This window comes from Acetobacter nitrogenifigens DSM 23921 = NBRC 105050 (genome assembly GCF_000429165.1).
Classification (GTDB): Bacteria; Pseudomonadota; Alphaproteobacteria; order Acetobacterales; family Acetobacteraceae; genus Acetobacter; species Acetobacter nitrogenifigens.
In genome coordinates, this window is record NZ_AUBI01000012.1 from 57,301 (window position 1) to 114,397 (window position 57,097).

General features: G+C 59.5%; 57 protein-coding genes, 1 tRNA gene and 1 pseudogene (1 of these 59 cut by a window edge). 46 read left to right on the forward strand and 13 right to left on the reverse strand.

The window, feature by feature from the left end; translation table 11 throughout:
* On the reverse strand, positions 1-220 hold the start of the coding sequence (locus G442_RS0113480) for a MurR/RpiR family transcriptional regulator (protein WP_026398412.1). The gene continues 608 nt to the left of window position 1, outside the view; only the first 220 of its 828 coding nucleotides appear in the window; its start codon is at positions 218-220; its stop codon lies beyond the left edge, outside the window.
* Between the two features lie 177 nt (positions 221-397).
* Here G442_RS0113480 and G442_RS0113490 point away from each other — a divergent pair, with 177 nt between their 5' ends.
* The 10 genes from G442_RS0113490 (at position 398) to G442_RS0113540 (ending at position 12,262) form a co-directional block, all read left to right on the forward strand.
* Positions 398-988, forward strand: coding sequence for a PALP domain-containing protein (locus tag G442_RS0113490; RefSeq protein ID WP_026398413.1), 591 nt, complete (start codon positions 398-400; stop codon positions 986-988).
* Positions 989-1,177: 189 nt separating this feature from the next.
* Complete coding sequence (locus G442_RS0113495; RefSeq protein ID WP_026398414.1) at positions 1,178-2,092, forward strand: N-carbamoyl-D-amino-acid hydrolase; 915 nt, start codon at positions 1,178-1,180, stop codon at positions 2,090-2,092.
* 205 nt (positions 2,093-2,297) lie between these two features.
* Positions 2,298-3,641: an MFS transporter gene (locus G442_RS22345; protein WP_084440597.1), complete on the forward strand. Its 1,344-nt coding sequence runs from the start codon at positions 2,298-2,300 to the stop codon at positions 3,639-3,641.
* Between the two features lie 7 nt (positions 3,642-3,648).
* A complete protein-coding gene (locus tag G442_RS22350; RefSeq protein WP_051292323.1) occupies positions 3,649-4,932 on the forward strand; it encodes an MFS transporter in 1,284 nt (427 codons plus the stop codon).
* Positions 4,919-6,424, forward strand: a complete 1,506-nt coding sequence (locus tag G442_RS0113515) for an amidase (RefSeq protein ID WP_035376636.1) — start codon at positions 4,919-4,921, stop codon at positions 6,422-6,424. Before G442_RS22350 ends, G442_RS0113515 begins: the two co-directional genes overlap by 14 nt.
* A 41-nt stretch (positions 6,425-6,465) precedes the next feature.
* Entirely contained in the window at positions 6,466-7,893 is a 1,428-nt protein-coding gene (locus G442_RS0113520; RefSeq protein WP_026398417.1) for a M20 family metallopeptidase, read from the forward strand.
* A gap of 37 nt (positions 7,894-7,930) precedes the next feature.
* Positions 7,931-9,277 carry a GntT/GntP/DsdX family permease gene (locus G442_RS0113525; RefSeq protein ID WP_026398418.1) on the forward strand — a complete coding sequence of 449 codons (1,347 nt, stop codon included), beginning with the start codon at positions 7,931-7,933 and terminating at the stop codon, positions 9,275-9,277.
* Between the two features lie 25 nt (positions 9,278-9,302).
* The gene (locus G442_RS0113530) at positions 9,303-10,349 is read left to right on the forward strand and encodes a D-TA family PLP-dependent enzyme (protein WP_026398419.1); all 1,047 of its coding nucleotides are present in this window, start codon (positions 9,303-9,305) and stop codon (positions 10,347-10,349) included.
* A gap of 23 nt (positions 10,350-10,372) precedes the next feature.
* Entirely contained in the window at positions 10,373-10,735 is a 363-nt protein-coding gene (locus G442_RS0113535; RefSeq protein ID WP_026398420.1) for a RidA family protein, read from the forward strand.
* Positions 10,736-10,780: 45 nt separating this feature from the next.
* A complete protein-coding gene (locus tag G442_RS0113540) occupies positions 10,781-12,262 on the forward strand; it encodes a M81 family metallopeptidase (protein ID WP_026398421.1) in 1,482 nt (493 codons plus the stop codon).
* 28 nt (positions 12,263-12,290) lie between these two features.
* Here G442_RS0113540 and G442_RS0113545 read toward each other — a convergent pair whose 3' ends face one another.
* Complete coding sequence (locus tag G442_RS0113545; RefSeq protein ID WP_035376637.1) at positions 12,291-13,157, reverse strand: helix-turn-helix transcriptional regulator; 867 nt, start codon at positions 13,155-13,157, stop codon at positions 12,291-12,293.
* Between the two features lie 80 nt (positions 13,158-13,237).
* Between G442_RS0113545 and G442_RS0113550 the strand changes: the two genes are divergently transcribed.
* Both G442_RS0113550 and G442_RS0113555 read left to right on the forward strand, forming a co-directional pair.
* On the forward strand, positions 13,238-14,131 hold the full coding sequence (locus G442_RS0113550; RefSeq protein WP_026398423.1) for an SDR family oxidoreductase: 894 nt from the start codon (positions 13,238-13,240) through the stop codon (positions 14,129-14,131).
* 77 nt (positions 14,132-14,208) lie between these two features.
* The gene (locus tag G442_RS0113555; RefSeq protein ID WP_146882486.1) at positions 14,209-14,799 is read left to right on the forward strand and encodes a hypothetical protein; all 591 of its coding nucleotides are present in this window, start codon (positions 14,209-14,211) and stop codon (positions 14,797-14,799) included.
* A 13-nt stretch (positions 14,800-14,812) separates the two neighbouring features.
* Here G442_RS0113555 and G442_RS0113560 read toward each other — a convergent pair whose 3' ends face one another.
* Positions 14,813-15,829: a 1-aminocyclopropane-1-carboxylate deaminase gene (locus tag G442_RS0113560; RefSeq protein ID WP_026398425.1), complete on the reverse strand. Its 1,017-nt coding sequence runs from the start codon at positions 15,827-15,829 to the stop codon at positions 14,813-14,815.
* Between the two features lie 157 nt (positions 15,830-15,986).
* Here G442_RS0113560 and G442_RS0113565 point away from each other — a divergent pair, with 157 nt between their 5' ends.
* On the forward strand, positions 15,987-16,451 hold the full coding sequence (locus G442_RS0113565) for an Lrp/AsnC family transcriptional regulator (protein ID WP_026398426.1): 465 nt from the start codon (positions 15,987-15,989) through the stop codon (positions 16,449-16,451).
* Positions 16,452-16,523: 72 nt separating this feature from the next.
* On the opposite strand, the gene G442_RS0113570 is transcribed toward G442_RS0113565, so the two are convergent.
* The gene (locus G442_RS0113570; protein WP_026398427.1) at positions 16,524-17,741 is read right to left on the reverse strand and encodes an MFS transporter; all 1,218 of its coding nucleotides are present in this window, start codon (positions 17,739-17,741) and stop codon (positions 16,524-16,526) included.
* 166 nt (positions 17,742-17,907) lie between these two features.
* Here G442_RS0113570 and G442_RS0113575 point away from each other — a divergent pair, with 166 nt between their 5' ends.
* The 10 genes from G442_RS0113575 (at position 17,908) to G442_RS0113620 (ending at position 29,058) form a co-directional block, all read left to right on the forward strand.
* Positions 17,908-18,996 (forward strand): AI-2E family transporter, encoded by a 1,089-nt coding sequence (locus tag G442_RS0113575; RefSeq protein ID WP_035376638.1) that lies wholly within the window; start codon positions 17,908-17,910, stop codon positions 18,994-18,996.
* Positions 18,997-19,482, forward strand: a complete 486-nt coding sequence (locus tag G442_RS0113580) for a hypothetical protein (RefSeq protein WP_026398429.1) — start codon at positions 18,997-18,999, stop codon at positions 19,480-19,482.
* A 317-nt stretch (positions 19,483-19,799) separates the two neighbouring features.
* A complete protein-coding gene (locus G442_RS0113585; protein ID WP_051292324.1) occupies positions 19,800-21,005 on the forward strand; it encodes a glycosyltransferase family 4 protein in 1,206 nt (401 codons plus the stop codon).
* 109 nt (positions 21,006-21,114) lie between these two features.
* On the forward strand, positions 21,115-21,666 hold the full coding sequence (def, locus tag G442_RS0113590; RefSeq protein WP_026398431.1) for a peptide deformylase: 552 nt from the start codon (positions 21,115-21,117) through the stop codon (positions 21,664-21,666).
* Positions 21,667-21,753: 87 nt separating this feature from the next.
* Positions 21,754-22,683 carry a methionyl-tRNA formyltransferase gene (fmt, locus tag G442_RS0113595; protein WP_026398432.1) on the forward strand — a complete coding sequence of 310 codons (930 nt, stop codon included), beginning with the start codon at positions 21,754-21,756 and terminating at the stop codon, positions 22,681-22,683.
* Positions 22,684-22,721: 38 nt separating this feature from the next.
* Entirely contained in the window at positions 22,722-23,528 is an 807-nt protein-coding gene (truA, locus tag G442_RS22355) for a tRNA pseudouridine(38-40) synthase TruA (protein ID WP_174766899.1), read from the forward strand.
* Between the two features lie 399 nt (positions 23,529-23,927).
* On the forward strand, positions 23,928-26,522 hold the full coding sequence (locus G442_RS0113605) for an MMPL family transporter (RefSeq protein ID WP_026398433.1): 2,595 nt from the start codon (positions 23,928-23,930) through the stop codon (positions 26,520-26,522).
* Positions 26,523-26,631: 109 nt separating this feature from the next.
* Entirely contained in the window at positions 26,632-27,303 is a 672-nt protein-coding gene (locus G442_RS22360; RefSeq protein WP_035376639.1) for a flavin reductase family protein, read from the forward strand.
* A gap of 143 nt (positions 27,304-27,446) precedes the next feature.
* Positions 27,447-28,565: a hypothetical protein gene (locus tag G442_RS0113615; protein WP_026398434.1), complete on the forward strand. Its 1,119-nt coding sequence runs from the start codon at positions 27,447-27,449 to the stop codon at positions 28,563-28,565.
* A 211-nt stretch (positions 28,566-28,776) separates the two neighbouring features.
* Positions 28,777-29,058: a SelT/SelW/SelH family protein gene (locus tag G442_RS0113620; protein ID WP_026398435.1), complete on the forward strand. Its 282-nt coding sequence runs from the start codon at positions 28,777-28,779 to the stop codon at positions 29,056-29,058.
* On the opposite strand, the gene G442_RS0113625 is transcribed toward G442_RS0113620, so the two are convergent.
* Together G442_RS0113625 and G442_RS0113635 are read right to left on the reverse strand one after the other, a co-directional pair.
* Positions 29,038-30,207, reverse strand: a complete 1,170-nt coding sequence (locus tag G442_RS0113625; RefSeq protein WP_026398436.1) for an MFS transporter — start codon at positions 30,205-30,207, stop codon at positions 29,038-29,040. The two genes, G442_RS0113620 and G442_RS0113625, sit on opposite strands and share 21 nt — an antisense overlap.
* Before the next feature lie 619 nt (positions 30,208-30,826).
* Positions 30,827-32,449: an ABC-F family ATP-binding cassette domain-containing protein gene (locus G442_RS0113635; RefSeq protein ID WP_026398437.1), complete on the reverse strand. Its 1,623-nt coding sequence runs from the start codon at positions 32,447-32,449 to the stop codon at positions 30,827-30,829.
* A 431-nt stretch (positions 32,450-32,880) separates the two neighbouring features.
* Between G442_RS0113635 and G442_RS22365 the strand changes: the two are divergent.
* The 4 genes and pseudogenes from G442_RS22365 to G442_RS25150 all read left to right on the forward strand — a co-directional run.
* Positions 32,881-33,235: pseudogene (locus G442_RS22365) on the forward strand (transposase); the annotation flags it as partial.
* Positions 33,236-33,794: 559 nt separating this feature from the next.
* Entirely contained in the window at positions 33,795-35,000 is a 1,206-nt protein-coding gene (locus G442_RS0113645) for a tyrosine-type recombinase/integrase (protein WP_026398439.1), read from the forward strand.
* 326 nt (positions 35,001-35,326) lie between these two features.
* Positions 35,327-36,052 (forward strand): DNA-processing protein DprA, encoded by a 726-nt coding sequence (locus G442_RS0113650; protein WP_146882488.1) that lies wholly within the window; start codon positions 35,327-35,329, stop codon positions 36,050-36,052.
* A complete protein-coding gene (locus G442_RS25150) occupies positions 36,045-36,719 on the forward strand; it encodes a hypothetical protein (RefSeq protein ID WP_146882491.1) in 675 nt (224 codons plus the stop codon). The genes G442_RS0113650 and G442_RS25150 overlap by 8 nt, the downstream gene beginning before the upstream one ends.
* Here G442_RS25150 and G442_RS0113655 read toward each other — a convergent pair.
* A complete protein-coding gene (locus tag G442_RS0113655) occupies positions 36,716-36,937 on the reverse strand; it encodes a hypothetical protein (RefSeq protein ID WP_026398441.1) in 222 nt (73 codons plus the stop codon). The genes G442_RS25150 and G442_RS0113655 overlap by 4 nt on opposite strands.
* Positions 36,938-37,011: 74 nt before the next feature.
* On the reverse strand, positions 37,012-37,251 hold the full coding sequence (locus tag G442_RS0113660; RefSeq protein ID WP_026398442.1) for a helix-turn-helix domain-containing protein: 240 nt from the start codon (positions 37,249-37,251) through the stop codon (positions 37,012-37,014).
* Positions 37,252-37,558: 307 nt separating this feature from the next.
* On the opposite strand from G442_RS0113660, the gene G442_RS0113665 reads away from it, so the two are divergent.
* The 17 genes from G442_RS0113665 to G442_RS22375 all read left to right on the forward strand — a co-directional run bounded on the left by G442_RS0113665 (position 37,559) and on the right by G442_RS22375 (position 49,635).
* Positions 37,559-37,930 (forward strand): hypothetical protein, encoded by a 372-nt coding sequence (locus G442_RS0113665; protein WP_026398443.1) that lies wholly within the window; start codon positions 37,559-37,561, stop codon positions 37,928-37,930.
* On the forward strand, positions 37,927-38,115 hold the full coding sequence (locus G442_RS0113670) for a hypothetical protein (protein WP_026398444.1): 189 nt from the start codon (positions 37,927-37,929) through the stop codon (positions 38,113-38,115). The genes G442_RS0113665 and G442_RS0113670 overlap by 4 nt, the downstream gene beginning before the upstream one ends.
* Positions 38,112-38,399: a hypothetical protein gene (locus G442_RS0113675; RefSeq protein WP_026398445.1), complete on the forward strand. Its 288-nt coding sequence runs from the start codon at positions 38,112-38,114 to the stop codon at positions 38,397-38,399. Before G442_RS0113670 ends, G442_RS0113675 begins: the two co-directional genes overlap by 4 nt.
* A complete protein-coding gene (locus tag G442_RS0113680; protein WP_026398446.1) occupies positions 38,396-38,707 on the forward strand; it encodes a hypothetical protein in 312 nt (103 codons plus the stop codon). Before G442_RS0113675 ends, G442_RS0113680 begins: the two co-directional genes overlap by 4 nt.
* Before the next feature lie 323 nt (positions 38,708-39,030).
* The gene (locus tag G442_RS0113685) at positions 39,031-39,570 is read left to right on the forward strand and encodes a hypothetical protein (protein ID WP_026398447.1); all 540 of its coding nucleotides are present in this window, start codon (positions 39,031-39,033) and stop codon (positions 39,568-39,570) included.
* Positions 39,571-39,687: 117 nt separating this feature from the next.
* The gene (locus G442_RS0113690; RefSeq protein WP_026398448.1) at positions 39,688-39,882 is read left to right on the forward strand and encodes a helix-turn-helix transcriptional regulator; all 195 of its coding nucleotides are present in this window, start codon (positions 39,688-39,690) and stop codon (positions 39,880-39,882) included.
* A gap of 330 nt (positions 39,883-40,212) precedes the next feature.
* Positions 40,213-40,554, forward strand: a complete 342-nt coding sequence (locus G442_RS0113695; RefSeq protein WP_026398449.1) for a hypothetical protein — start codon at positions 40,213-40,215, stop codon at positions 40,552-40,554.
* Positions 40,551-41,366: a bifunctional DNA primase/polymerase gene (locus tag G442_RS0113700; protein WP_026398450.1), complete on the forward strand. Its 816-nt coding sequence runs from the start codon at positions 40,551-40,553 to the stop codon at positions 41,364-41,366. Before G442_RS0113695 ends, G442_RS0113700 begins: the two co-directional genes overlap by 4 nt.
* Positions 41,363-42,580, forward strand: coding sequence for an AAA family ATPase (locus G442_RS0113705; RefSeq protein WP_026398451.1), 1,218 nt, complete (start codon positions 41,363-41,365; stop codon positions 42,578-42,580). The genes G442_RS0113700 and G442_RS0113705 overlap by 4 nt, the downstream gene beginning before the upstream one ends.
* Before the next feature lie 728 nt (positions 42,581-43,308).
* Positions 43,309-43,668 carry a hypothetical protein gene (locus G442_RS0113710; RefSeq protein ID WP_026398452.1) on the forward strand — a complete coding sequence of 120 codons (360 nt, stop codon included), beginning with the start codon at positions 43,309-43,311 and terminating at the stop codon, positions 43,666-43,668.
* Entirely contained in the window at positions 43,665-45,080 is a 1,416-nt protein-coding gene (locus G442_RS0113715; protein WP_035376640.1) for a hypothetical protein, read from the forward strand. The genes G442_RS0113710 and G442_RS0113715 overlap by 4 nt, the downstream gene beginning before the upstream one ends.
* A gap of 26 nt (positions 45,081-45,106) precedes the next feature.
* Positions 45,107-45,949, forward strand: coding sequence for a DUF2213 domain-containing protein (locus G442_RS22370; RefSeq protein WP_051292326.1), 843 nt, complete (start codon positions 45,107-45,109; stop codon positions 45,947-45,949).
* 2 nt (positions 45,950-45,951) lie between these two features.
* On the forward strand, positions 45,952-46,668 hold the full coding sequence (locus G442_RS0113725) for a hypothetical protein (protein ID WP_026398454.1): 717 nt from the start codon (positions 45,952-45,954) through the stop codon (positions 46,666-46,668).
* A 149-nt stretch (positions 46,669-46,817) separates the two neighbouring features.
* Positions 46,818-47,354, forward strand: coding sequence for an HK97-gp10 family putative phage morphogenesis protein (locus G442_RS0113735; protein ID WP_246789453.1), 537 nt, complete (start codon positions 46,818-46,820; stop codon positions 47,352-47,354).
* A 27-nt stretch (positions 47,355-47,381) separates the two neighbouring features.
* Entirely contained in the window at positions 47,382-48,113 is a 732-nt protein-coding gene (locus G442_RS0113740) for a phage baseplate protein (protein ID WP_026398456.1), read from the forward strand.
* 42 nt (positions 48,114-48,155) lie between these two features.
* The gene (locus G442_RS0113745) at positions 48,156-49,106 is read left to right on the forward strand and encodes a baseplate hub protein (protein WP_026398457.1); all 951 of its coding nucleotides are present in this window, start codon (positions 48,156-48,158) and stop codon (positions 49,104-49,106) included.
* Complete coding sequence (locus G442_RS22375) at positions 49,096-49,635, forward strand: RuvC family protein (protein ID WP_051292327.1); 540 nt, start codon at positions 49,096-49,098, stop codon at positions 49,633-49,635. Before G442_RS0113745 ends, G442_RS22375 begins: the two co-directional genes overlap by 11 nt.
* Before the next feature lie 88 nt (positions 49,636-49,723).
* Here G442_RS22375 and G442_RS0113755 read toward each other — a convergent pair.
* A tRNA-Ser gene (locus tag G442_RS0113755) sits at positions 49,724-49,815 on the reverse strand.
* A 232-nt stretch (positions 49,816-50,047) separates the two neighbouring features.
* On the opposite strand from G442_RS0113755, the gene G442_RS0113760 reads away from it, so the two are divergent.
* Positions 50,048-50,461 (forward strand): hypothetical protein, encoded by a 414-nt coding sequence (locus G442_RS0113760; RefSeq protein ID WP_026398458.1) that lies wholly within the window; start codon positions 50,048-50,050, stop codon positions 50,459-50,461.
* Between the two features lie 532 nt (positions 50,462-50,993).
* On the opposite strand, the gene G442_RS0113765 is transcribed toward G442_RS0113760, so the two are convergent.
* The 4 genes from G442_RS0113765 to hslV form a co-directional block, all read right to left on the reverse strand.
* Complete coding sequence (locus G442_RS0113765; RefSeq protein ID WP_161628369.1) at positions 50,994-51,968, reverse strand: PAS domain-containing protein; 975 nt, start codon at positions 51,966-51,968, stop codon at positions 50,994-50,996.
* Between the two features lie 616 nt (positions 51,969-52,584).
* On the reverse strand, positions 52,585-53,037 hold the full coding sequence (locus tag G442_RS0113770) for a SufE family protein (protein ID WP_026398460.1): 453 nt from the start codon (positions 53,035-53,037) through the stop codon (positions 52,585-52,587).
* A complete protein-coding gene (gene hslU, locus G442_RS0113775) occupies positions 53,034-54,350 on the reverse strand; it encodes an ATP-dependent protease ATPase subunit HslU (protein ID WP_026398461.1) in 1,317 nt (438 codons plus the stop codon). The genes G442_RS0113770 and hslU overlap by 4 nt, the downstream gene beginning before the upstream one ends.
* The gene (gene hslV, locus G442_RS0113780; RefSeq protein ID WP_026398462.1) at positions 54,347-54,937 is read right to left on the reverse strand and encodes an ATP-dependent protease subunit HslV; all 591 of its coding nucleotides are present in this window, start codon (positions 54,935-54,937) and stop codon (positions 54,347-54,349) included. The genes hslU and hslV overlap by 4 nt, the downstream gene beginning before the upstream one ends.
* A 236-nt stretch (positions 54,938-55,173) precedes the next feature.
* Here hslV and G442_RS0113785 point away from each other — a divergent pair, with 236 nt between their 5' ends.
* Positions 55,174-56,751: a hypothetical protein gene (locus G442_RS0113785; protein ID WP_146882495.1), complete on the forward strand. Its 1,578-nt coding sequence runs from the start codon at positions 55,174-55,176 to the stop codon at positions 56,749-56,751.
* The last annotated feature ends 346 nt before the right edge of the window (positions 56,752-57,097 follow it).

Below are 57,097 nucleotides of genomic sequence, written 5' to 3' on the forward strand. Positions count from 1 at the left end.
CAAGCGGCGACCCCATCTGCGCGCGTTCACGCGCCTGGGTGTGCGCCTGCTGATAGCTTTCATAGCCCAGACGACGAAAAAAGCGCGCCGCCGTCGGGTTCGACACCTGCGCACGCGTCGCAATTTCTCCGGCAGTAAAGCCCGAGAAATTACATTCCATCTCAAGTATGACCGCGGCGAGCCTGCGTTCGCCGACGGACAACTCGTCTTGAACGTTCATGATTCGAACCTCGATCGGGGTGTCGTTTTCCATCCGCACTCACTTCACTTTCGGAATGAAACACATTTATCATTCCGAACACAACATGAAAAAATTATTTCGTTACGATCTTGACGAACCGACCTCCGGCGCGGCCTGATGCGACTCCCCCTCCCAAATCAGCGTCAGTAACGCCCGATGCTTTCTCCAGCCTACATAGCCCCCACCCCGGTTACCGAGGAGCAGTTTGCGCGCCCGGCCGGACCGACCGCAGCCGCTCCGGTGCGCGCAACCGTACGTGCCGGGCCGCAATACACCCTCACGTCACTCATGTCGCTTCAGGCGCTGGCGACCTCGCGCGGGTGCAATCCTCTGTTCTACAAGCAGGAAAGCGAGCGCTTCGGTCTCGGCAACATCAAGGCGTTCGGCTGCGCCCATGCGCTGCAGAAACGCGCGACAGACGACACTCAAGGGGTCTCGGTGGTCAAGGGCGAGCGCGACTGCCGCCGTGGCATCTATGTCCATGAGCATGTCACCGCCGCTCGCGCGGACGCCGTCTCCGACGCCGCCATGTGGCGCGCGCAGCAGGCGCCCGAGCGTAACGGGTGGCGCGTGACATCTGGCACGTCCCGTTCCAGTTACGGAGAGAGTCCGGGCTGGGTCATGCAGGGCTACAGCTTTATCGACGAAGAAATCCGTAACCAGACGCCCGACGCGCCGCCGACGCACGTGTTACTTCAGGCGCATATAGACGGTGAAGCAAGCCAAGTCGCCGTCTGTGTCGGTTGATGAACTACGCATCAACGCAACGCGTTTGAACGCTTCACTACAAACCGCCAGAACACATCGCCGCCCTTTTTGGCGACTGCGTGCCGCACAACATCAAGGAATGCACAGCGCCGAAAGATTTGGTTCGAGGCACAGAAGTTTTCGCGCGCTTCGTTCTGCGTTATAGCGAAATTTCATCGGAGCAGGGTCATGACAAGAGAAATTATCATCGCCGGCGCGCAGATGGGGCCGATCGCGCGGGTCGACACAAGAGAAAGCGTGGTGGCTCGCATGACCACTCTGCTTGAGAAGGCCGCGCGAATGGGCGCGCAACTGGTCGTTTTCCCGGAGCTCGCGCTTACGACGTTTTTTCCTCGCTGGTTCATGGCGGAACAACAGGAGATCGACGTCTTCTTTGAAACGCAAATGCCAAACGAGTCGACAGAGCCACTTTTCACGCGTGCGCGGTCTCTGGGCGTGGCGTTCACGTTCGGTTTCGCTGAAAAAGTGACCGAAAATGGGATCGTCAGACGTTTCAATACGTCAGTTCTCGTCAACATACAGGGGGAGATTGTCGCGCGTTATCGCAAAATCCACCTACCGGGTCATTCCGAACATGAGCCATGGCGCGCGTTTCAGCATCTCGAAAAACGTTATTTCGAACCAGGAGAGGGATTTTTCGAAACGACCGACCTTCTTGGCGGCCACTTCTCCATGGCCATCTGCAACGATCGGCGCTGGCCGGAAACATATCGCGAAATGGCGTTGCGTGGGGCCGAGGTCGCGACCATCGGTTACAACACGCCTCTACATTACGCGCAGGCCCCGGAGCACGACCACCTTCAGTCCTTTCATAACCACCTTTGCCTGCAAGCCGGGGCCTACCAGAACGGCCTGTGGGTCGTGGGCGTCGGCAAGACGGGCGTCGAGGAGGGTTGCGGCCTGCTCGGCCAAAGCTGCATCGTCGCCCCCACGGGTGAAATCGTCTCGATGGCCAGCACCACTGGCGACGAAGTGATCGTCGCGGCGTGCGATCTCGACCGTTGCGCGGAAATTCGCGAAAATATTTTCAATTTCGCGAAAAATCGACGCCCGGAAATGTACCCGTTGCTCAGCGCAGTATGAGCGCGAGCCTGCTCCGCAGCGATAAAATCGTTTTTAAATCGCATCGTCTGTTGGACGAATGGAAACTGGAGGCTAGCCTGTCGGCAGACACCGTTTATGGGAACGTCACCACGCGAGGAGCACGACGCCTTTGGCCCCTGACGACGCCAACCCCACAGACGGCCAATCCCAGACGCCAGCGCGCGCATCGCCCAGGAGCCCTGCCATGACTGCGGTCCGGACATCGACACTCTCAGACTCCCTCGGCGCCGGGACGCTGCCCACAGCGACCCTCGATGCGCTTTATCGCCGGATCGATCTGCGGGTCGTGACGATACTCGCGGTTTCATATCTTCTCGACTGTATCGACCGGCTCAATATCGGTTTCGCACAACACCAGATTTCAGAGCGGATCGGCCTTACGCCACAGGATTACGGCTTCGCGGCGGGTATCTTCTTCATCGGCTACGTGCTGTTTGAAATCCCGTCGAATTTACTTCTGCCGAAGGTCGGCGCCCGACGAACCTTCTTCCGCATCATGGTCCTGTGGGGACTGACCTCCGCCAGCATGGGTCTGATCACCAACCGCAACGCCTTCTATGTCATGCGTTTTCTACTCGGCGTCTTCGAGGCCGGGTTCGCTCCCGCCGCAATGTATTATCTGGCGAGCTGGTATCCACGCGAACGCATGGCTACTGCGATTTCGATCCAGCAGATTGCGGCGCCCATGTCCGGCGTCATCGCCGGTCCCGTGTCAGGCATGCTTGTCCAGAACATGGATCACGTCGCCGGAGTCGACGGCTGGCGGTGGATGTTCTTTCTCGAAGGTCTGCCGTCGATCATCATGGGCTTCGTCGTTTTCGCGACGCTGCCGGACAAACCTTCCGAAGCACGGTGGCTGACGCCCGCCGAGGCCCGGATCGTCGAAGAAAACGCATCCTCGACCGGAAGCAGCCACCACGGATTTTCCGCCGTGCTGCGCGACAAAATGATCTACATCCTGTCGCTCGGCTACTTCTGCGTGATCTGCGGTCTCTACACGATCAGCTTCTGGCTGCCTACGGTCCTGCGTCAGTCAGGCGCGACCAGCGATCTTCAGATCGGATTTCTTGCCGCCATCCCGTTTTTCTGCGGAACTGTCGCCATCCTGACATGGGGACGGAGATCCGACCGCCTGCAGGAACGACGCTGGCATGGCGCCATCCCGGCTCTTCTCGCCGCGGTCGGGCTGGCGTCAATCGTCGCTACGACAGGCAGTCTGGTCGGCGCCGTAATCGCCTTGAGCGTAACGGCCATGTGCCTTTACTCCACATATCTGGTCTTCCTGTCCGTGCCTTCCGATCTTCTCAAGGGGCCGGGAGCAGCAGGCGGATACGCCCTGATCAATTCGATCGGCCTTCTTGGTGGTTTTTGTAGTCCGATCATCATCGGCCACGTCACGCAGATCACCGGCAACGTCAACGCGGGCCTGCTGACCATGAGCGGGATCGTCGCTCTTGGCGGGCTTATTTTCATCTTCGCCATTCCCGGAGGGCGCGCCACGCCAGCCGGGACGATGCCGCCGGAGTAACGTAGTGATGGCCGCCATGAGAGAGAGCCACGAAACGACGCCGGGCCAGAGCGGTGCCTCACGGTTTGGCAAGGACGCCATCCTGACTTTCGGCCTGCTGTATCTCGCGTGGTGCGTGTCCTACATGGACCGCGCGGCCATCACGTTCTCCGCGCCAGCGATGCTGCGCGACATCCATATGTCGCCGACGGAACAAGGCTTCATCGTCGGTATTTTCTACCTCAGCTACTCGTTGATGCAGACGCCCGGCGGCTGGCTCGCCGACCGCTTTGGCGCGAAGGCAGTGGTTCTGGCCGGCCTTGTCGCGTGGTCAGCCTTCACGCTCGGGACCGGGCTGGTCCAGTCTGTCGCGGCGCTGTTGGCCGTCCGGCTGCTGTTCGGCATTGGCGAAGGCGTGTTTCCCGCCGCCAGCCTCAAGGCCCTATATGACGCGGTGCCAGCCCGCGCCCGTGACAAGGCGCCGTCCGCGCTGATGTCCTCGAATTATTTCGGATACCTGATCGCGCCGTCGATTCTGCTGCCCGTGCTCGCCTGGATGGGCTGGCGTTGGACATTTTACGTGATGAGCGGCATCGGTTTCGCCACCGCGCTTCTGGTGCTCCTGCTGGCGCCGAAAGGTTCTGCTCCATCCCGCGATGCGCCTTCCGCTCCGAAAGGGGCTGGCGTCCTCAGGGCGTTGCGTCTTCCAGGCGTCACCCGGCTGATGGCGACCTGGTTCCTGATCAGCTTCATCAACAAGGGGCTGGAAAGTTGGATGCCCACATACCTTCTTCATGAGCGCGGCGTATCGCTCAAGGAAGCAGGCGTTCTTCTCACCCTGCCATATGCCGCGGCAACCATCGCCGCCCTGATTGGCGGCTGGGCGATGTCCCGCTGGTTTGCGCAACGCGAAGAACGATTTATCTCGCTGTGCGTCGTCATCTCATGCGCGGCGCTGCTCGCCATGGCGTATTGCTCGTCCGTGCTGGCCGTCGTCGGCTTCGAGACGCTGCTCTACTTCTTCAAGACGCTCGTGTTCGCGGCGGTCCTCTGCCTGCCGGGCCGCTTCCTGCCGCAGGACATCGCAGGCGTCGGTTACGGTCTGATCAATTTCGGCGGCCAGATCGCGGGTTTCGTGGCGCCGCCTGTGATCGGCACAGTTCTCAGCATGACCGGCAGTTACCCCGCCGCCTTTCTTACCCTTCTCGTCGCGGGCGTTCTTGCCCTCGCGCTGAACAGCGCGCTTGGCAGGTTCAAGAATCCCGCTGGAAAACTGATGACTTTCGGAGCCGACAATCATGGAACTGTGTGACGCAACTGCTGTCGAGCTGCTCGATCTTTACCGCTCCGGCGAAGCCTCCCCGGTCGAGGTGTTGCGATCCTGCCAGAACCGGACGGACAAGGTTAACCCCGCCGTCAACGCCATCGTTTGCGAAGATCGCGACGCAGCTTTGGCTTCGGCCCGCCTGGCGGAGGACGCATGGCGACGCGGCGAACCCACCGGCCCCCTTTGCGGCATTCCCCTTGCAGTAAAAGATACGCACGTCACGGGCGGTCTTCGCACCACATTCGGCAGCCCGCAGTTTCGCGACTGGATACCGGAAAAGGATCAGAATTTCGTCGCTACATTAAGGGTGGCTGGAGCAGTGATCACCGGAAAGACCAACGTCCCCGAATGGGCGGCTGGCGCCAACAGCCGAAATCCCGTTTACGGCGCAACAGGAAATCCATTCGATCCTGCGCTCAACGCCGCCGGATCGTCCGGCGGATCGGCGACGGCGCTCGCCTGCGGCATGGCCGCCCTCGCCACCGGCTCTGACACGGGCGGTTCCTTGCGGAACCCCGCGGCATTTAACGGCGTCGTCGGATACAGACCATCTTCGGGGCTCCTTCCCAGCGAACGTCGCGTGCACGGCTGGTCCTGCCTGTCCTGCGACGGCCCAATGGGCCGCACCGTGGCGGACACTGCCCTTATGCTCTCCGTCTCAGCGGGCGATTTCAGCTACGACCCCCTCGCCTACACGCTGCCCGGAGAGGCTGTTCGCGCCCGGCCAGAGCGGTATTTTCCGTCAGAGCCGATTGATCTTTCGAAACTGCGTCTCGCCGCCACGGAAGATTTCGGCCATGCGCCGACCGAGAGCATCGTCAGACGCGCCTTTCGCGACAAACTGCCTGCCATAACCGCACTGTTCGCCTCCAGCGAAAACGCCGCCCCCGACTGCTCGGGTGGTCATGAGGCTTTCGCGATCCTGCGTGCGGCGATGTTCCAGTCCACCCACGGCGAACGCTACAAAACACATTACGATCTTTTGGGGCCGAACATACGCGCAAATGTCGAAGAAGCCGCCACCTACTCACTTGTCGATTACGCCTGGGCGGCGGAGACGCAGACGAAAATCTATCGCCGGTATCAGACCTTCTTCGAAAATTTCGACATCATCGTAAGCCCTGCGATCACCATAAGCCCACGTCCATGGACCGAACTTTATCCAACCGAGATCGACGGCGTCCCGACGACGAACTATTTCCAATGGCTCTCCCTCGCCTATCTGGTCACGTTGACAGGACATCCCTGCGTCAGCATCCCGGTCGGTGTCGACGAACGGGGCATGCCGTTCGGCCTGCAGATCGTCGGACCGCGCGGCGCCGACTCTCTGGTCCTGCAAACAGCCGCCGCCATCGAAGCAGCCTTCTCAACCTCCCCGACATTGCGCCGTCCGGTCCCTGACATTACCGCGCTCTCAACCATGCAACCTATCGCCTCGCGCCCCGGCTTCATGCCCCTGCCCGGCAGCGACGCGTAATCGTTCCCTGCCCGTCAATCTGATCATCGAGGAAAACCGCCATGCGTAACAGCGACGAAGTCTGGAGCCGCATCGATGAACTCGGCCCGGCGTTCTGTGATCTGTCCGACCGTATCTGGGATCAACCTGAACTGGCCTATGGCGAGTTCGCGGCCGTCGCCGAACACGCGGCCATGCTTGAGCAGCAAGGCTTCAAGGTCACGCGCGACGTCGCCGGAATTCCCACCGCTGTAACTGGAGAGTTTGGCGAAGAAGGCCCTGTCATCGCGATTCTGGGCGAGTATGACGCGCTGCCGGGATTGAGCCAGGAAGCAGGCGTCAGCAGCCCCTCCCCCCTTCCCGGCGCAGGCTTCGGGCATGGCTGCGGCCATAACCTGCTCGGCTCCTCCGCCATGTTGGCGGCGACCGCCGTGAAGGATTACCTGAAGGCCCACGGCGTGAAAGGGCGCGTCCGTTACTACGGCTGTCCCGCCGAGGAAGGCGGCGCCGCCAAAACCTTTATGGTGCGGGAAGGCGCGTTCGACGACGTCGATATCGCCATTTCGTGGCATCCCTCCTCATTCTCAGGCGTCAATGCGCCGCGCTCTCTCGCCAACACGCGGATCGACTTCACTTTCACCGGCAAGGCCTCCCACGCGGCGGCGGCGCCTCATCTCGGTCGCTCCGCACTCGATGCGGCGGAATTGATGAATATCGGCGCGAATTACCTGCGCGAGCATATGCCGCAAAGCGCGCGGCTTCATTACGCCTATATCGACGCGGGCGGGGTCGCTCCGAACGTGGTTCAATCGAAGGTCACGATCCGTTATCTCATCCGTTCCGAAACACTGCCGGAACTGCGCGACCTGATCGAGCGCGTTCGAAAGATCGCAGCCGGAGCTGCGATGATGACGGAAACGCAAGTATCGGAAGCCGTGGTGAGCGCGGTTTCGAACCTTATGGGAAACACGCCGCTGGAACAGGCCATGCACCGCAATTTCGAACGGTTGGGCGCGCCGCAGTTCGACGACGTAGACCGCGCCGTGGCCAGCGAATTCGTCGCCACGCTGACCAAGGCGGATCGCCTCGCCGCCTATAACCGGATGGGGATTCCCTACGATCCGGACGCGGTGTTGTGCGACCTCATCGCGCCGCCATGCGCGGAAGGCGACGGTTCCGCCGGATCGACCGACGTCGGCGACGTCAGCTGGGCCGTTCCCACCGTGCAGGCGCGGGGCGCAACCTGCGCCATCGGCACGCAGCTTCACTCCTGGCAGATGACTGGACAGGGGAAGACCGCCCATGCACACAAAGGCATGATCCATACAGCGAAGATCATGGCGGCGACCGCGCTCGACGCCATTCTCGATGAAAACCTGCTCACGAAAGCCAAAGCGGAGCACGCATCGACAATGGCCGTCACTCCGTATATCTGCCCCATGCCGGACTCGGTAAAGCCCCCGCTCCGCAAGGCGCCCGAAGCAGCATGACCTTCGATTTTTCGACTGTTACGAACACCACATCTCGATGAGCCCCGCTTATATCATCACCATCGGCGCGCTCTCGATCGCCGCCGTGCTGATCCTGATTGCCCGCTTCAGGGCGGAGCCGATCATCACCCTGTTCGGCGTCGCCGTGCTGATTGGCCTCGCCACCGGGAAGGCGCCGACCGCAGCCGTCGCTTCGTTTGAAAACGGCGCCGGACATGCGCTCGGGCATATCGCGTTCATCATCGCCTTCGGCACGATGCTGGGACGGATCGTCACGGAAAGCGGCGCTGCGGAACGGATCGCCGATACGCTGATTGCGCGTTTCGGGCCGCGCAACATCCATTGGGCGATGATGTGCATCGGCCTTCTGGTCGGGTTGCCGGTTTTCTTTGACGTGGGCTTCGTCCTGCTCGCTCCGCTGGCGTTCGTCGCCGCCCGCGCAGCCGGGCAACCGCTGCTTCTGGCGGCTCTGCCTCTTGCGTCGGGGTTGTCTATCGCGCACGCCCTCATGCCGCCGCACCCGGCGATCATGATCGCCGTGGAGGCTTATCACGCCAGCCTGCCAAAGATGCTGCTTCTGGGAACGGTGGTGATGCTGCCGACCGCCGTCCTTACCGGCCCGGTCTTCGCGCGTTTTATCGTCCCACGCCTGCATATCCGCGGCCTGAGCTCACTGGAGGCGCAGTTTCTGGAGCGTGGCGACCGCGGGCCATTACCACCGTTCTGGCTGAGCGCTCTGGTCGTGCTGTCCCCGGTGTTGCTCATTCTCGTCGGGCAGATTGCCCGCTTCGCGCTGCCTTCCGGTATCGGGCCCTGGGTCGGGGACTTGCTCGGCTCCACGGACGTCGCGCTGGTCGCGGCGACGATTTTCGCATGCGTCAGCCTGGGGCTGGCCCGGGGCGTCGCATGGGCCGACATGGCGCACCGTCTGCACGACTGTCTGGCCCCCATCGCGTTCGTGGTGTTGCTTGTCGGCGCAGGCGGCGGCTTCGGTCGGGCGCTCATCGATTCGGGCGTCTCGGACGTGCTGACGGGACTCGCCGTATCGTGGAAAATGCCGATCCTGCTTCTGGCGTGGGGGCTGGCGGCGGTGGTGCGACTGGCCACCGGCTCCGCTACGGTCGCAATGAGCACGGCTGCGGCGGTGCTCGCCCCCGTCGCGCTGCACACCGGTCTTGTCGCTCCAGAAGCGCTGGTGTTGGCGACCGGCGCCGGTTCGGTGGCTTTCGGACCTGTGACGGACCCGGTATTCTGGCAGATCAAGGAGTATCTGGGCATGAGCGTCGGCCAAACCCTGATCACATGGTCGGTCATCGAGACGGGCATTTCGCTCATGGCTCTGGCTGGCGCCGTCGCCTTCCAGTCGATGCACTCATTTTTCTGAAACACACGTAACCAAGGTTCCGGTCATGAACATCGACTCCCTGCCCACGCCCTGCGTCCTGATCGACTTCGACCGCATGAAAGCCAATATCGGCCGAGCGCAGGACTACGCCACCCAGCACGGCTTTTCTCTTCGCCCGCATATCAAGACCCACAAAATTCCCGCGTTCGCCCGCTTGCAGGTCGAGGCCGGGGCAAAGGGAATTACCTGTCAGAAGCTGGGTGAAGCCGAAGTGATGGCGGACGCCGGGCTCGACGACATCCTGATCAGCTACAATCTGATCGGCTTCGACAAGCTTGCGCGCATGACGACGCTCGCGCGGCGGATCAAACTTACCGTCGCCGCCGACAGCCTCCACACCGTCGAAGGATACAACCGCGCGGCGGAGGCGGCCGACGTTTCGTTCGACGTGCTGATCGAATGCGACACCGGCGGCGGTCGTTGCGGCGTCCAGACGCCCGAAGAAGCCGTGACGCTGGCGCAGGCCCTGCGCGGCGGGGCTCGCTTCGCCGGGTTGATGACCTATCCCGCAGCAGGAAAGACGGCAGAAATGGCGGCATGGCTCTCTGCCGCCCTCGCTGCGTTCAAGGCCGCCGACGTTCCGGTGCGCGTCGTGTCCGCTGGCGGAACGCCGGATCTGTGGAAAGCGCACACCATTCCGGGCGTGACGGAATACCGGCCCGGCACGTACGTCTATATGGATCGTTCGCAGGTCGCCGTCGGCGCGGCGAGCATGGACGATTGCGCGCTGAGCGTGTTTGCCACCGTCGTCAGCAAGCCGCGCCCCGACCGCGCCGTCATCGACGCGGGCACGAAGACGCTCACCAGCGATCTGCTTGGCATGGAGGGTTTCGGCCACATTCCAGCCTGTCCACATGCGACGCTAAGCGGCCTCAGCGAAGAACATGGCGTGCTGCGCGCTGAATCCGGCCTGCCGGAGATCGGAGAGCGCGTGCGCATCATCCCCAATCACGCCTGCGTCGTCAGCAACATGTTCGACACGGTTTACCTCGTGTCCGGCGAACGAGTGCTCGACGTCATGCCCGTTGCAGCGCGCGGGCGCGTGTCCTGACCAACCAGAAAGAGGATAACATCATGGTCAAGAAAATGTTCGGCTCCTCCCACGTGCCGTTGTCCCCCGCCGTCCGTGCGGGAGACTTCGTCTACATATCGGGACAGGTTCCGGTGAAGGACGGCGCGATCGTCAACGGCGACGTGCGTGTGCAGACCCAGACCGTTCTGGAAAACGTCTCAGCGGCGCTGAAGCTTGCCGGATGTGAAATGTCCGACGTCGTGAAAACGTTCGTGATCCTGACCGACAAGAAGGATTTTGCAGCGTTCAACGAAGTCTACGCCACGTTCTTTCCGTCCGAACCCCCTGCCCGCACGACGGTCGAGGCTGGCCTGATGGTCGACATCACGGTCGAGATCGAGGCGATCGCCTACAAGCCGCTCTGATTCGTCGGCAACGCCCGGCCTACGCCAAAACAGGATAGACTGCTCATGAAGGTGTTCGTCGCGTCTCTGGCGACAGAGACAAACACGTTCTCCCCCGTCCCCACCGACCGTGCGAATTTCATCGCCGCGTTCTATGCGCCGCCCGGACATCATCCGGCCACGCCAACCTTGTGCTCCGCCGTATTCCCGGCGCTGCGCGAGCGTGCGCGCGATGAAGGCTTCGAGCTTGTCGAGGGGACCGCGACATGGGCCGAGCCGGGCGGTCTGGTGCAACGCCAGACCTATGAAGCGCTGCGCGACGAAATTCTCGATCAGCTTCGCGCAGCGGCGCCGGTCGACGCCGTCGTGCTCGGCCTGCACGGCGCCATGGTCGCACAGGGCTACGATGACTGCGAGGGCGATCTGGCGGCGCGCGTCCGCGAAATCGTCGGACCGGACGTCATTGTCGGCGCCACGTTCGATCCGCACAGCCATCTGACCCCGAAACGGGTCGAGAATTTGAATATCCTAAACGCGTTTCTTGAATTTCCGCATACGGATTTCGTCGAGCGCGCCGAACAGGTCGTGGACCTGACGCTTCGCGCCGTTCGCCAGCAGATCAGGCCGGTCATCTCCGTCTTCGACTGCCGCATGATCGATGTTCTCCCAACCAGCCAGCAACCGATGCGGGGCTTTGTCGACAGCTTGAGCGCCATGGAGGGGCGCGGCTCTGTGCTCAGCGTATCGCTGATTCACGGATTTCTTGCCGGAGACGTGCCGGAACTCGGGGCGCGGCTTGTGGTCGTGACCGATAACGACCCGGCGGTTGGAGACCGCCTCGCCCGGGAAAAGGGTATGGAACTGTTCGCGATGCGCGGCTCCACCCGCATGACGCAACATGACATCCCCGACGCTCTGCAACTGGCGCGCGCCTGCGCTACGGCCGGCGCGGCGAAGCCCGTCGTGCTGGCCGACACGTGGGACAATCCGGGCGGCGGGGTCGCCGGAGACGGCACGCTGATCCTGCGGGCCATGCTTGACGCGGGCATGGACGATGTCGGAGTCGCCACGATCTGGGACCCTATCGCGGTCACTTTCTGCCTCGCCGCTGGCGACGGGGCGACGATCAGGTTGCGCTTCGGCGGGAAAAGCGACCCCGGCGCGGGCGACCCGATCGACGCGTCCGTCACGGTTCTGAAAGCTGTTGATGAAGCATGGGAGAGTTTTGGCGCGAGCCGGGTTCCGCTTGGCCCGTCAGCAGTGATTCGAATCGTAGGCACATGCACCGACGTCATCCTGAACACGAACCGGACCCAGACGTTTGACCCGGACATCTTCTCGGGCCTGGGGATCGACATCAGTCAGAAGAAATACCTTGTCGTGAAATCGACGAATCATTTCTATGCGGCGTTCAGGCCCGTCGCTTCCGAAATTTTCTACGTCGACGCTGGCACGCATTACCCCTCCGACGCGCGGCGCACTGACTACGTCAAGGTCAAGCGACCGCTCTGGCCGATCGTCGACGACCCACATGCCGCCAGCGCCTGAATTGACCATCAATTTATAAAATAGTGGGTCACACCTCTGCGCGCGAGCGCCTGTCTCGCTCCACGATAAGCGCGCGGATCCGATCCGCGCTGTCGCTGGTTGCCGGGTTGTAGACTATCATTCCAAGATCGGGGCGCCCGTCGATCGCAAAGTTTGAAAACTCAAGTTCAATCATACCTATATCCGGATGATGGATACGTTTGACGCCTTCGCCATGCGAGGCGACGCCAGTTTCCTGCCACAAGGCCTCGAATTCCGGGCTCGTGCGCGACAGGTCCTCGACCAGTTGTGTAATCTCTGCATGCGCTCCCGCCCGCGCCACATCAGCCCGAAACGCGCCGACAACGAATCGCGCGACGTTGCGCCAGTCGTCCTGCGCGTTTCTAACGTGTGCATTTCCGAACATGATGCGCAGGATGTTTCTTTTCTCTCGCGGAATTTTTGAATAATCGGTCAAAAGCGCCGCTGCGGCGTCGTTCCATGCGATCACGTCCCACGTCGCAGTCTTGATAATGGTCGGACTTGTGGTGAGCGCGTCGAGAACACGTTGCAGACGGGGCGTCACTGTGTCTGTCGCCCTGTAACGCGCGGCCGGAGGACGCCCAAGACCAAGAATGAACAGATGCTCGCGTTCGCTCTCCGTCAGCATCAGTCCCGCAGCGATACGGTTGAGAACGTCCTCTGACGGTGCGCCTCCCCGCCCCTGCTCCAGCCATGTGTACCAGGTGGGACTGATATTGGCCCGTTGGGCGACTTCTTCTCGCCTCAACCCGGACGTACGCCTTCGCCCGCTGGCAAACCCCAGCGCGACCGGGTCCAGCCGTGTCCGGCAATTGCGTAGAAAACCGCCCAGTTTGTTCTCGTTCTCCAATGTCACGCCGATCCTGTTGATCATTATACCATGATAAAGTCACTACTTTTACATGATGAAAATTAGAATACGACGCGGTTGGGAGCAACAACGGAGGCTCTTTCATGCGTGTATTTCTCACTGGCGCCACCGGCTTCATCGGTTCACGTATCGTCACCGAACTCCTGTCCGCCGGACATCAGGTCATCGGCCTCACGCGGTCGGAGGCTGGCGCGCGCGCGCTGGCTGAAGCTGGAGCCGAGCCACATCGCGGCGACATTGAAAACCCCGGCAGTCTGCAGGCGGGCGCGGCGAAGGCTGATAGCGTAATTCACACCGCCTTTGATCACGACTTCACGAATTTCGTCGCGAATTGCGAGAAGGACAAACGGGCCATCGAAGCGCTTGGCGCCGAACTCAAGGGCTCAAGGCGTCCATTCCTCATCACGTCGGGCACTGGCGTAGGCGCAGAGGCGCCGGGTCAACCCGCACTTGAAAGCGTCTTCAACGCCGCACACCAAAACCCGCGTGTCATTTCCGAAATCACAGGCGCGCGGCTGCTCGATGATGGAACGGACGTTCGCATCGTGCGGCTTCCGCAAGTCCATGACACGGTAAAACAGGGTCTGGTTACCCCCTACATTGCAATTTCGCGTGAAAAAGGCGTCGCCGCCTATATCGGCGAGGGTCTTAATCGCTGGCCCGCCGCCCATGTGCGCGACGTCGCGGCTCTCTACAGGCTGGCGCTTGAGAGAGGGCAAGCTGGCGAACGGTATCATGCGGTCGATGAAGAAGGCGTCACGGCGCAAGAAATCGCAACTGTCATCGGCGCAGGTCTGGGCGTCGACGTAATCTCTCTGCCTCCCGAGCTGGCGCAACAACATTTCGGGTGGCTGGGAATGTTTATTGGAATGGATCTGGTCGCGTCCAGTGCATGGACCCGATCGCGACTAGGCTGGCAGCCAACCGGGCCTGGTATAATCAGTGATCTGACGAAGATGGACTACACGAAAATTTAGCACGGCGAAAAACAATTTAGATATTCATTGAAAAAATAATTAGTATAAATGCGCAAGGAAATTTGGGAATATGAGTAATGTGGAAACCTTGGGTCGGACAGCATTATGAAAAACGCAAACTTCTTATACTAGGAAAAAGTTGTTACGACTGGGTCGATTCAAGCGACGATTCACTTAAGTCTCCACAAAACGACCATCCTGTAATGCTGGTCGAAAATCAGCTTCATGAACCCGCCGAAAAAAACGGGTTCATGCTTAAACTGACGCGCGCCCTTTGCAACCAGACGTGGCCGTCACCTGAGGATCGTCAACTCGCATGGCAAAGTGTGGCGTTCACTAACTATGTTCCGGTCTCCGTAGGATATGGAGCCCGGCGCAGGCCGGCCCCTGCCGCATGGCGGCAGGCCGCCGATGAATGGCCAGATTTGTTGGAAAAACTGTCTCCGCGAAACATAATTATCCTGGGACTGAGCTTGTGGGATAATATGCCTTCCCCAAAAAACGCGGCCGGCGCGGTAGGAAAATTCCCACAACGATCCCCGGCCGTTCGCGAATATGTGACCGAGTCCGGCAACGTGACCCGGTGCTGGTGCCATTGGCATCCTTCCGCAGGGGCCTCTGCCGACTCACTCCGAGACGTTATTGCAGAAGCCGAGAATGCGGCGTGAGGCGTTACTTTATTCAGCCGTTACGGAACGTGTAGCTATACCCGTTGATCGCAGGCGCACCGCCCAGATGGGCGTAAAGCACCTTCGCGCCTTTCGGAAAGAAGCCGGTCTTCACGAGGTCGATCATCCCCTGCATCGACTTTCCTTCATAAACCGGATCCGTGATCATCGCTTCGGTCTGCGCCGCAAGGCGCATGGCCTCAACCGTTTCCTTCGACGGCACGCCGTACGCCGGATATGCGTAATCTTCCATCAGGATCACGTCGTCGCCGGCGATCTCCGGCCCGTCGACCAGCGCGGACGTCTTCTGCGCAATGTCGAGAACCTGAGCCTTCACCGGTCTTGGCGTGAAAGACGCGTCGATGCCGATCACTTGGCGCGCACGGCCGTCATCGGCGAAGCCAACCAGCATCCCTGCGTGGGTCGATCCGGTCACTGTGCAGACGACGATGAAGTCGAACTTGAAGCCCAGTTCGGCTTCCTGCGCCCGGACTTCCTCCGCGAAACCGACATAACCGAGGCCGCCGAATTTGTGGACAGAAGCCCCGGCCGGAATGGCGTAAGGCTTGCCGCCTTTCGCTTTCACCTCATCCAGAGCCTGCAACCAACTGTCGCGGATGCCGACGTCGAAACCTTCATCGACCAGTTGCGAATTGGCGCCCATAAGGCGCGTCATCAGGATGTTGCCGACGCGGTCGTAAACCGCATCGTCATGCGGCACCCAGCTTTCCTGAATCACATGGCACTTCATGCCGATCTTGGCGGCGACCGCCGCGACAAGACGCGTGTGATTCGACTGCACGCCACCGATGGAGACCAGGGTGTCGGCGCCGGAAGCGATGGCGTCAGGTACGATGTATTCCAGCTTGCGGAGCTTGTTTCCGCCCATGGCGAGGCCCGAGTTGCAATCTTCACGCTTGGCGTAGATCTGCACGTCGCCGCCGAGGCGCTCGGTCAGACGCGGCAGGAATTCGATTGGCGTCGGACCGAAGGTGAGCGGATACCGCTCGAAGCGGGACAGGTTGAGCATTTCGAAGCCTCGTGTTTGCTTGAACCCGCAAATTTATGGCAGAAACGAGATGAAATGTGCTTTCAAAATATCATGAAATTTTTTACAAAAAGCTCGTAAAATAATAAATTATGTCGATAAGTGATAAATTATATCGTAAAAAGTGGAACAATCTTTCATGCCTGAAGACCTTGATCGAACCGATCGCCGTATCCTGCGTCTGCTTCAAAAGGATGGTCGCATGGCGAACGCCGATCTGGCCCGCAAAGTGAATATAAGCGCCGCCACCTGCCACCGGAGGACGCAGCGCCTGTTTGAAGCCAACTGCATTCGCGCCGTGCGGGCGCAGGTCGCGCCTGACGCGGTCGATCTCTCGACGCTCGCAATTGTAGGTGTGGTCCTGGACCGCTCCACGTCGGACAGTTTCGCCGCATTTGAGCAGGCGGTCCGCGAAACTCCGGAGATTCTGGACTGCCACCTGGTCGCCGGAGATTTCGACTATTTTCTGAAAATTCGCGTACGAGACATGGAGCATTTTAACCGACTGCACGCCACGCGCCTTATTGTGCTGCCGGGCGTGCGTCAAACGCGAACGTTCTTCGTCATGAAGGAGGTCGTCGATAACAGGCCGCTCGATATTTAAAGGCCCGTCAGCAGTTACGGCGGGACATCGACGCGGCAAGAACGGCTACTGCACCAGAGCGTCATGCGAGAATCAGTGAAACCGCACGCTGGAATCTGTGCTGCGTTCCAGCCGAGGCTCGCCTCTCACCGACAGCAGGAACAGCAACAGCCCCATAATTGCGATACCGCCTCCGGCCCAACCAGTAGCGGCGTAACCAAACCCGGAAGCCAGCACGAAAGCGCCCACCCACGCCCCCAACGCATTGGCGAGGTTGAACGCCGCGTGGTTCATGGAAGCCGCCATGGTCTGCGCATCACCCGCGACTGCCATCAACCGCATCTGCATCGCCGGCCCCAGCGCGATTGTGCCACCGAGCAAGAAGATAATGATCGTAACGGACCAGAGATGGGGCAATGCGAACGCAAAAAGCGACAGGGTGACGACGTTCCAGATGAACGCGCCGATCGTGGCCCCAAGCGGATTACGATCAATGGCGCTGGCCCCGACATAGGCCCCCACCACCATGCCCACGCCCCAGAGCCCCTGGAACAGAGGGATGCTCCATAGCGGCACGTGCGTAACATGCAGCAGCGCGGCGGAGACATAAGTGTAGACGCAAAACATCCCGCCGGTGCCGAGCATCACCACGCCCAGCACGTACCATATCTGCTTACGGCCGAACGCCCGCAGTTCGCCAAGCAAAGAATGCCCCGGTCGGGGGTCGTCACGCGGAATGAAGCGCCAGATCATGAACGCCGCGATCAGGGCGATCGCCCCCACCAAAAGGTAGGCGACTCTCCAGCTCAGATACTCGCCCATCAAACTCGCCAAAGGCGCGCCAACCACGTTGGCGAAAGTCAGCCCCGCGAACACATGCCCAACCGCCTTTCCGCGCCGCCCCTCCGCCACCAGACTGGCGGCGGTCAACGCGCTGCCTCCGAACAATGTGCCATGCGGCAAGCCTGCCAGAAAACGCCAGAATTCGAGGGCGCCAACGCTATGCGCCAGCGTCCCCAGAATATTGGTCACGGCGAACCACAGGGTGAGCAGGATCAGGGCCTGTTTGCGCGACATGCGCGCGGACGCCAGCGAAATAATCGGCGCACCGACAACCACGCCCATGGCGTATGCGCTGACGATGTTGCCGCATTGCGGAATCGAAGCGTCCATCGAGCGCGCGACGTCAGGCAGCAGCCCCATCATCGCGAACTCGCCGGTGCCTATGCCAAAGGTCCCTACAGCGAGGGAGAGAATCGGCAAGGCGTGGCCCGTCGTCGTCTGGCCCTGCTTCACTGCGGAAGCCGTCATTCCTCTCTCCATCCTGGTTGCAAAAAGCGTCTGTACCGCTACGAACTAAAACTGCGGCGTTGCGCATACGTTCCGATAACCGCCCGGCTCCGCCATCGTCGACGCAGCGGGCGCCAGTAAAATCGACGATTCATTGGCCTCACCTGTCGGGACACCCCATATCCTCATGACCCCATCCCCGTCCAACAACGCTTCGACGCCGCAGGGCGAATCTGGAAGCGAAGCCACCGTCAGCATAAGCAGAATGCTGCGCCTCACCTTGGTCGCAGCTGCGATCATGCTTGCAATCTGGCTCATCGGCGACGTGCTGATGGTCGTATTCGCCTCGGCCCTCTTCGCCGTGGTGCTGCACGGGCTCGCACGAGTTCTGGCGCGCCGCACGAAGCTTCCTCATGGCGCGGCGCTGGCGCTCGTCACCCTCGGACTGCTGCTCATTCTGGTCACGGTAGGCTGGACAAGCGGTTCCGATATCGCAGCCCAGTTTTCGAAACTGCGCGACGCTCTGGTCACACAGGCCTCGGCGCTGCGCGGTCAACTGGAAGCCTGGCCGCAGGGACGAGTGCTCATTCAGTATCTGCCTCAGTCGATGGGCGGATCTCAGGGCAGCAGCTTCGAATCGCTTAGCACCCGCATCGCCGGTTCGATGACCGGTTTTCTTGGATCTGCGTTCGGCGCGCTTGGCACAATCGCCGTCGTCGTGATCGCCGGTCTTTATTTCGCCGCCGATCCATCGCTCTACGCCAACGGCATTCTACGCCTTGTCCCTCTTCAATGGCGCGACAAAGGCCGTGAAGTGATGATCGCCGCCGCTGACACGCTTTGGGCGTGGGTCGCAGGCCAGGCGCTCGACATGGCTGTGGTGGGGCTGTTGTCCGGCTTCGGGCTGTGGCTGATCGGCGTGCCCCTCGCCTTCGGATTGGGCTGCCTCGCAGCGCTCTGTAATTTCATCCCGTATATTGGAGCGATCATGGGCGCCGTGCCCGCCCTGCTCCTCGCGCTTTCGCTGGGTCTGCGTGAGACGGCGATGGTCGCGGCTCTTTACGCGGTCGTACAATTCTTCGAGGGTAACGTCATGGCGCCCCTGATTCAGCGTCATGCCGTGAAGATGCCGCCGGCCGTGACAGTGCTCTCGCAGACATTGTTTGGCGGGATCTTCGGTTTTCCCGGCCTGATGCTCGCCTCCCCTCTCACGGCGGCCCTGCTTGCAGTCGGCGACCGGCTGACGCCCAAACTGGACGAGAAGGAACGTATATGAATGCGCGTACCGCGACCGACGCATAAATTTACTGCGGCCATCCTTCTGACGCTGGGCGGCGCGTCTCTCGCTGGATGTGAGATGACGCCGGAGCAACTCGATTACGCATGCATGCAGCAAAAGCCCGACAACCAGCTGCTTCGCGAACCGACTCTGGAGCACTTCATCCAGGGCTGCGGTCTCGATTACTACACCGACGTCACCGGCAGGATTAAGCTGCACTACACGCCGCCGCGCGGGGACGGGACCCTGCCGGTCGTCGCCGCCTCATCCTTCGCGGTCAGCGAGCCCGGCGGTTCGCACGGGCGCGTGTGGTATCTGTGCATGCCCGTACCGATTTCGGTGGCCGACAGCCAACCTTCGGCGTCCCCCACGGCGACGCGCACGAATCAGGCCGTCTGCCGTTACGCAGGAAGCGGGGAGAAAAGGCTGAATCTCGTCTACGATCAGGACGACGCCGCCAAATACGATCCTCTCAAGTGGTGAAACTTTCGCCATAGGCGCCCCCCGAGGCGAATGTGTTTGACAAGCATTGTCCGATAGATGCTTGATGGCGTCACTAATGATACGCTGGATCAGGCGACGTCGTGAGACGCTGGCCTGAAGGGCTCCAAAGCGGCAGTGGGCTGCCCACACCCGTTGGGAGCCATACAGACACGAATCTTTCCTGCCCCGGAACCAAGGTGATGAGCTGGCGCATGGATCGGCGCTGGAGCGATGGAAAGCGCCGGGAGCAATTCCGGGCGGCCTGATCATCAGTTTCTGGTGCCAATCCGAGTAATTTCCGGGCGGGGTTTATCTGCATGACACGGCTGCGGCCCCAACGCGCTTTAACGGAAAATTCGATAATCCGCACTCGCACTCAACCAGTTTCCTGCACATCTCGTGCAATCCGCCCCTGGAGAAACCTCTCCGTCAACGGCAAGTTCCTGTCGGGATACCTGACAGGCGTTCACAGGGTTGGGCTCGAACTCAGCCGCGAACTGGGCGAACGCGCCGAGGAGATCGCAGAAATCGTCGGCGGGGGACCGCTCTTCCGCACGCCGGGACGAGACCACCCGGCGTGGATAAACAGCTCCATTCCCACCTCGGGCATGTCGGCGCGTGGCGTATCGGGGCAAGTGTGGGAACAGGTGACGCTGCTTCGACAGTCACGCACAGATCTGCTTCTCAACCTGTGCAATCTTGGTCCAGCGCTGCATCCCGCGATGATCACCATGATCCACGACGCGCAGACCTTCATAACGCCGGAATCCTATACGACAGGGTTCGGGCGGTTCTATCGCGCGCTGCTTCCGGCTCTGGGACGACGCAGCCTGCGCGTCCTCACGGTTTCGGATTTCTCCGCGCAGGAACTGGCCCGATGGGATGTGGCGCCGACAGAACGCATCCGGGTGATACCGAACGGCGTAGATCACGTTCTACGCGTCAGACCCGATCGAAATGTGCTGCGAAGGATCGGGGCGCGACCATTTGTGCTCGCTCTCGCCAGTGCGCAACGACACAAGCGGATCGGCACGCTGATCCGTGCTTTTTCAGATCCCCGTCTGGCGCATCTCGACCTGATTCTGTTCGGCCCCGCCTCCCCTACCGATTTTGCGCGTTCCGGACACCCGCTGCCGCCCAACGCGCGCTGCCTCTCATTCGTGTCCGACGAAGAAGTGCGTGCGCTGATGGAGGCTGCGCTATGCTTCGCCCTCCCTTCAACAACCGAAGGGTTCGGCCTCCCCCCGCTGGAGGCGATGCTGATCGGATGCCCCGCCATCGTCAGCCGCGCGGGCGCGCTTCCTGGCCTTTGTGGCGAGGACGTCCTCTACGCCTCGCCGGACGACCCCGGAGAATGGGTGGAGGCGATCCGGCGCCTTGCCGACGACCCGGAGATGCGCCGGCACCGAGCTGCAGTCGGACGCCGGCGGGCTGCGCGATACACATGGCGACACGCGGGCGACGCCCTGATGGCCGTATTGCGCGAAGTCAGTGACGAACGACGCAGCGCGACGACCCCTTAAAACCACCCGCGCAACATGCGAGATCAGCGCGCGGAGCGAATACACAGAAGATCACGACGGTCCGGTCGCCACTGGTCAATCCCGCTCAGGATCGCTACATCGCCTCCCTATGAATGAAGCCGATTTCTCCGGGGCCGCCGCAACGGCGCAGGCGACCCCCATCCTGATCGCGCCCCAAGCCGTGCTTCGCCAGAAAGGCCGGGTGGTGCGCCCGGAAGATATGGCGGCGCTCCGCGAGGGTCTGCCGGGAATGTTCGCCGCGATGTATCAGGCGCCCGGCATCGGCCTCGCCGCGCCACAGATCGGGATCAGCATGCGCTATGCGATCGTCGACCTCGGTGAGGAAGACGCGCGCGAACCGATCGTGCTGATCAATCCCGAAATCATCTCCGAAAGCGAAGTCCTTCACTCCCGCGAGGAGGGTTGTCTTTCGCTGCCCAACCAGTACGCCGAAGTCGTGCGGCCGGAAGCGGTGCGCGTGCGCTATACGTCTCTGGCGGGAGAGCAGATCGAACGCGACGTGGACGGCCTGCTCGCGACATGCATCCAGCATGAGATCGATCATCTCGACGGCGTGCTATTTGTCGATCACCTGTCCGCACTGCGCCGCAATATGATTCTGCGCCGCCTCGCCAAGGAACAGAAAGCTAAACGCGGCTGACGCATCGGCGCCCGCGGATCACGATAACACCAGGCCGACACCACCCGCCGCCAGTCCGACCAGCGTCCAGTCAGGAGACCTTGCACCATGCGCATAGCCTTTATGGGCACTCCCGACTTCGCCGTGCCCGCGCTCCATGCGCTGCATGACGCCGGACATGAAATCGCCGCCGTCTATACTCAGCCCCCTCGACCGGCCGGTCGAGGGCAGGCGCTCCGCGCGTCGCCAGTTCAACTGGCGGCTGAGGCGATGGGGCTTGAGGTGCGTAGCCCCTTAACCCTCAAGCGCGACGCCGAGGCAAGGCAGGCATTTGCGGCGCTCGACCTCGACGTCGCCGTTGTGGCGGCTTACGGCCTGATTCTGCCTACCGACATGCTCGCGGCGCCGCGCTTGGGGTGCCTCAACATCCACGCCAGCCTACTTCCGCGCTGGCGCGGGGCTTCGCCGATCCAGAGCTCCATTCTTGCAGGAGACAGCGAAAGCGGCGTCACCATCATGCAAATGGAGGCAGGCCTCGACACCGGCCCCATGCTGCTCCGCGCCTCAACCCCGATCACCGGCGACACGACAGCGACGACGCTGCATGACGCGCTCTCTGCTATGGGCGCGCGTCTGATCGTTCAAACTTTGCGCGAGATGCCGGGCGCCGTCGTCCAGACGGAAGACGGCGTCACTTACGCCGCACGTCTGACGCGCGAGGACGGACGCATCGACTGGACACGCACCGCCGCCGAAATCGACCGGCAGGTCCGGGCGTTGACCCCTTGGCCGGGCGCGTTCACGACTCTGGACGGCGTTGTCGTGAAGATCGGCGAGGCGAAACCGGCTCCCTTCCCCGACGGCGTTTCGGCGGCGCAGCCGGGCGAGGCGCTCGACGACCACTTGACGATCGCCTGTGGCGACGGGCGGGCCTTGCGTCTGCTGCGCATCCAGCGCCCCGGACGCGGCATGATGGACGCTGGCGCCTTTCTGCGCGGGCAGCCGCTTCCAGCGGGCGCGCGCCTCGGGACACATTGATGACGGCGCCCACAGACGCCGTTGAAACGTCGCCCGACATTCAGCGCTGGGCGGTGCTACTGGAGTACGACGGAGGTGCGTTCGTCGGCTGGCAGCGGCAGGCGAACGGCGTCTCGATACAATCCCTTCTCGAAGACGCAGCTTCTCGCCTAAGCGGCGGTCGCGACGTCGCCAGCGTGACTGCCGGACGCACGGACGCTGGCGTCCACGCCAGCGGACAGGTGGCTCATCTCGATTTCCCCGGTTCCCTGCAACTGAACCCGCGCGCAGTGCGGGACGGGCTGTCGTTTCACCTGAAACCGCATCCCGTCGCCGTGCTGGACGCGGCGCCGGTCTCGCTTGACTGGAATGCTCGCTTCTCGGCCCTGAACCGCCGCTATCGCTACCGCATTCTCAACCGGTCGACGCGACCGGCCCTCGACGCCGGACAGGTGTGGCACGTCAAGTTCCCGCTGGACGCCGACGCCATGCGCCGGGCCGCGCAGACGCTGCTCGGGCGGCATGATTTCAGCACGTTCCGCGCGTCGAGTTGTCAGGCGAAAAGCCCGCTAAGAACGCTTGATCGTCTGGACGTGCGCCGCGATGGCGAGATGATTCTGTTTGAGGTCGAGGCGCGATCCTTTCTGCATCATCAGGTCCGCAATCTCGTTGGGACGCTTCAGATGGTCGGCTGCGGACGTTGGCCGGAGGAACGGGTGCGGCAAGCGCTCGACGCCCGCGACCGGAGCAAGGGCGGTCCGACTGCGCCGCCCGACGGTCTCGCCCTGACCGGCGTAGGATACGAGCCGGATCCGTTCGCCGTCGCTGGCGCGAATATCCGTAGCAAGACGCTCGACGCCTCGTGATATAAGGACCGTCAGGTTCTTCACAGCGCCGCCCCCCCCGCAGGAGCGCCTCCGACCTTCCACGCCTGCAAGCAGCCATTTTGGGCGCGCGACTGGCCTCCACCTTCGAAATCCCTGCCGCCCGGTCGCCATAGTTGCAAAGAGGCGTGAGGATCGCGGCGGCGCGTGATCGAGATCCTGCTTTACGCAGGCGCCGGATCAGGAGGCGTCCGGAATCCCCGCGATCAGCTCACAGCCGCATCAGGCCATGTGCGCGCGCTTGCGCCGCAGGGCGCATTGCGCCAAAGGAAACGACACTCAATTCGCACCGGGGCGGTCTTTTCGCCTCTCATCCAGCGGCCAGCCTCCCCGTCCTGACGGAGACCGGTCAGCCAATGGCAGGGGCTCGAACGCACCGCAATGATCTCGTCAATTCTGGGCAGCTTCATCGTCACATGCGCCCGACGCGCATGGATCGTCCTTCTGGTGTTCCTGCTGCTCGGTTCCGGGGCCGTATGGGTCACCATGACCCATCTTGGCGTCACGACCGACACCAGCAAGATGCTCTCTGACAAGTTGGCCTGGAAGCAGAGGTCGGACCGGCTGAGCAAGCTGTTTCCCCAGAAGGACGATCTGCTCGTCGCCGTGATCGAGGCCAAGCTGCCTGAAGAAGGACGCGCGGCCGCTCGCGAGCTGGCGGCGCGGCTGTCGACCGACCATACGCATTTCAATTACGTGCGGCTGCCTGACGACAATCCCTACCTGAACCGCAACGGGTTGATGTTCCTCGACCCCAAACCGCTGGAGAAGGTTCTGGACGACACCGTCGCCGCGCAGCCATTCCTCGGCGCGCTCGCCGCCGATCCTTCGTCGCGCGGCCTGTTCGATGCGCTCGGCCTGATCGCCGAAGGAGTCAAGCGCGGACAGGCCAATCTGAAAGGCTTTCAGTCAGCGCTCGACGGGTTCGCAGGCAATCTTGAAGCCGCCGCCGACGGGCGTCCGCAACTGCTGTCCTGGCAACAACTGCTCGCTGGCGGGCTGAGCGATCTCTCCGGCCATTACCAGTTCGTCATTACACAGCCCAAGCTCGACTACGGCTCTCTCCAGCCGGGCGGAGAACCGTCCAAGGCCATGCGGGACGCCGCCAACGCTCTGGAGTTCGTCAAGTCGGGCGACGCGCATGTGTACATCACCGGCGAAGTGCAGATCGACGACGAGGAATTCGCGACCGTAGCGCAGGGGATGGTCGCCGGCCTGCTCGGCTCCCTCGCCCTCGTCACGCTCTGGTTGATGCTGGCCGTGCGTACATGGCGCATCATTGCGCCCATCGTGATCACGCTTGTCATGGGTCTTCTTCTCACGACCGGCTTTGCGGCTATCGCCGTCGGCACGCTGAACCTGATCTCCGTCGCCTTCGCCATTCTCTTTGTCGGTATCGCGGTGGATTTCGCCATCCAGTTCTGCGTGCGCTTTCGAGGACAGCACCCGACAGCCCGTGGCGAAGCCGGAATCGAGGAAGCGCTGCTCTTCACCGGGCGAGAGACCGGGCACCAGATTCTCGTTGCGTCTCTGGCCACTGCCGCCGGGTTCCTGGCCTTCACGCCCACCGCTTTCGAGGGCGTGGCCCAACTAGGGCTGATTGCAGGCGTCGGCATGATCGTCGCGTTCGTCTGCACCGTGGCCCTGCTGCCCGCGCTGCTGCGTATTTTCCAGCCGCGCGTGGACCTGCCGCTTATGGGATATCAGCAGCTTCGTCCCCTCGATCAGGCCATCCGCCGCTGGCGCGGGCCAATTCTGGGACTGTTCGGCGCGCTCGCCGCGCTCGGCCTGTTTCTGGCCCCGCACCTGAGCTTTGACGGTGATCCTCTGCATACAAAAGACCCGCATTCCGAGGGTATGCGGACGTTGCATCTGCTGATGAGCAATCCGATGTCGTCGCCATACAGCGCGGAATATCTCGCCCCCAATCTCAACGCGGCGAAGACCATGGCGGGCAAGTTCTCCACCCTGCCCGTGGTGCACGACGCGATGTGGCTCGGCTCTTATGTCCCGGACGATCAGGACACGAAGCTGGCGCTGATTGCGGACGCTGCGCAGATTCTGCTGCCGACGATCGTCGTCCCCAATCCCAAGCCGACGCCCGACGCAGCAGCCATCCGCGCCTCCGCGCAGGCGACCGCCGCGTCCCTGGGCGAAGTGACGGGGAATCTCGACGCGAAAGACCCGTTGCGACGCATCCAGGCGGCCCTCGCGAAGCTGGCGCAGGCGAACGACGATCTGCTGCTGCGGACCAACGCCGCCCTTGTCCGTTTCCTGCCTACACAATTGCAGACGCTACAGGACGTTCTTTCTGCAACGCCGGTGACGATCAAGGACGTGCCTGCGGAAATCACCAGAGACTACCTGCTGCCGGATGGACGGGCGCTCGTCGAGGTTCACCCGAAGGGCGTGATGTCCAACACCGGCGCCCTGCACAAATTCGTCACTGCCGTACAGCAGGTCGAACCCGAAGCCGCCGGCTCCGCCATCGACATCGTCGAAAGCGCACGCACGATCGTGCACTCGTTCATTGTCGCGGCCGTCTCGGCGTTCGTAATGATTGCCGTCATCCTGTTCGGCGCGTTGCGCCGCGTGCTCGACACCGCACTGGTGCTGGCGGCGCTGGCGATGTCCGCGTTGATGACGCTGATCCTGATCGTATGTGTTCCGGAGACTCTGAACTTCGCCAACATCATCGCGCTGCCGCTGTTGCTGGGCGTTGGCGTGTCGTTCAACATCTACTTCGTGATGAACTGGCGGTCCGGCGTGAAGGCGCCGCTCTCCTCCCCCACTGCGCGCGCTGTCGTATTCTCCGCGTTCACGACGGCGACGGCGTTCGGTTCGCTGGCCCTGTCGCACCACCCCGGAACCGCCAGCATGGGCCGCCTTCTGCTGCTTTCGCTTGCCTGCACACTGGCCGCGACGCTGTTTTTCATCCCGGCGCTTTTGCCCAAACGCCCGATCGACGATCACTGAAGCCAGTCGATTCAAAAGCAAAGGGCCGCCCGACGCGCAGGCGCCGAGTTCGAACTGACACGCGACGGGAGCAAGTTTTCCGCTCCCGCCTACAAGGCGGAGGATCGATATGACTGAGAGCGACCGGTTCCACTCGTATGTCCCGGCCGAAGGACATGGCCTTAAACATGATCCGTTCAACGCGATCGTCGGACCCCGCCCGATCGGCTGGATCTCGACGCTCTCCCCGGACGGCGCTCCCAATCTCGCGCCCTACAGTTTCTTCAACGCCTTCAACTATACGCCGCCCATAATCGGCTTCTCCAGCACCGGATGGAAAGACACGGTGGCGAATATCGAGAAAACCGGCGAGTTCGTTTGGAACCTTGTCAGCCGCACTCTTGCAGAGCGTATGAATGTCACGTCAGCCGCCGTTCCGCGCGGCGTCTCGGAATTCGCGCTCGGCCATATACGGTCAACGCCGTCAGACGTCGTCCGCCCGGCGCGCGTGGCCGACAGCCCGGTACAGTTCGAATGCCGCCTTACGCAGATAGTCCAGTTAAAGGACGTGGATGGGCGCGCGATCGAGACGTGGATGACGTTCGGCGAGGTGGTGAAAGCGCATATCCGCGCCGATCTGCTCGTCAACGGCATCTACGACACGACGCGCGCAGGGCCGGTCCTGCGCGCGGGAGGCCCCGCCGATTACTACGAGATCAGAGCCGATGCGCTGTTTCGGATGCAGCGCCCCCAAGGCGATGAATTGGCCCGTTTGATCGCCGAACAGGAAACCGCAGATTGATAACGCCGACCGGTTACGGCTACTCTTCAGATCGGAACATGATCGAGCTTTAAGGCCGGTGAACACGTAATTCGCGGCGACGCCCGTGGCTGGTCAACAGGCCCGCAAACGCGCCAATGCGCGACAGGAAACGGGAATATCCAATGCCGATCATTGCGTATCAATCCTTCAACGCCAACGCCAGGACGGTCGTCCCATTCAATTACGACTCGATGCTCAACCAGCATTTTACGCGCAATACGAACGACAAGGTGACTCAAGGCAAACATTATTCGCTGCAGCTGCCCGTTACCCCGGACAACTGCATGAGCGAGGCCGTAATTGGGCCAGCGAATCTGGTGCGGGTCAAAAAACTGCCTGCGGCAAGCTCACGCAGAATCGCCAAGGAAAAGGCCCAGCCCCGTGCGATTTTCGGGGAGCATGTCGCGCAGATATGGCAAAATTGCATTCGTCGGATGGGGCAACTCAAGCCTGACATACTGGTTTGCGGCGAGCTTTACGCCCCCGCCAATCTTCCGACCCGAAACGCCGCAGTTTCACCAGACAGCCAAATAGCGACACGGGCGTTCAAATCTCTGAACCCGGAAAAACCCAATTCCTATTACAGATCGTGCAACACTTTCACAGCATTTTCTGAGGTCGGAGCCAGATCGCAGGAAGTCGCCAGCGGCTATGGATTTGTCGTCTACAAGCTCGATGACCTGATCGTAGCGTTTGTGCATGTTCCAAACGACAAATGCGACAATGAGCAAGCGATGGTGACGTTTTACAAAGGCGTCGCGCAAGCTGCGAAATCTGTCTTCCTCGACGTCGTCGTCGGCGACACGAACCAGCCCTCTCCCGATTTTACTCGACGTGTTCTCAATATCGCCTTTGGCGAGAAACAGCAGTACACAAACGCCATGGCTGCGGACATCGAGGCCAGACGCCTGACCACCATCGACACTCTGGTAAGCGATGGGGATCCAAGGAATGGAGGTTCGGTCTCACCCGCCGTGAGAGCAGGCACCAACAGCAACTCTCAGGAGATGTACGACGTCGCGGTGTTTCGAGGAGCTGCCGTCGGCGTCGTCGACGCTTTCTACATCTCGCAATCGGCCACGGGCGTCACCGTCACCGACCATTGCGGTATATGCGTTAATTTCTCCAAAAAAGTTTACGGCAATGCGACGGCGCCTCGCCAGCCTCTCAAACGAACGCTGTCTCAACAGAACGGCGCGGCGAAAAGATTTAAGCCGAACAATGGCAGTTGCAGATCATAAATCCGGACGTTCGATCCAAGAATTTGGCCCTATGACTGACCGGCGCCGGGTGGAACAGGCTCGCCGCGCAGACGCCTCATGATTCAGAGGCCGCTAGGCGTCGCTTTTTTCCGCCCCCTTACCTCTTCGGATCGTAACCGGCCGCCTGATAGACGGCTTCACTAAACAATGGACAACGCACCACAAGGTCGCCCATTCAAGGACACCCGGAATGACCGCCTCTGCCCCGCGGATCGCGATCCGTTACTGCACACAATGCAACTGGCTTCTCCGCTCCGGTTGGATGGCGCAGGAGCTACTGTCTACTTTCGGGCAATCACTCGGCGAGGTGGCGCTGATCCCCGACACGGGAGGGCGCTTCGAGATCACCATCGATGACGTGGTGATCTGGGAGCGCAAACGTGACGGCGGTTTTCCCGGACCTAAAGAACTGAAGCAGCGCGTGCGCGACCTGATCGCACCCGACCGGGATTTAGGCCACGTCGACCGCTGAGCGACTGCCGCCACGCGACCGTCCTGCCCAGACTAACGCCAACCCAACCAAAGTCAGCGCCGCCCCGGCGTAAGAGACCGCCGGGAAGCCCAGTCCGGCCGATAGAACTGCGCCGCCAAGAGCCGCGCCGAGCGCGTTGCCCATATTGAACGCGCCTATGTTGATCGAAGACGCCAACCCCGGAGCTTCGTGAGCCGCCTGCATCACGCGCATCTGTAACGGCGGGACCAGAGCGAATGTTGCAGCGCCCCACAGCAAGATCGCAATCGTTGCGCCAACATGCGTCAGCGCCGCCCAAGGCAGCGCCAGCATGATCACCCCCAGACCAACGAGAAACAGGGTGGTGCTGCGCGTCAAATCCCTGTCGGCCATTTTCCCGCCAATGGCGTTACCGATGCTGAAGCCCACGCCCACCAGCGCCAGCATCGCCGTGATGAACATATCTCCTGCTCCCGTCACATGCGCCAGCACCGGGGCGATATAGGTGTAGAGCGTAAACATGGCTCCAGCGCCCATGACCGTGGTCGCCAGCGCGCGCAGCACCTCCGGCCTGACAAGCACACGGAGTTCCTGCCTGACGGCAGGCATTTTGCCCTCGCCGCCTGCCGGCAGAGCGAGTTGCGTCATCGCCATCGCCAGCACGCCAAGCCCTGCAGTGGCGCCGAACGCCATACGCCAGCCGATTGCCTCGCCGACCCAGGTCGCCGTCGGCACGCCGAAGATATTGGCGATCGTCAGCCCCATGAACATGCTGGCGATCGCGCTCGCTCGGCGCGCGGGCGCTACAAGACTGGCGGCCTCAATCGAACCGAGGCCGAAAAACGCGCCGTGCGCCAGGCTCGTCACCACACGGGCAATGAGCAGCGTGTCGTATCCCGGCGCCAAAGCGGACATGACGTTGCCGACGGTGAACACCCCCATCAGCGCCACCAGAGACGCCTTACGCGGAAACCGGGCCAGCAGCAGCGTCACCACGGGCGCGCCCGCCATCACGCCGAGCGCGTAGGCCGTCACCAACATTCCCGCAGCAGGGACCGAGACATGAAGATCCGCCGACAGCACGGGCAGGAGACCCATGGGCGAGAACTCTGTCGTGCCGATGCCGAACGCACCCACCGCCAGAGCCAGAAGGGCGAGGCGTGTATTCATGTCGTCGATGTCTCCTGAACGATGCGGCTCTGCGCGACCAGCGCGTGGGACGACGCGCCTACGTTGATCGTAACCAATGGCGGAGCAAACTGAAACCCCGGCGGAACTTTGGGCTCGCCTCAAAGTGAGCGCCTGTAGAGGCTTCAATAGAAAACAGCCAAGCCTGAGAGATAATATCAGTTTTTAAAAATACACTCTTGCATGAAATAGTTTTGTCAAAAAATCCGCTGCGCACACAATGATGCGGCCACTTAATGCAGAATTAGAATCATTTCACGGGCGCTTCAAAGAACATATTTCAAAAAATAAAATCACAGCACTATGATAAACAACTCGGCTGCACGTATTGACGGAATTCTCTACTTTTACAAAAATGATTTTTTACACAATACGATTTAGGTAAATATAAACAAAAAACGGCAACGCCCCAAAAGAACACAGATTTTTATATTCGAGAAAAAATAAGCCCCACGTGAGATTATGATCACAACAAATTTAAACAACATCGAAGCTTTCGGGCGCAAGCGCCCTCATGCCAGGAAACCAATCCATACCATCTCTTGTCGAAAGGCGTGCGCCGCGGAGCACCTTCTGCAGCGCCCCAAAGCCGCATGCAATTTCACTCATGAAGCCCCGGCGCTTCGCGTCCGGTCCGCGCCACATATTCTGTATAACCACCGTCATAGCGATGAATACCCTCGGGGGTCAGTTCCAGCACACGGTTCGAGAGGGCGGCCAGAAAATGACGGTCATGCGACACGAACAGCATCGTCCCATCGTAATCCGATAGCGCTGAGATCAACATTTCCTTTGTGGCGATGTCGAGATGGTTCGTCGGTTCGTCGAGCACCAGAAAATTCGGCGGGTCATAAAGCATCAGCGCCATCACCAGCCGCGCCTTTTCTCCGCCCGACAGAACGCGGCAACTCTTGTCCACGTCATCGCCAGAAAATCCAAAACCGCCAGCAAGCGCTCGCAAGGATCCCTGCCCGGCCAGCGGAAACGCGTCGTTTAGAGTCTCGAACACCGTCCTGTCGCCGTCGAGAAGATCCATGGCGTGCTGCGCGAAGTATCCCATTTTCACGCTGCCGCCGAGCGTCACCGTACCGGCATCAGGTTCCGTCGTGCCCGTCACCAACTTCAGCAAAGTCGATTTACCAGCACCATTGACCCCCAGCACGCAGCACCGCTCCTGCCGCCGAATCAGCAGGTCCAGCCCCTGATAGATGACGCGATCACCGTATTTTTTGTCCACGCCACGCATGTTTGCGACAGCGTCGCCAGAGCGCGGCGCTTGCGGAAAAGTGAAAGACAGTGTCTGACGCCGTCTCGGCGGCTCGACGCGGTCAATCTTGTCCAGCTTCTTCACCCGGCTCTGGACCTGCGCCGCGTGGGACGCACGCGCCTTGAACCGTTCGATAAATGCGACTTCCTTCGCCAGCATCGCCTGTTGGCGATCGAACTGCGCCTGCTGCTGCTTTTCATTCAGGGCGCGCTGCTGCTCATAAAATTCGTAGTCGCCGGTAAAACTGGTAAGAGCGCCTCCGTCGATCTCGATAACCTTGTTGATGATCCGGTTCATGAAGGCCCGGTCATGCGACGTCATCAGCAACGCGCCGTCGTATCCCGCCAGAAACTGCTCCAGCCAGATCAGGCTTTCCAGATCGAGATGGTTGCTAGGCTCGTCAAGCAACATGACATCCGGCTTCATCAGCAGGATGCGCCCAAGCGCCACCCGCATCTTCCATCCGCCGGACAACCGACCGACGTCTCCATCCATCATCGTCTGGCTGAATCCCAGACCGTGCAGAACCTCCCGCGCACGACCGTCAAGAGCGTATCCGCCCAGTTCCTCGAACCGGGCCTGCACCTCCCCGAAGCGCTCGAGAATGGCGTCCAGTTCGTCGAACCGCTCAGGATCAGCCATCGCGGCTTCAAGTTCCGCAAGTTCGGCGCCGATCTCCGCGACGGGTCCCGCCCCATCCATCACCTCGGCGACCGCGCTCCGGCCTGCCATTTCGCCAACGTCCTGGTTAAAGAACCCGATCGAGACGCCCCGATCGGCCAGAACCTGCCCCTCGTCGGGCTCTTCCTGCCCGGTGATCAGCCGAAACAGCGTTGTCTTACCGGCGCCATTCGGTCCAACAAGTCCTACTTTCTCACCTCTCTGCAGCGCTGCAGTGGCTTCGACGAAGATGACACGGTGGCCATTGTGCTTACTGATGTTGTCGAGACGGATCATTGAGCCTCAGGCGCAGGGGACGATCAGGAACGGGAGCGCCCTTATTACCCACGCCCGAGCCGCCGTAAACTGCGGTGAGGTCGGCAGACGACATCACACATGAGATGGGACGCCCGCCAGCACATTAACGGCAATAATGGCCGGTCGGGCTGCGTTTCCTCTACGCTTATGCCCCGTTTTTTGGGATAGACGATGAAGTTTTCTGCTATCTGGATTGCAGGTATGAGCGTGTGAGCGCAACGGTCACATCCAAAGGCCGCACATCGTCAGCGTTTGAATTTTGTTAACATGTTTTCGATCAGATGACGTTATTCAGAAAAAGCATGACCATCCTAAGCTCAGAGCCCTTTTGGAAAATCGGTTTTTGGGTTTTTAGAGTGTCTGGCTTGTGACTCAGGCTATGGCTATGGACGCCAGAGCAGAGAGGCCGGATGGCCGACATCACACGCAGGACGAAACGTGATCCGCCTGACCTGACCGATGAAGAATGGGCGCGCATTGCCCCCCCCTGATGCCGCCTGCGAACCGGCGTGGCCGGAAATGGTCAACCGATTTTCGTGAGATCATCAATGCGCCGCGCTATCTTGTTCTTTCCGGCTGCGGCAGGGAGATGCCACCGGTTCATTTTGGTCCCCGGCGGGCCGTCTATTGGTGGTTCAGCAGGCTGACGCGTCGTTTTTTCTGTTCCAGGCCATTCATGATGTCTGCCTGATGCTCGATCGCGAGGCGGCAGGACGTGATCCTGACCATGCTTCGCGTGCCACAGAAGGCCACGGACTCGAAAGCGCCATGCACTGGTTGGATCAGGAACTGGACCTATGGGCAGCCTCCATCATGAAAGCGCAGAAGAAATGAGCCCCATGCAATCCGCAGCCATATAGGCCGCGCGCTTCGGATTGGTCAGCAAGTCACGGTATCCTCGTTGCACCTTCACGCCGAGGCTACGCCGCACATAGCGCCTCCACGACGTCCGGACCAATATGCTGCATTTCAGGTTGAAGCGACTGGAGCAGAGATACATGACTGTCGAATTTTAGCGCGCTTATAGACGATCAAGAATCGTATCTCAGCGCGTCTCTTTGAGCCCCACAATGTCGACCTGCAAGATGGGCAGCGTGATCGCGGCGCATCAAAAACCTGCATTTAGGTGGCTGATTTTATTGGTAAATTTCGGTTTATTTGGCGGAGGGGATGGGATTCGAACATGCGACTCACAAGAAATCACAACGCATCGCGAATCGGCAGATTATATAATAATCAATCAAGTCTCGCTTCTCTGGACTACACACCAAAACTCATGTAAGCGCAGTCTTTAAGAGGGACACGAAGAAGGACAAACAAGGCTATGAGTCGGCTCGCACCGCACCGCCTGACAGCACGACAAGTCGCCGCACACAAGGACGGCGACCTCGCTGACGGTGGCAACCTCTGGCTCGTGGCGCGGGGTAATTCACGGATCTGGACAATTCGCTACACCTCACCCACCAACAGCAAACGCCGCGAAATGAGCCTCGGGTCCGCTTACGACATCGGGTTAGCTGAAGCCCGTACGCTAGCCACAGACGCTCGTCGCCTCGTCAATCAAAGGATTGACCCACTCGAACAGCGCCGGACCGAAGACAGCGCCCGCAAGCAGGAAGCGGGGCTCAGTTTCCGCGCCGTGGCTGACCGCTATATCGAATCACAGACGCCGGGCTGGCGAGATCCACGCGCCGCCTCGATCTGGTCCGCGTCCCTTGAGCAGAATGTTTACGGCTTCTTTGGCGATAAGCCAGTGGCTATGGTCGATACATCAGACGTAGAGAGCGTGCTGAAGCCGATCTGGACAGAGAAGACGGAGACCGCAACCCGCATCCGTGGCCGGATAGAGCGCATTCTCGACTATGCCCGCGCACAAGGCTGGCGCTCAGGAGAGAACCCGGCCCGGTGGCGTGGCCATTTGTCGGCGATCCTCGCGCCTCCATCGAAGGTGGCCAAGGTCGAACATCACGCCGCAATCGATCGGAAAGATATCGCTCGCGTCATGGCCGCACTGGCGACGTCTGGCGGCATTGCCGCAAAGTCCGTCCGCTTCGCCTGCCTGACCGCCGCCCGTTCCGGTGAAGTTCGTAGCGCCACCTGGGGAGAGATCGATCTCGGCGCGAAGGTGTGGACCGTTCCGGCTCACCGCATGAAGACCGGCAAGGAACACCGCGTTCCGTTGTCCGATGGCGCTGTAGCTATCCTGCAGGAAGTGCGGCCACTTCGGGACGAACGACACGGCGATCTCGTGTTCCCTGGCCAGCGCGCCGGTAAGCCGCTCTCGGACGTGGCGCTGTCGAAGGCCCTTCACATCGCCGCCGGGACGAAGGACGTCACCGTGCATGGCCTGCGATCCACGTTCCGCGACTGGGCGGCTGAAGAGACGGATTACCCCCGCGAGGTCGCCGAGATGGCGCTGGCGCACGCCATCAGCAACAAGGTCGAGGCCGCTTATCGTCGTGGGGATCTGTTCGAGAAGCGGCGGGAGATGATGGGGGCGTGGGCAGAGTCCATGACAAGGCAAAAATAGGTTACAGGTATCACCCCGCAGAGGCCCAAAAGATCCTCGTCCGCGTTACCCACCGGGCTGTGGAGCGGTATTCTGAGAAGTGGCACGGTCTACTAATATAAGCTTGTCGTTAACTTTACCTTGTTTCTCTTGGCTTGGCGTGATTGAGAGCGCATTCTGCGGTATACACTTGGGTCGACTCACTTCTTCTCGCCCTCGGCTTGCGCTCTCGCATTGCACTTGGGCGCAACCATGAGGCTGGTGGTGTCGAAGCTGATAAAGGTTGTAGTGAGGGTAAAGTGACAAACGGGGCGAAAGCGATGAGCAGCGTAAGAAGGGAAACGGCTATGGCGCGTAAACCTCGCTACTCGCCACCAGATACACCCCACGAAGTCGACCTCTTATCGCTGGTCGAGCGGACTAAGAGGCCTTTCAAGAATGACAGGCAAATAGATTTCCTGCGTCCAACCGGCGCCTCAAAGAATGCCGGTGTCAATGTTTTTTATGCTGGCGAGCTTTCGGTCCTGAACTTTCCCTGCGTATCGATCGTCGGAACGCGGGAGGTGTCCGAAGGCGGCTTTTTACGCGCGCACCGTCTTGCACGTCAGCTCGCCGAAGCTGGCGTCACGGTAGTGAGCGGGTTGGCTAGAGGCGTTGATACTGCCGCGCTGACCGGCGCGATTAAACATAAAGGTCGTGTTGCGGCCGTTATTGGAACGCCGTTAGCAAAGGCCTATCCTGCGGAAAACGCGTGCCTTCAGGAACATATTTGGCAAGATCATCTACTGCTGTCTCCCTTCGCCGAAGGGGAGGCCGTATACCGTAGCAATTTCCCAAAGCGAAACCGAGTGATGGCTGCAATATCTGATGCTACTGTGATTGTTGAGGCATCAGACACCTCTGGCACTCTGCATCAGGCGGCAGAATGTCAGCGCCTTGGTCGCTGGCTCTTCATTATGAAGTCTGTAGTCGACGATCCTAGATTGACTTGGCCATCAAAATTTTTAGGTCATGAAAAAACTCACATTCTAGAAAACACTCACGATATTGTTGAAAGAATCGACCATGCCTAATATTAAAGTTCACTCTTTGATTTCATATCCGTCTTACGAAGAATGCGGTGCCTCATTTAGACAAGTCGATTTCGATTGTATGAAGCTTGTCAAATGTTACAAGGGAAATGTGATAAATGGCTTTCTAACTCTATCAGTTAACAAGGTAAATCGTAAGTATTACCAAAAAGACTCTGAAGATTTAATCAACCTTGTCAATAATTCAATCGCCCGGATGATAGAAAATATTTCAAAATACGCAGTAACACTCGTTCCTGTTCCTAATAGCAATGCGACAATTGCGAATAAAGAACCTTTCCGAACCCAACTATTAGCCTTACAAATTAGCCAAATTTTGGCGAATGGCTCCCAAGTGCAACCTTGCCTAAGGTGGCGCACCCCAGCTGGTTCAGCTCATAAAGATGGCACGTCCCGAGATCCACAAATTCTCGAAGCGAACCTTGAATTAGAATCTCTTCCAACGAACCCAGTGATACTCTTTGACGACGTGCTGACTTCGGGCGGCCACATTAGGGCATGCGCGAGGAAGCTAAGAAATGCTGGGATATCTGTGGACCATGCGTTCACCGCCGCAAGAACCGTCTGGCAACCTGCGGACACCATGATTTCTGTTGAAGATAGAGATTACTCTTTAGACGATCCCGTGATCACATGGGACCAGTTTTAATTAATAGACTGGCCTGCGCGTCTAATCCCGTGCGTCAACTCGCGGATGTGACCCTTAACCATATACCACTCCCTGACACGATCCATGTCGTCGTCATCCATGAAGCCGACGATTCGGCGGTGTGCTATCTCTTCTGCCTCAGCACCGAACAGCCGCAGCAGTTCAATTGCCGCAGCCTTCGGGTCGATCGGTGCCCGCCCTTCAGGAAAATCAGTCATCGTTTGGTAGCCTCCTATCTCACATACGAGATCCGAACCCGGCAACGCCTGTGTCTCACTTAAATCGCTTCATCTCAGCCCCCCTTCCTCAACCTAACCCCTGCCCCACCGCCATTCTCAGCTATGAACTCAACGCCTGCGGTCTCTAAGGCTGTGCGGATGGCGGAGAGGGTGGCTGCTCTGGGGGAAACAACGTCGGTTTCAACCCGCACGAGAGTGCTCTTTGGGACGCCGCTTTTTTCAACGAGATCGTCTCTCGTCCAATCAAGCAGCCCGCGAGCTGCCCTGATCTGTGACGCCTTAATGGTATCCACAATATCATTCCACTTGCACTATACGGGCAACAGTGACATTGTGAGTCTCACTTCGCAATAGCGAAGGCGACTGGAAGTGGAGCTTGCACCCTCCACAACCAGCCTAACCACAAACCGAAGGTAACTCGGCAATGGCTGAACACGCCCTTAGCGTACGGTCTCGACCCCGTACAAGCACTTTCTCGACTCTCGCCCGGTATGCGGGCTCAATCATTATAGCCCCGGCTATATTGTTTGCCGTGCTGGCGGGCATCGCCACACCCGATCCGGTCGCGTCCGGCCATGCTCTTCGTCTGGAGGCAGTTCGATGAGCGCCCTCACACTTGCCTCCACGTCCAAAGCCCGAGGGATGAGCGATTTAGCGATCCTGAGGATCGAGACCAATAATATGTACCCCGAGTTCAGGCGGGGGGATGCCTGCTTATACAGGCCAGACCTCAACACTTTCACTTATGACGCCTGCTATGTGGTCCGTTATCTCGACGCCCTTAACGTCTATCGCGCGCAGTCGGTCGGAAACGGCAGGGTGCTTATGAAGATGGATCATATGCACGCGTCAGAGCAGACGATCTCACGGGACGCCTTCAACAATATCTGCGGCGGTCTGGTCGTTGGCCGGGTGAATATTCTTGACGAGCGCTATATCGACCTCTGGGGCAACGGGAGGGTGTCGGCATGACCGAAGCCGCACGCACCGCCATTCGCAAAGCGTCTGATGACGTGGCTGATATCGCCCTGATCCTGACCATGCTTCGCGTGCCGCAGGAGGTGACGGACTCTCACGGACTGGAAAGAGCCATACACTGGCTGGGTCGGGAACTCGACCTACGCGCAGCCGCCATCATGGAGGCGCAGGAAGGATGACCCCCATTCAATCCGCAGCCATATCCGCCACAGCCTCAGATCGTCGCGCATTGCGTCTGGACCCTGAAGGCATCGCCCTCAGCACCCCGACAGTAGCAGCCGAGTTCGATCGGTGGCGCAGGGCGTGGACCCGCGCATGGACCGGACAAGCCAGATCGAGGCGAGACCTGATCGCCCGCGCACGGCTGGCAATCGCTGATCCAAACATCATGGACCATGACGAAACCCAACGGCTCGCCCGCGACGTGCTGGCCGTGCTTGGCGCAGGAGGGAGGCGCGCATGACCCCCATCGAACGCAGAACCCGCCGCGCGCTGGCGATGGATCGCAACCGGGACCGGATGCACTACGAGGCCGACAGCGACGGAACCATAAGCCAGACGGAGCGGGCGCTTGTCTGGAACCGCTCGCAGCGCATCACGCAGCGCATCCGACAAGAGCGGCAGGGTGTGGCGACCACGCGCGCACGAACGCTTGCTGACCTGAAGCACAAGGCGCGGCTGACGCTGGAATACCTCTATTCGGAGGCCGACGACGATGCGCTGGCCGCTAGCCTTTGCCGCGACATTCTCGCCATGCGGGAGCGTCACTGATGGGACGACCTCGCAAGCCTTGGGAGGCTGACGACGTTAACCGGCTGGTTAAGATGCGACGGGCCGGGAGGACGTGGCGTGAGATCGGGGCGTCTTTGGGCAAGCCTCACATATCTTGCTCGCGATACGGCATCGAGGTTTTGCGTCTGCCCGCAGGCTGGGCGACGCCGCGTGAAGTGGTGATGGCAAATCGCAGAAAGGTATCGGGCCAATGCGGACTGTCGTAGGATCGTTGTCGGCGGGGATAGGCTGGCCCCCGAACGTCGGAACTCCGCTCCGGCTTCCTCGCCACGTTTTTTGCGGGCGTGTAGCGGAGACGCAGTGTGACAACAGAAAATGGCGACTCGGACAATCCTCTTCTGTTGTGGGTGAAGTTATTCCGTACGCTCGAAAAACAGGCCATCGACCAAGACGGGAAGCTGGTCATCACGGAATCTGTTTCGCTTCCTGCCGACCTCGCGAATTACCTCCTCAAGGCCTCTTTCAATATGCAGGCGCTCAGTTGGGGAGAGTTGCCGCAGGAAGATCTGACATCGGATTGGCACGTACGCCGGAGTCAGATTCCAGAGGCAGACCGAAAGATCGGCACAACCGCCGCAGGAAAGCTGGTCAAGGAAGCGCTATCGCTGCACTCAGGAAAGGGCGCGGGAACAGGTCCGTTTGCAGAAATGAAGCGCCTGGCAAAACTAAATGCGATTTACACACTCCAGCAGGGACTCACTCGATCTGGAATGACGGACGCTGGCGTGCGCAAACGGGTCCAAGAAATTTACAACATCGAATCCGAACAGGCCCGCGATCTCATAGAAAGCGCCCTCATTCAGTTTGGCGAGACCTCCGAGAATTCGCCGCGAGAGAGTTAAAACATACTTTCTCCCGTAGAAAGTTTACGCAGCTTATTCGTTTTATATATTTGGGCCTTACGTGTTTTCTTCCTCTCAGCCGCTCACGACAACAAAAGCGGCGCAGGGAGGAACGATATGACGACTGACTCGAAGGGCCGCCGTTTCTACCGCCGGGAAGAAATCTGGCGTGAAACGGGCCTGAGCCGCGCAACCGTGGATCGGCTGATCGCTGCCGAGAAGTTCGTGAAAATCAAAGTCGGACGGAACACGCTGATTACAGCGGAGAGCTACCAGCGGTGGATTGATTCGCTGAAGCCGGAAGCCGCCTGAAACGCAAAACGCTGCCCGCGATTAGCAGACAGCGCCAGCAAAAGAACTCTGTTCGAAACGGACCCAACACCCGCTTCATAGAGTCCTGACTGGCGTTCTGTCCAGACAAATCGCGGCAGCACATGGAGAAATGTGTATGCCGAGCCTTAAAAAGCGCGGGCGCCCGACGTGCGTCTGCATGCGGAGTCCTGTACCCCGCCTGATCCTCCTGAGTGACGCCCGTTCACCGGATGGCGAGCCACGCGCTGCCCTGCTTATGCCGGGTTCGCGTCTGCCCGTCGTGTTCCCGTCCATCGCTGCCGCAAGCGCAGCAGCGCGGGAGGCACGGGCATGAGCGACGACATCTCTCCGTCGTGCCGCGATGGCATGAACATGCTCGGCAACATGTCTCTTCAGGGATATGCAGCGCCGCAACTCATCCGGATTGGTCAGGCCTGGGTTGATCGCCACGATCCCGGCGGCGATCCCCTGATCAACGCTGGAACGATCGCTATCGCAGCGCTGATCCGTGAAGCATATGACCAGTCAGGTTTACCATATGCTCGCCTCGTGGCTAACCTGTTCGCAACATGCGTGAAAGAGGAACTTGATTTCGCACGCCTGCGCGACCGTACCGACCGCGAGCAGGCGACCGGCAGCAAGACAAAGAAACGGAAGGCGCGCGCAGCATGAGCGCCGCCCTCAAAACCGTATCTGACAGCCCTGTAGCGCTGGAAGCCGCCCGTCTCGCCTCTCGTGGCCTGACAGTCTTTCCCTGTCACGAGGACAAGCGCCCAACATGCAAATGGGGAGACTTGGCCACCAGTTCTCCGGATGACGCGCTGATGCTGTGGCGCACATACCACGGCGCACTGATCGGCGTCGTCACCGGGCGCTCTTCCAACATCGTCGTGCTGGATCTCGATCTTCAGCATCCGACCGCCGATGAGTGGTATGGCGAGCATTGCACCCGCCTGCAGGGACACCGCATGCACCGGACCCGCTCCGGCGGCCTGCACGTCCTGTTCAAGTACCGGTCCGGTGTGACCAACCGGAATCCCCGCGGAACAGACGGGCAAAAGACCGTTGGTGTCGATATGCGCGGCGAAGGCGGTTACATCATCTGGTGGCCCGCCACCGGGCTTGAGGTGATCGACAACATCCGTCCCCAGCCCATGCCCGCATGGCTCGTCGAGATGGTCACCCCGCCGCCTGCGCCAAAAGCGGACCTCGCGAAGATCGAGAACGGCCTGCGCGACGCCGACAGGTATGTGGCGGGGGCCGTTCGAGCCGCAGTCGCTTCCGTCGCGTCGTGCCGGGAAGGCGGGCGCAACCACACACTGAACGCCGAGACCTACGCCCTGGCGCGCTTTATCGCGAGCGGGCATCTCACGACCAGCGACGTCGCCGCAGCGATGGCCGCCGCCGCCATGCAGGCCGGTCTCGACAAATCCGAAATCGAGAAAACAATCGCCTCGGCGCTCCGGGCAAGGATGGCCGGATGAACGGACCTGTAAACTTTGATGCTGCCGTCGCAGCCGGTTTAAGGCAGGCTGAGCAACGCGCCACCGTGGCGCAAACTGCAACGCCGCTTCTGATCGATTGCGACGACTGGGACGAGGCCGACATCGCGCCCCGCCCGTGGGTGGCGCCCGGCATGCTCCTGCGCGGCGCGGTCACAGTCGTTGTCGGCGAACCCGCAGCTGGCAAGTCGATGCTCATGGTCGGCTGGGCGACGTCGCTGGTGCTTGGCCGCGAGTATGGCCGGATGAAGCCGGTAAAGCCCTGCACCGTCCTGACCTACAACACGGAGGACGACCGCGACGAACAGCGCAGGCGCTTCTCGGCGCAGTTCCGCTCGATCGGCTGCACGCCTGCCGACATGCACGGGCGACTGTTCAGGGTCAGCACCGAGAGTATCGGCACGTTGCTGTCAGCACCCCGTGAAGCCGGAATGTCCGAGACAGCCGCCATGCAGCAGCTTGAAGCGTTGATCCGTGAGCACAGGCCGGACGTGATCATGCTCGATCCGCTCGTGGAGCTTCACGAACAGGAGGAAAACGACAACACGGCCATCCGTGCGGTCATGGCGCGCTTCCGCAGCCTGGCCATGCAATACGAGATGGCGGTTGTCCTACTGCACCACACGCGGAAGGGATCAGCAGGCATCGCAGGCAATCCCGACATCGCACGCGGCGCTACAGCCATCACCGGCGCGGCTCGCATCATGCTCACGGTCTCGGTCATGACTGAGCAGGAGGCGGAAGGTTTCAGCATCAAGCCTGACCATCGCAGGTATTTCTCGCGTGTCGACGGAGCCAAGATCAACGCAGCGCCCATCGGTAAAGAGGAATGGTTCGAACGCCAGTCATACGAACTCGACAACGGCGACCACACCGCCGCGATGCTGCCATGGACCCCGCCTGAGGATAGCGTCACGCTGACGCAGAAGATTGATATCGAGGCAGGTATCGCCAAGGGATCGTCAGAAGGACCGTGGAGCCCCAAACTCTCAAACGACACCCGCTCCATCCGCCGCCTGTTCGTCGAGCACGGGATTACCTCAGCAAAGGCGCAGAAGATGGCGCTGGATCACCTGCTGGCGTCTGGATGCACTGTCGAGACGTTCAGGAGGTCCAACAACGGAAAGGCACAAGGTATTCGGAACTCTGAGGGGCAACCGGCAACGGCAAAATGGGTGCAGGAGGATGGGGTATGATCCGTGTATCTTCCGTGCAAGATCCGTGCACGGATGGATCTCGGAACCCTATAGGGGAATAGACCATCCGTGCGGTCTATTCACCCGTGCAGGTTCCGTGCGTGATCCGTGCAAAATCAGTTACCCGGAAATTCCAGACAACTGAAATCCAACTCCCTTAAGCGACGATCTCACCTTTGGCAGTTTGCTGCCGCTCGCCCCAAAGCGGGGCAAAGGTATGGCTGTAACAGCAACACCTGATCGATGATTTTTAGGGGGCTGTGGAGAGCCAAAACTTTCTCCTCCCCTCCCCTCAGAAATTGTCCGCACATTTCAAAAACATCGAATTTTCTGCGCTCTGGTGGCCAGCAACGCGACAGAATTTTCCGCAAAACTTTTACTTGCGCCGATGCCTTTCAGAGACCGCGCTCCGATCTGGTTTCCCGCTTCCTCTCATCTTTAAGAGGGACATCATGGTGGACATGAAATCCGAACCTATAATTTAACGGCAGAAATCAGCCGATATCTCGCGTTGATCGGTGTCTACAGGAGCAACCGAACCCCGCACGTTCATATCGACGCCAATTCTGCGGAAAAATATTCAATTTATTTTCCTCAAATAAATGATGCTCATTAGAACTCTAAACGACTCGCATATACTCACACTCAGATCACACATCACGAATACAACAGGTATGTTGTTGAATACGTTCTTGAACACCCCGAAACACCCATGGTACGAATACCATATGAAGCGCATAAACCCCTATTCTCGCCCCGATGCGGTGGCGAAACTCGACGGAAGGTCGAAAGAGGCGCGGCTGGTCAAAGAGACGCGCCGGGAACTGCTCGCGCATCTCGGCAAGAAGCCGACTGTCACCCAGATCGCCCTTGTCGAACGGGTGGCGTGGATACGCCTTCACCTATCGCTGCTCGACCGCAAGATGGCAGGAACGGCCCCCGGTGAGCGTGACGCACGGCAATACCTCGCGTGGACGAACACCATGGCGAAGCTGCTGACCCGCCTTGGTCTCGACCAGCCTGAGCATGACGTCGCGCCGATCCCCAGCCTCGACTCCCTTCTCGCCAGCCGCAGGGCCAGCGCATGAGCGAGATCAGCATCCTCGACGCGATGCACGATCCCGCCCTGTTTGGCGAAGAGTTCACAGACGCCTCATGGGACGCATGGAAAGCGTTTCTGGCGGCGCTGCTGGCCCTCCCGGCGACAGAGACGCAGGCGGAGCTTATTCGGGCCTGCACAGGGCGTCTCGACCTTCCCGTCTCCCCGTTCCGACGCGCCGCCCTGATCTGTGGCCGTCGCGCAGGCAAGAGCCGCATGCTCGCCCTGCTCGGAACGTGCCTCGCGACCCTGCGTGACTACCGTTCCCACCTGTCGGCTGGCGAGGTCGCTACTGTCGGCATCATCGCCGCCGACCGCAGGCAGGCCCGAACCATCTTTCGCTACGTGCGCGGCCTGATCAATTCAGTTCCCGCCATCGAGGCTGAAGTCACCAGCGAGACGAACGAGACCATCGAACTCGGCAAACGTCGGGTGGTGATCGAGATCGGGACCGCCAGCTTCCGAGGAACGCGCGGCTACACCTACGCCGCCGTGCTGTGTGACGAGGTGGCGTTCTGGCGCGACGACACCGGCGCGAACCCGGATGAGGAAATCATCACCGCCTTGCGCCCCGGCCTTGCGACCATCCCCGGCTCGATGCTCCTGCTAGCGTCCTCTCCCTACGCCCGCCGTGGCGTGCTGTGGAAGACCTTCCGCAAGCACTACGGGCAGGAAGCCGCGACGACGCTGGTGTGGAAAGCAAGCACGCGGACCATGAACCCCTCGTTCGACGAACAGGAAGAGCGCGAGGCTTACGAGGAAGACCCGGAGAAAGCCTCCGCCGAGTATGGCGCGGAGTTTCGGTCTGACATCGCCTCGTTCGTCACGCCCGAGGTTGTGTCGGCCTGCACTGCCCCTGGCCGGTTTGAACTGCCGTTCATCCGGGGCGTCCGCTATCGGGCCTTCTGCGATCCCAGCGGCGGCTCGTCCGACAGCTTCACGCTCGCCATCGCCCACGAACAGGGCGACATCACGGTTCTCGATTGCGTCCGCGAGATCAAAGCCCCCTTCTCTCCCGACGCCGCAACGCGGGAGATGGCCGACACCATCAAGTCCTACGGGCTGAAGTCAGTCACCGGAGACCGTTACGGCGGCGAGTGGCCGCGTGAACGCTTCAGGGTGCACGGCGTCAATTACCACCTGAGCGAAAAGGATCGCTCGGGCCTCTACCTCGAAATGCTGCCCAAAATGAACGCGGGCAAGGTCGAGTTGCTGGATCTCAAGCAGATCGAACGTCAGTTCTGCGGTCTGGAACGCAGGACAGCCCGCAGCGGCAGGGATTCAGTCGATCATGCCCCCGGTGGCCATGACGACGTAGCCAACGCCATCGCGGGCGTCATCGTCTCAGCGTCGACCAGAAAGCCGATGCGCTTCACCGCCGCCGACATAGCGCGAATATGACCCACCACACTCAGGAAAGAAATAAAATGGCAAGGTCTCTCTCGTCCCTCGGGGGCAGGCGCGTGTCGCTCGCGTATGACCGCTCCGTGCGACGAGTGGACAAGGACGGACACCTGTTCGTCGAGACATGCACGCTGTCGTCCGCCGTGATCTCGGAATACTGGGGCTGGGAAATTCCCGACGCTGGCCGTCTGGGGTTCGAGCCTGACCGCATGTATCGCCTCTATCGCGACGCGGACGCGCTCAGGGCGTCGGCTGACACGCTGAACGGCAAGCCGATCATGATGGAGCACATCACGTCGACCGCCGACGCCCACCCGAAAGATCAGGTGATTGGCGCTGTCGGTTCCGATGTGCATTTCGATTTCCCCAGACTGGTCGGCTCTCTCAGCTTTTGGGCGCCAGAGGCGATCTCCGCCATCCAGTCCGGAAAGATGCGGTCTGTTTCGGCGGGATACCGCTATCGGGCAATCCGTGAAGCCGGGTTCCTGAACGGCGAACCCTATGACGGCGTCATGACCGACATCCACTTCAACCACCTCGCTCTCGTGGCGGCTCCGCGCGTGCCGGACGCTGTCATTGGCGATTCCCTCCCCTCCATGGATTTCAAAAAAATGGCCACTGATCTCGAAAACATTATTCAGGAACGCATGGACTTCCTCCGCGATCCTTCCAGCGCCCCCGACCGGGAGCAGTTCAACGCCAGTTGGCTCGCCAAACTGGATGCAGCCCTCGGCGTGAGCGCCCCTGAAACGGCCATGGACCGCCGCCCCGCGGTGCGCGGCCTGTCGTCGAATACCGGCTGGCGTTCCAGCACAACGCCCCTAGCTGGCGTGCTCGCCCCTGCCTCGCGCATCAAGGTTCTCTGATTATGACCGCCTATCAGAACGCCCGCGCCCGTCTGGGTGAATTGAATACGGACATTGCTCGCGTCGAAAGCGACATCGCCAAACTGTCGGACCTTCGCATCGAAAGCCGCTGCCAGCAGGACGCAGCACAGAAAGCGAAGGACGAGGCTGAGGACTATCTCCACTGCCAGAAATCCATTCTTGCCGTTCGTCAGGTGGACGAGATGCTTGGCTGGGACATGAAAGAAGCGCCCGAGATAGCGAAAGCTGAAGCCGCAATCAGCAAGGCGCAGGAACAGATTGACCAGTGCGACGCCCGCCGCACTGAGATCATTCGCCGACAGGATGAGTTGCAGGACAGGCTTACGATGCTCCAGCATGACCGGCGGAGCGCCATCGCTACGGTTATCGAAGCCAGCCCGGTTTACGCCAGCCTGATCGAGGAAGCCGTTACCCTTGAGCAGCGGTTTATTCAGATCACCGGAGAGTTGCGGTCTCTGCACAGTCTGGGCGTCCCTGACGGACTGGAACGTGGGCCATTTCCGAAAACATGGCCTATTGCAGCGCAGATGCTCGGGTCGCGTTGCGGTAACGACCGGTCCCGCATTCAGGTGTCCGCGCCTATCGTGACTTCGGAGGCGTGGCTCACCATGGCGTCAGCTTTGAGCGCGAACCACCTTGCTCCGCTTCCTGGAGAAAAAACGCCAGCAAAGCGCGGTCTGTTTTCTGGGGCGCGGTAGTGGCGAGGAACAAGGGGGAGGCTATGCCGGGCCTCCCCCTTCCCGAACCAGAAGGCACGTCCAACACATATCACGAGGCGCAGAAGGGCACCAGTCTTTTCGGCTCGATTCCCCGACGCATGCTTTATGAAAGCCAATAGAATATGGCAATGAAATCCACAGGCGGCCCCGGTTGGGAAGCCGCTATCGCCGCACTTCAAAAGAAAGTGGCGCAGGGCGCTCACGTCAACGTTGGCTTCCTGTCAGGAGATGAGGAAAGCAAGCAGGAGATCCCCCCAGCCACGATCGCGGCTTTCAACGAGTTTGGAACCGCGACATCTCCGCCCCGGCCATTCATGCGAAACGCCATCGCTGAGAACAAGGATGACTGGCCGAAGCAGATGGCTGCTGCGCTCTTAGCGACGGATTACGACGTCGAGAAGGCGCTCGGAATGGTCGGCGAAAAGATAAAAGACCAGATTGTCAAAGAAATAGAATCATTTACCGAACCCGCGAACTCCCCTTTGACCAGCCTTCTGAAAGACCGATTCCCTGTTCCTGACAGGATGACGGTCGCGGATGTCTGGAAGGCGATGAGGGACGTTAGGGAGGGTGCAACCGCGCCTCCAGGAAAACCCCTCATCTGGTCGGGGCAGATGAGAGATTCCGTCGCATTCGAAGTGAAGGATGGACCAAGTGAGGATTAGGAAAAATCTTATCGGGAGGATCCAATAATGGCCATGACCACAGTTGCCCAACCCGTGACGGCGAACGTCATCGCGGGCTCTGGCGTCCCGAAGCTCTGGTCCACCGTCATCACGTCGGCGGAAGCCGTCGCGTCGGTGGAACTCGACACGCTCCTGCAATCCTATCTGGTGCAGAACGCATCTTCGCAATGGGGTCTGTTCGATTCAAGCAACAGCGCCGTCATCACGTCGGGCCGCGTGCGCGCGATTGATATGCGCGTTGGATATCAGGTCACGGACGCTCCGCAAGAGAACGGCGCGTTCATGTCCTATAACAAGGTGAAACAGCCACGGCAGATCATGCTTGAAGTGCTGTGCGATGGCTCGACGATGAGTTATGGCGACACGAGCGCGATTGACAATCTCGTCTCGACGTTCACGACCGGAGCGACAGGCGGATCGACAATCCGAAAAAGGTTCCTCGCCGCGCTCGAAGCGCTTGTCGCTAACACGACGCTCTATACGGCGACGACCCCTGAAGCGACCTACCCGAACATGAACGTGGTCGGATACTCCATCCGGCGCGCGGCAGATCGGGGGCTGTATCTGCTGTATGCGGATATCATGCTGCAAGAAATAAGGCTTACTGCCGTGAGCCGTAAAGCTACAGCGGCTCAAGAGCCAAGCGGCGAGACGCAGCAGAACAGCGGCAACGTTCAGACGCAGGCTTTGAGCGACGCTCAGGTGGCCGCCTTCGCCCAGGGCGCAGGCTTATTTTGAAATTCACCGCTTTTCCATCCATGATTTGCCGGGACACAAAGCATGACTGATTCCAGCTTCACGAAAAAGAAACTAAAAATTTCCTTTGATATCGTCGACAACGGATTCAACGGAGGCGATGAAACATTGGATATTCTGGGGCACCGCGTCTCATGCCAGATCGAGAATGCAGCCTTCGAAAGCGGCGTCACGTGCGCGCTGCGTATCGAAGGTATGCATCTCTCCGATATGAACAGGCTCTCCACACTTCAGGCCGGGTTCGTGCAGCAGAGCCAAAACAGCGTCACCGTTCTTGCGTCAGACGGCGGCCCATATCAGGCAGTATTTTCAGATGGCGTTGTCGAAGCCTTTATTGATTTCAGTGGAGCGCCGAACATCGCTTTCGTAGTCATGGCGCAGACCATGGCGATCCCGGCAGCAATGAAGATTTCGACGACCTCCTTCAAGGATAGCGTTGCTGTCGCCGACATCATGAAGACTATCGCAGATAAAGCCGGTCTGACGTTCCAAAATAACGGCGTCACTCAGGTTCTCGCTGGCGGCGTTTATTACGAGGGAACGGCGGCGATGCAGATGCAGGCCGTGGCTGCCGCTACCCGCATCACCTATTGCGTCGCCATGAATGTGCTTTCGATCTGGCCCGAGCAGGTCAAGGCTGACAGCGCGCAGGTCGAGATATCCGCCGACAATGGCATGATGGGATATCCGGCGTATTCGCAATATGGCGTTTCGGTGCGGACGCTGTTCAACAGCAGCATAGGCTTCCACACGACAATCAAGCTGGACAGCAAATATTCACCGGCAGCGTGGGTGAACAATTACGGGCAGTTGAACGGCCTGTCGAAGACCGCGCTTCACTCGCCATCGAATGGCGTATGGGTTGCGATCAAGGTTCAGCACGACCTTCAGTCGGAAACGCCGGGCGGATTGTGGACGACACTTATAGAGGCGGCGCGACCTGACTTCGCCGGGTTGGTGGCGTATGCCGTCTGAACCATGTCGTGCATCAACCCGGCCAGTCATCGCGATCGATCCCGGCATCACAGGCGCCATCGCCGTGCTGAACGACCGTGGCGGGCTGATCGAAATTCTCGACATGCCGACAAGCGTGGTCACGGTCTCTGGTAAGGTCCGCAACGTCGTGTCTGCGCCGCTTCTGGCGACCATGATCCGCGCGCACGATCCGTCAGAGGTGTGGCTTGAGAAGGTGAACGCGAGGCCGGGCGAAGGACCGGCGGGCGCATTCTCATTCGGACGCGGCGTCGGCGTGATCGAGGGCGTTGTCGCCACGCTGGGCCTGCCTCTTACTACCGTGATCCCGGCAGTTTGGAAGAAGGCCATGCGATGCCCTGCCGACAAGGACGGGGCGCGGACGCGGGCCATGCAGCTTTTCCCGACCAGCGCCGACCTGTTCAAGCGGAAGAAGGATGACGGACGGGCCGAGGCGGCGATGCTGGGACGGTTCGCTTTGGGGCTGGGCGAACAGAATCGCACCTCACGAGCGCGCTCGAATGCTCCCTAAAGCGCAATCCGTATGAGGGACAACATACAGGACGCAATTTTTTCAATCGCAGCAACTTGTTGATTTATAAAGAGAATATGGGTCGCTCTGGCGGAGGGGATGGGATTCGAACCCACGATACGCGGTTAAGCGTATAACGGTTTAGCAAACCGCCGCCTTCAGCCTCTCGGCCACCCCTCCGCGTAGCGAAGCGTCACGCAGACACTGTCGCAGCGCCCGTAGCTTTAGAAGCTTACATTCGCTCCGTCAAACCCCCAACGGACGATACGTCAGAAATTACCTCCGCTTGCGAAGGCCTAACCGGGTGGAGACTGCCATTACTCCTCCACAAAGGTTATTCGAACATTCATATCGAATCCTTTTCCCCGGGGACACAGGTGCCTCCACCGAACAGGATAAAAGGAACTTACGGTTGAACTACTTCTTTCAGGGATGGATCGGGTTGCTTCTCGAAAACGGGAACGAGGTGACGACGCCCGGATACGCCCGCATTCCCACGACTTTTCAGGCTCTTGGCGGCGGCAACGAAACGCGCGCCGACACCCAACCAGTGTTTAACACCGCCACTGCCACACTGCCCGTATGCGCGCGTCTGGGATTATTCTCATCGGTTTCCGGGCTCGATCCGGCGGCGATCTCCTGGCCTATCGCATGCTGGTCGCCCGTTGGGATCGGCGCCTCTTATGTGGTTTCGGCCGATGACGCCCACTTGATCCTGGACCGCTCGACACCATGGCAAAATGGAGCCCAGATTGGTGTAACCGCAGCAGGTCAGCCAGTTTATGTAGCTCCCAATACGACACTGATTGCTGGGACAGCCGTTTAGTAGCGACACGATAGAAGCGGTTCAACTCATAACCAATTGTGAATTGCCCCTATAAGCAATAGACGCGCCGTGATGATATTGAGCGCCATTCCTTTGATACTCCAATTGCCACCCGACAGGACAAGCACGCCGCCTTGACACTGGGAAAACAAGTCAAACGACGTCGGCACGCCACCCAGCATGATCACACTGCGAGCTTTGTCATAACAGCGGTTGAAATATTACATCCCCAAGTCTACCTGTATCGCGAGAAATCGAAACACACTCGGAATTCGTTCAATACGAAGAAAAATAAATTTTATCAAAAATAGATCAAAAAAAATTCCAACAAGTATATCGTCTGCATTATTTCTCGAAATCAACGCCTATATAAATTTTTTCGTAAAGTGATCCAACCCGTCGATGACGCCAAAATTACACAAATAATGTTCCTCAAAACTTTTCTTATGATACAGTAATTATTTAAAACAAATTTTAATTACAACAAATTCCAGAAATTCATTTTTACAAGTCATCGATAATAAAAATTCACTCAAGAGTTCAGATGTTGAAACTGAATAGCGCTAGGTAAACACAGATCAACAACCAACCCTTCAGAGTGCCAGGTCCGATTGATCGTCCCGCCAGCAGACCGCACAATACGATCTATCATTTCGCTCCCAAACCCCTCAGATTTGGGGGACGTTGAAATTTTCGGCCCCCCCACTTCAAGCCATGTCATGTCCAGCGACTGGTTTTCCGCAACACACCGAACAGTAACCTGCCCCCCGTCACTGCCAAGGGCTCCGTATTTCACAGAATTTGTAGCAAGTTCATGCAAGAACAATGTCAGCGTCGTCATCATGACGTTGCGCAGCAAGGCGTCTCCACCGACAACCGAACAGCGGCTTCCATAAGGACGCAACACAGAATTGACAAGGGAATGCACCCCGATCACCGTTACATCAGCGTCCGCCACACTCCTGTCCGCAAAAGCTGCGTCCGTGGCGCGCGACAGCGCCTCGAGTTTCTCCCGAAGAATACACGTAGCGTCCTCCGGCGCGTCTTCGGCGGCAGCCTCTTTCTCTGCAATAACAATGAGGCCGGACACAACGGAAAAAAGATTTTTCACACGGTGACGCATCTCTTTTGATAATAATTTTTCTCTCTTGATAGATTCTTCCACCTCCCACTCAAGTATCGTCTTCTCTGTCACATCTCGAGACACACAAAGAATGAACTGCACGCCGCCAGACGAGTCCATGACAGGCGTCAGCAAATTATCCCAATATTTTGTGCCTTCCGCGGACTCGCTCTTTCCGTGAAAGCGGGCGTTTTCCCCGCTAGCCGCCCTGCCAAGCGCCACCAGTCCAGACTGATGAACGTCCTCTGGCAGCAGTGGTATCCAGGGCATTCCAAAACCGGAGTCCTCTGCAACGCCCAAAGCCAGGCAGCCCGCTCTATTCATCATCAACAGGCGGCCGCTCACAGATATCATCTTGATGCAATCGGGCGTCGCGTCGAGCATCGCCTTTTGCAGAATCAATTGAGACAAATCAGGGGGCGTCGGCAAGACGCCAGGGAAGACGACCGACCCGCAAGCCTCGACAGGCGTTTCCATGTCGTCTTTTCTCCAGTCGGCGCATAGAATGATTGTCACCGGTAGCACAACGGGGTGATCATCTTCAATCATTGGCTTAATCTGCGGGGATGGCTGAAACGTAGCAGGCTCCCACATCGAAGCGCCAAAGCGTCAGGCCCTTTTCACCAACCCCTCTGTTGAAATCTGCCATAAGCGACAGCATTCAGTGTTCAAGACGAATTCGCGTCCCACTTCACACGGCGCCAAAACACCACCTAATGAATTGATATCGTTCAGAAATATGGCGCACAGCAGCTTGCTGCCTGACTTTTGATCCCGATAATTTCCAAAAACGCAAGCCTCGTTAAAATAAAAACACGAAATTTCTATAGAAAAATTTATCTCGCCAACAGCGGGCGTCACCTAATATTACGGGGCAACAATTCAACGCGCCGATAAATAACAATACCCCCCAGAAAATCTTAAAATTTACTACACCCGCAAAAACTCTTTGCGCATTAGCAAAGAAGCAACAAAGTTTCAGAAGAATCCTGTCATCATATCAATCTTCTTTCGCTTGCGCGGCGGCTGATCTAATGGCGCGAGCCATCGCCTCGACACCATTTCCCCGATTAGTTGACAATGCCTGCACCAATCCCAAGTCGCTCAAAAACGCCGGCTGCGTCGCAAGAATTTCTTCCGGATCCCGACCTGAATAAACACGCAGCAGCAGCGCCACCAACCCGGAAACGATCGCCGCATCCGACGCGCCCGCAAAGAACATCCGGCCGCTAGAATCGACGTGCGCCTCCAGCCAGACCTGACTCTGGCACCCGGGAACGCGGTGCGCATCATCCGTCCAGTCACCAGGAAACGGCGGCAATTTCCGTCCGAGTTCGATGATATACTGGTACCGATCCATCCAGTCGTCGAAAAGCGCCAGTTCGTCGCCTATCGCCTCAATAGCCTCAGACGCGGTATCGTCGACCGGACGAACGAAAGGATCCCCGCTCACAGGATGAACCGGCTTAAATCGCTCTTGTTCGCCAGCGGCGCGACACGCTCCCGAACAAGCGACGCGTCGACGCGTACAGTGTCCCCTTTGCGCTCGGACGCCGTGAACGACACATCCTCCAGCAGTTTTTCGAGCACCGTAGCAAGGCGACGCGCTCCAATATTTTCGACGCGCTCGTTCACGTCGGCCGCAAGTTCAGCCAGCGCATCGATAGCGTCATCGGCGAACTCAAGCGTAACGCCCTCTGTACTCAGAAGGGCCGTGTACTGCTTCAGCAACGAATGCTCCGGCTCGGTCAGGATGCGGCGAAGATCATCACGCGACAGAGGCGCAAGTTCGACCCGAATCGGCAATCGCCCCTGAAGTTCAGGCAACAGATCAGACGGCTTGGCCAGATGAAACGCGCCCGACGCGATAAACAGGATGTGGTCAGTCTTCACCGCGCCGTATTTGGTCGAGATCGTCGTTCCTTCGATCAACGGCAAAAGATCGCGCTGCACGCCTTCGCGCGAAATGTCGCCCCCACGTACGCCGCTCTCAGATGAGCGCGCGCAAACCTTGTCGATCTCGTCAAGAAACACGATCCCGTTGTCCTGCGCGTTCTGTACGGCTTCGCGGGTGAGCGCTTCCGTATCCAGAAGCTTGTCCGCTTCTTCACGAACGAGCAACTCCCGCGCCACGGGGACTTTCAGGCGGCGTTGCTGCGGCGCCCTGCTCATCAGATTTTTCATGAGGTCGTTGAAGTTCACGACACTGCCCGGCTGCATGCCGGGCATCTCCGCCCCGCCGCCTGCCGAGATCGGGTCGGAAACAGCGATCTCGACTTCCTTTTCTTCCAGAACGCCGTCACGCAACATCTTGCGAAACTTCGATTTCGTCTCGGCTGACGCGCTCTCGCCCACCAGAGCGTCCACGAGCCGGTTTTCCGCGGCATCTTCCGCGCGAGCCTGCACATCACGTCTGTGCACATCGCGGAGCATATTGATCGACGCCTCGACGAGATCTCGAATGATGCTCTCGACGTCACGCCCGACATAACCGACCTCGGTGAATTTGGTCGCCTCGACCTTCAGAAAGGGCGCCTGCGCGAGCTTGGCCAGACGGCGGGCGATCTCGGTCTTACCGCACCCGGTCGGACCGATCATCAGAATGTTCTTCGGCACCACCTCTTCGCGCAGAGCGTCTGGAAGCTGGCTCCGGCGCCACCGGTTACGCAGCGCAATCGCCACAGCCCGCTTTGCGTCAGTCTGCCCGACGATGAACCGATCAAGCTCCGCAACCGTTTCAGATGGCGAGAAATGAAGGACGCTCATCGCGTGGCTCCTTCTTTGCCAGACAGCACCTCAAGAGTGACCGAATGGTTGGTGTACACGCAAATATCGCCAGCAATCTTCATGGCGCGCCGAGCGATCTCGCTGGCGTTCAAATCCTCGACCGTCATCAGGGCACGGGCGGCCGACAGCGCATAATTACCGCCGGAGCCTATGGCGATGATCCCGCCCTCGGGTTCAAGCACGTCGCCATTGCCCGTCAGCGTGTAGGAATGCGAACCATCAGCCACCGCCATCATGGCTTCCAGTCGGCGCAGGTAGCGATCAGTGCGCCAATCCTTGGTCAACTCCACGCAGGCCCGCTCCAGCTGATTCGGATACCGCTCAAGTTTCGCCTCAAGACGCTCCAGCAGCGTGAAGGCGTCTGCTGTAGCTCCAGCAAAGCCAGCCAAAATCAAGCCGTTGGGGCCGATCCTGCGCACCTTGCGGGCGTTTCCCTTGACCACAGTGTTACCGAGCGTAACCTGCCCGTCGCCCGCCATGGCGACTTCATCGCCGCGGCGCACGCATAAGATCGTCGTTCCGTGCCACCCCACCGGGTCGTGGGGCGTCGTCTGATGAGTGTTCATGGACGTATGAAATAGGGCTTCGCGAGAGGATCACAAGAGGGGGACTTTTTGTGAGAAGCATTCTGGATAAATAGCCAACACGGCCCAATAGGAAATCAGCCGAAGTCCGTGATTGAACTTAGAACCAGGCACAGCCTAATTGCAAAAACGCAAACAACGTTGCACGATACGGACCTCCTAATCAGGTCGCCTTTCTATCGTCCACACACTGAAATCATGAAAATAACAGATAAATTATGTATGTATTTTTCAATAAATCCCACGAAAAACCTTCAAAAAGTGCAGAAAAATATTCTCTATTATTAGGATTTTTCCTTCTGGTAGTCTTATATACCAGCGCATATTGGTCCAACCCCTATGTTCCCTGGCTCAGCAGAAGTCGCCCAGCAGAGTGGTGGCTATGGTTCGACCAGTCGCACTATTGGGCGTCAACATTAGCCCTCGCTCATGGCGACCTTCGTCCTGATCAACACTGGTATCCTTTTGGTTACGCTCTGCTCGGTGCGCCATTCGTATGGCTCGGACGACAAGTGTATTTTTTGCCAGATCTCGCGTGCCTGCTTCTCACCGCTCGTGGATTCATCAGCTTTACACAGACATGCGGTATCACTCGCACCTCGGCGATGCTGTTGTTTTTGCTCGGAACATGCGGCAGCCAGTCCATCCGTTCGGCATGGGCGGAGCCATGGAACACGACATTAGCCGCCGCCCTCATATGGAACGCACTTGCACTGTCCGCACACGAAATCTGGACTGCCAGCAACCACACCCCTCCCCCAGCAGCGGCCAGAGGAGCGTTCAGCCTCGCGCTGCTCGGCGCGATACTTGCCTTTATGCCCGTAACGCGTCCCACTGACGCAGTAATCGCTGCGCCGCTGCTGATTATTACACTTGCCGCGCTCTTGCTACAATGCGAAAACATTACACAGAAAATCGTACGCTCCCTTGCATTGATTGGCGGCGCCTTGCTTGCCGGGACTGCGAGCGCGGCCTTATATCTTGCTATTTATGGTCTTCATCCAACCCAATATATGACCGAATCGCGCAGCATGGGCTTCCACCTCGAAGGTCTCGGTTGGAAGACTTACATGTTGCTTCTAACGCCGCGCCCCTGGTTTCCCTATGGCTCAGGCCTGCTGGAGCGCCTCCCATGGATCGCTCCTGGTCTAGCCGGATTGCTCGTCACGCCCTTCGTAGCTGAGCGGCACGGAAAATGGGCCCTCGTACTGCTCAGTATTCTTATCGTGGGCTACTCCCTGCTATTTTTTTCTTATGTAGACCTTATTCCCACCGGCCTCTGGCGCTATAACAATGTGCATTATTTCAAGTGGATGCTGCCCGGTCTCGCGTTACTCGGCTTCATTGCCTGTCGCGCACTGACCGGAGCAAGCTGGAAGCTCGTGGCAGCGACGTTCGTGGGCGTTTATCTGGTCACCTGCATCCGGATCCTTCCCTATCGCACAATGCCTGACGCAGCGCCGATATGGATGGTTCAGAAGTCCGAACCTCCCCCATCTTGGCCCGACGCCTATTTTGAACACAGCGTTCTTTACGATAATCAGCACGCATGGCGTAACATCAACGACTTCCGCGCAATGCCTGACTCTCAAGGTGATCGCTGGATCGCATTGCGGGCACCTTTCTCCGGCGTCGTACGACGCGAGCACATGCAAGGTGGACATGCAGTCGCAGGCACCGAAATGCTTCAAGATACGCCCAACAACGAACTATATTGGGGTATGCACATCGGCTTCCGTCTCGACGCATGCTGGCTGCCGCCTTACGCTTGCTCCAGAAAAGACCCGAAGCCATAAGTGAAAATTTCCGCACCCCGTGAGCGGAGACAGAGATTTTTCATTGAACACCGGATCAGAGGAAAAACTTCAAACCCTTACCTATTCTATTGGACATATCCCATTCAATCACCCCTCATTGAATGGGATATCCTCAGCGTCGGCAACACATAGGTTCACGCGGGCATCAACGTGAACAAACGACGCAAAACGCAAACAATCTTCTATCATGAAAAGATATTTATCATCATGCGAAGGCGGATTCTACCAAACTGCACGCTACGCAGATGCAAGCTCGGATAACCAAAATAGCTAACCAACAGAAGCCAATCTTTCGACCTGCGATTATAATACGATAGCGTGAATT

Bases quoted from the DNA above. Each gene is read 5' to 3' on its own strand.
- G442_RS0113490 (WP_026398413.1), top strand. From the start codon at position 398: ATGCTTTCTCCAGCCTACATAGCCCCCACCCCGGTTACCGAGGAGCAG.
- G442_RS0113495 (WP_026398414.1), top strand. From the start codon at position 1,178: ATGACAAGAGAAATTATCATCGCCGGCGCGCAGATGGGGCCGATCGCG.
- G442_RS22345 (WP_084440597.1), top strand. From the start codon at position 2,298: ATGACTGCGGTCCGGACATCGACACTCTCAGACTCCCTCGGCGCCGGG.
- G442_RS22350 (WP_051292323.1), top strand. From the start codon at position 3,649: ATGGCCGCCATGAGAGAGAGCCACGAAACGACGCCGGGCCAGAGCGGT.
- G442_RS0113515 (WP_035376636.1), top strand. From the start codon at position 4,919: ATGGAACTGTGTGACGCAACTGCTGTCGAGCTGCTCGATCTTTACCGC.
- G442_RS0113520 (WP_026398417.1), top strand. From the start codon at position 6,466: ATGCGTAACAGCGACGAAGTCTGGAGCCGCATCGATGAACTCGGCCCG.
- G442_RS0113525 (WP_026398418.1), top strand. From the start codon at position 7,931: ATGAGCCCCGCTTATATCATCACCATCGGCGCGCTCTCGATCGCCGCC.
- G442_RS0113530 (WP_026398419.1), top strand. From the start codon at position 9,303: ATGAACATCGACTCCCTGCCCACGCCCTGCGTCCTGATCGACTTCGAC.
- G442_RS0113535 (WP_026398420.1), top strand. From the start codon at position 10,373: ATGGTCAAGAAAATGTTCGGCTCCTCCCACGTGCCGTTGTCCCCCGCC.
- G442_RS0113540 (WP_026398421.1), top strand. From the start codon at position 10,781: ATGAAGGTGTTCGTCGCGTCTCTGGCGACAGAGACAAACACGTTCTCC.
- G442_RS0113545 (WP_035376637.1), bottom strand. From the start codon at position 13,157: ATGATCAACAGGATCGGCGTGACATTGGAGAACGAGAACAAACTGGGC.
- G442_RS0113550 (WP_026398423.1), top strand. From the start codon at position 13,238: ATGCGTGTATTTCTCACTGGCGCCACCGGCTTCATCGGTTCACGTATC.
- G442_RS0113555 (WP_146882486.1), top strand. From the start codon at position 14,209: ATGTGGAAACCTTGGGTCGGACAGCATTATGAAAAACGCAAACTTCTT.
- G442_RS0113560 (WP_026398425.1), bottom strand. From the start codon at position 15,829: ATGCTCAACCTGTCCCGCTTCGAGCGGTATCCGCTCACCTTCGGTCCG.
- G442_RS0113565 (WP_026398426.1), top strand. From the start codon at position 15,987: ATGCCTGAAGACCTTGATCGAACCGATCGCCGTATCCTGCGTCTGCTT.
- G442_RS0113570 (WP_026398427.1), bottom strand. From the start codon at position 17,741: ATGACGGCTTCCGCAGTGAAGCAGGGCCAGACGACGACGGGCCACGCC.
- G442_RS0113575 (WP_035376638.1), top strand. From the start codon at position 17,908: ATGACCCCATCCCCGTCCAACAACGCTTCGACGCCGCAGGGCGAATCT.
- G442_RS0113580 (WP_026398429.1), top strand. From the start codon at position 18,997: ATGCGCGTACCGCGACCGACGCATAAATTTACTGCGGCCATCCTTCTG.
- G442_RS0113585 (WP_051292324.1), top strand. From the start codon at position 19,800: ATGACACGGCTGCGGCCCCAACGCGCTTTAACGGAAAATTCGATAATC.
- def (WP_026398431.1), top strand. From the start codon at position 21,115: ATGAATGAAGCCGATTTCTCCGGGGCCGCCGCAACGGCGCAGGCGACC.
- fmt (WP_026398432.1), top strand. From the start codon at position 21,754: ATGCGCATAGCCTTTATGGGCACTCCCGACTTCGCCGTGCCCGCGCTC.
- G442_RS0113605 (WP_026398433.1), top strand. From the start codon at position 23,928: ATGATCTCGTCAATTCTGGGCAGCTTCATCGTCACATGCGCCCGACGC.
- G442_RS22360 (WP_035376639.1), top strand. From the start codon at position 26,632: ATGACTGAGAGCGACCGGTTCCACTCGTATGTCCCGGCCGAAGGACAT.
- G442_RS0113615 (WP_026398434.1), top strand. From the start codon at position 27,447: ATGCCGATCATTGCGTATCAATCCTTCAACGCCAACGCCAGGACGGTC.
- G442_RS0113620 (WP_026398435.1), top strand. From the start codon at position 28,777: ATGACCGCCTCTGCCCCGCGGATCGCGATCCGTTACTGCACACAATGC.
- G442_RS0113625 (WP_026398436.1), bottom strand. From the start codon at position 30,207: ATGAATACACGCCTCGCCCTTCTGGCTCTGGCGGTGGGTGCGTTCGGC.
- G442_RS0113635 (WP_026398437.1), bottom strand. From the start codon at position 32,449: ATGATCCGTCTCGACAACATCAGTAAGCACAATGGCCACCGTGTCATC.
- G442_RS0113645 (WP_026398439.1), top strand. From the start codon at position 33,795: ATGAGTCGGCTCGCACCGCACCGCCTGACAGCACGACAAGTCGCCGCA.
- G442_RS0113650 (WP_146882488.1), top strand. From the start codon at position 35,327: ATGGCGCGTAAACCTCGCTACTCGCCACCAGATACACCCCACGAAGTC.
- G442_RS25150 (WP_146882491.1), top strand. From the start codon at position 36,045: ATGCCTAATATTAAAGTTCACTCTTTGATTTCATATCCGTCTTACGAA.
- G442_RS0113655 (WP_026398441.1), bottom strand. From the start codon at position 36,937: ATGACTGATTTTCCTGAAGGGCGGGCACCGATCGACCCGAAGGCTGCG.
- G442_RS0113665 (WP_026398443.1), top strand. From the start codon at position 37,559: ATGAGCGCCCTCACACTTGCCTCCACGTCCAAAGCCCGAGGGATGAGC.
- G442_RS0113670 (WP_026398444.1), top strand. From the start codon at position 37,927: ATGACCGAAGCCGCACGCACCGCCATTCGCAAAGCGTCTGATGACGTG.
- G442_RS0113675 (WP_026398445.1), top strand. From the start codon at position 38,112: ATGACCCCCATTCAATCCGCAGCCATATCCGCCACAGCCTCAGATCGT.
- G442_RS0113680 (WP_026398446.1), top strand. From the start codon at position 38,396: ATGACCCCCATCGAACGCAGAACCCGCCGCGCGCTGGCGATGGATCGC.
- G442_RS0113690 (WP_026398448.1), top strand. From the start codon at position 39,688: ATGACGACTGACTCGAAGGGCCGCCGTTTCTACCGCCGGGAAGAAATC.
- G442_RS0113695 (WP_026398449.1), top strand. From the start codon at position 40,213: ATGAGCGACGACATCTCTCCGTCGTGCCGCGATGGCATGAACATGCTC.
- G442_RS0113700 (WP_026398450.1), top strand. From the start codon at position 40,551: ATGAGCGCCGCCCTCAAAACCGTATCTGACAGCCCTGTAGCGCTGGAA.
- G442_RS0113705 (WP_026398451.1), top strand. From the start codon at position 41,363: ATGAACGGACCTGTAAACTTTGATGCTGCCGTCGCAGCCGGTTTAAGG.
- G442_RS0113710 (WP_026398452.1), top strand. From the start codon at position 43,309: ATGAAGCGCATAAACCCCTATTCTCGCCCCGATGCGGTGGCGAAACTC.
- G442_RS0113715 (WP_035376640.1), top strand. From the start codon at position 43,665: ATGAGCGAGATCAGCATCCTCGACGCGATGCACGATCCCGCCCTGTTT.
- G442_RS22370 (WP_051292326.1), top strand. From the start codon at position 45,107: ATGGCAAGGTCTCTCTCGTCCCTCGGGGGCAGGCGCGTGTCGCTCGCG.
- G442_RS0113725 (WP_026398454.1), top strand. From the start codon at position 45,952: ATGACCGCCTATCAGAACGCCCGCGCCCGTCTGGGTGAATTGAATACG.
- G442_RS0113735 (WP_246789453.1), top strand. From the start codon at position 46,818: ATGAAATCCACAGGCGGCCCCGGTTGGGAAGCCGCTATCGCCGCACTT.
- G442_RS0113740 (WP_026398456.1), top strand. From the start codon at position 47,382: ATGGCCATGACCACAGTTGCCCAACCCGTGACGGCGAACGTCATCGCG.
- G442_RS0113745 (WP_026398457.1), top strand. From the start codon at position 48,156: ATGACTGATTCCAGCTTCACGAAAAAGAAACTAAAAATTTCCTTTGAT.
- G442_RS22375 (WP_051292327.1), top strand. From the start codon at position 49,096: ATGCCGTCTGAACCATGTCGTGCATCAACCCGGCCAGTCATCGCGATC.
- G442_RS0113765 (WP_161628369.1), bottom strand. From the start codon at position 51,968: ATGCTCGACGCGACGCCCGATTGCATCAAGATGATATCTGTGAGCGGC.
- hslU (WP_026398461.1), bottom strand. From the start codon at position 54,350: ATGAGCGTCCTTCATTTCTCGCCATCTGAAACGGTTGCGGAGCTTGAT.
- hslV (WP_026398462.1), bottom strand. From the start codon at position 54,937: ATGAACACTCATCAGACGACGCCCCACGACCCGGTGGGGTGGCACGGA.
- G442_RS0113785 (WP_146882495.1), top strand. From the start codon at position 55,174: ATGTATGTATTTTTCAATAAATCCCACGAAAAACCTTCAAAAAGTGCA.